The sequence below is a fragment of the Candidatus Poribacteria bacterium genome (assembly GCA_009839745.1).
Classification (GTDB): Bacteria; Poribacteria; WGA-4E; order WGA-4E; family WGA-3G; genus WGA-3G.
Map to the genome: position 1 here is coordinate 1 of VXPE01000036.1, position 57,671 is coordinate 57,671.

General features: G+C 48.7%; 51 protein-coding genes, 5 tRNA genes and 1 pseudogene. 28 read left to right on the top strand and 29 right to left on the bottom strand.

Translation table 11 applies throughout. The features are described from left to right. The 5 genes from F4X88_04915 to rpoZ all read right to left on the bottom strand — a co-directional run bounded on the left by F4X88_04915 (window position 1) and on the right by rpoZ (window position 787). A tRNA-Thr gene (locus F4X88_04915) sits at window positions 1-58 on the bottom strand. Between the two features lie 28 nt (window positions 59-86). Then, window positions 87-159 (bottom strand) — tRNA-Gly (locus tag F4X88_04920). A 19-nt stretch (window positions 160-178) separates the two neighbouring features. After that, window positions 179-260 (bottom strand) — tRNA-Tyr (locus tag F4X88_04925). 8 nt (window positions 261-268) lie between these two features. After that, window positions 269-340, bottom strand: a tRNA-Thr gene (locus F4X88_04930). 102 nt (window positions 341-442) lie between these two features. Continuing rightward, on the bottom strand, window positions 443-787 hold the full coding sequence (gene rpoZ, locus F4X88_04935) for a DNA-directed RNA polymerase subunit omega (protein ID MYA55619.1): 345 nt from the start codon (window positions 785-787) through the stop codon (window positions 443-445). A gap of 183 nt (window positions 788-970) precedes the next feature. Here rpoZ and mqnC point away from each other — a divergent pair, with 183 nt between their 5' ends. Then, window positions 971-2,038 (top strand): dehypoxanthine futalosine cyclase, encoded by a 1,068-nt coding sequence (gene mqnC, locus F4X88_04940; GenBank protein ID MYA55620.1) that lies wholly within the window; start codon window positions 971-973, stop codon window positions 2,036-2,038. Here the strand turns inward: mqnC and F4X88_04945 are convergent. Beyond that, on the bottom strand, window positions 2,035-3,993 hold the full coding sequence (locus F4X88_04945; GenBank protein ID MYA55621.1) for a hypothetical protein: 1,959 nt from the start codon (window positions 3,991-3,993) through the stop codon (window positions 2,035-2,037). The two genes, mqnC and F4X88_04945, sit on opposite strands and share 4 nt — an antisense overlap. A gap of 220 nt (window positions 3,994-4,213) precedes the next feature. Here F4X88_04945 and F4X88_04950 point away from each other — a divergent pair, with 220 nt between their 5' ends. The 3 genes from F4X88_04950 to F4X88_04960 are packed head-to-tail and all read left to right on the top strand — an operon-like array spanning window position 4,214 to window position 6,729. Beyond that, window positions 4,214-5,134 carry a hypothetical protein gene (locus F4X88_04950; protein ID MYA55622.1) on the top strand — a complete coding sequence of 307 codons (921 nt, stop codon included), beginning with the start codon at window positions 4,214-4,216 and terminating at the stop codon, window positions 5,132-5,134. 27 nt (window positions 5,135-5,161) lie between these two features. Beyond that, on the top strand, window positions 5,162-5,563 hold the full coding sequence (locus F4X88_04955; GenBank protein ID MYA55623.1) for a hypothetical protein: 402 nt from the start codon (window positions 5,162-5,164) through the stop codon (window positions 5,561-5,563). Window positions 5,564-5,577: 14 nt separating this feature from the next. Continuing rightward, window positions 5,578-6,729 carry a glycosyltransferase gene (locus F4X88_04960; protein MYA55624.1) on the top strand — a complete coding sequence of 384 codons (1,152 nt, stop codon included), beginning with the start codon at window positions 5,578-5,580 and terminating at the stop codon, window positions 6,727-6,729. A 29-nt stretch (window positions 6,730-6,758) separates the two neighbouring features. Here F4X88_04960 and F4X88_04965 read toward each other — a convergent pair. Beyond that, window positions 6,759-6,842: transfer RNA gene (locus F4X88_04965), tRNA-Leu, on the bottom strand. A gap of 117 nt (window positions 6,843-6,959) precedes the next feature. Here F4X88_04965 and F4X88_04970 point away from each other — a divergent pair. The 6 genes from F4X88_04970 (at window position 6,960) to F4X88_04995 (ending at window position 15,925) form a co-directional block, all read left to right on the top strand. Then, window positions 6,960-9,890, top strand: coding sequence for an FAD-binding protein (locus F4X88_04970; protein MYA55625.1), 2,931 nt, complete (start codon window positions 6,960-6,962; stop codon window positions 9,888-9,890). Between the two features lie 10 nt (window positions 9,891-9,900). After that, window positions 9,901-11,331: a hypothetical protein gene (locus tag F4X88_04975; GenBank protein ID MYA55626.1), complete on the top strand. Its 1,431-nt coding sequence runs from the start codon at window positions 9,901-9,903 to the stop codon at window positions 11,329-11,331. A gap of 1 nt (window position 11,332) precedes the next feature. Beyond that, on the top strand, window positions 11,333-12,154 hold the full coding sequence (locus tag F4X88_04980) for a phytanoyl-CoA dioxygenase family protein (GenBank protein MYA55627.1): 822 nt from the start codon (window positions 11,333-11,335) through the stop codon (window positions 12,152-12,154). A 53-nt stretch (window positions 12,155-12,207) separates the two neighbouring features. Further along, on the top strand, window positions 12,208-13,146 hold the full coding sequence (locus F4X88_04985) for a CBS domain-containing protein (GenBank protein ID MYA55628.1): 939 nt from the start codon (window positions 12,208-12,210) through the stop codon (window positions 13,144-13,146). Window positions 13,147-13,541: 395 nt separating this feature from the next. Beyond that, the gene (locus F4X88_04990) at window positions 13,542-14,516 is read left to right on the top strand and encodes a M23 family metallopeptidase (GenBank protein MYA55629.1); all 975 of its coding nucleotides are present in this window, start codon (window positions 13,542-13,544) and stop codon (window positions 14,514-14,516) included. A gap of 47 nt (window positions 14,517-14,563) precedes the next feature. Beyond that, window positions 14,564-15,925: an extracellular solute-binding protein gene (locus F4X88_04995; GenBank protein MYA55630.1), complete on the top strand. Its 1,362-nt coding sequence runs from the start codon at window positions 14,564-14,566 to the stop codon at window positions 15,923-15,925. A gap of 307 nt (window positions 15,926-16,232) precedes the next feature. On the opposite strand, the gene F4X88_05000 is transcribed toward F4X88_04995, so the two are convergent. From F4X88_05000 to F4X88_05030, 7 genes and pseudogenes are all read right to left on the bottom strand, one after another. Beyond that, window positions 16,233-17,348 (bottom strand): sugar ABC transporter permease, encoded by a 1,116-nt coding sequence (locus F4X88_05000; GenBank protein ID MYA55631.1) that lies wholly within the window; start codon window positions 17,346-17,348, stop codon window positions 16,233-16,235. Between the two features lie 10 nt (window positions 17,349-17,358). After that, a complete protein-coding gene (locus tag F4X88_05005) occupies window positions 17,359-18,171 on the bottom strand; it encodes a hypothetical protein (GenBank protein MYA55632.1) in 813 nt (270 codons plus the stop codon). Between the two features lie 21 nt (window positions 18,172-18,192). Further along, window positions 18,193-18,954 (bottom strand): TatD family deoxyribonuclease, encoded by a 762-nt coding sequence (locus tag F4X88_05010; protein MYA55633.1) that lies wholly within the window; start codon window positions 18,952-18,954, stop codon window positions 18,193-18,195. Window positions 18,955-19,174: 220 nt separating this feature from the next. After that, window positions 19,175-19,924, bottom strand: coding sequence for an SDR family oxidoreductase (locus F4X88_05015; protein ID MYA55634.1), 750 nt, complete (start codon window positions 19,922-19,924; stop codon window positions 19,175-19,177). Window positions 19,925-19,971: 47 nt separating this feature from the next. Further along, a pseudogene (locus F4X88_05020) lies at window positions 19,972-20,268 on the bottom strand (transposase). A gap of 128 nt (window positions 20,269-20,396) precedes the next feature. Beyond that, window positions 20,397-21,482: a mandelate racemase/muconate lactonizing enzyme family protein gene (locus F4X88_05025; protein ID MYA55635.1), complete on the bottom strand. Its 1,086-nt coding sequence runs from the start codon at window positions 21,480-21,482 to the stop codon at window positions 20,397-20,399. A gap of 182 nt (window positions 21,483-21,664) precedes the next feature. Then, entirely contained in the window at window positions 21,665-22,534 is an 870-nt protein-coding gene (locus tag F4X88_05030) for a sugar phosphate isomerase/epimerase (protein MYA55636.1), read from the bottom strand. Between the two features lie 225 nt (window positions 22,535-22,759). Between F4X88_05030 and F4X88_05035 the strand changes: the two genes are divergently transcribed. The 7 genes from F4X88_05035 (at window position 22,760) to F4X88_05065 (ending at window position 31,680) form a co-directional block, all read left to right on the top strand. Beyond that, complete coding sequence (locus tag F4X88_05035; GenBank protein MYA55637.1) at window positions 22,760-25,927, top strand: hypothetical protein; 3,168 nt, start codon at window positions 22,760-22,762, stop codon at window positions 25,925-25,927. A 125-nt stretch (window positions 25,928-26,052) separates the two neighbouring features. After that, entirely contained in the window at window positions 26,053-27,078 is a 1,026-nt protein-coding gene (locus F4X88_05040; protein ID MYA55638.1) for an alkaline phosphatase, read from the top strand. A gap of 71 nt (window positions 27,079-27,149) precedes the next feature. Next, entirely contained in the window at window positions 27,150-28,010 is an 861-nt protein-coding gene (locus F4X88_05045; protein MYA55639.1) for a hypothetical protein, read from the top strand. 127 nt (window positions 28,011-28,137) lie between these two features. Then, window positions 28,138-29,562: a Glu/Leu/Phe/Val dehydrogenase gene (locus tag F4X88_05050; protein ID MYA55640.1), complete on the top strand. Its 1,425-nt coding sequence runs from the start codon at window positions 28,138-28,140 to the stop codon at window positions 29,560-29,562. Window positions 29,563-29,582: 20 nt separating this feature from the next. Continuing rightward, window positions 29,583-30,335, top strand: coding sequence for a pyridoxine 5'-phosphate synthase (locus F4X88_05055; GenBank protein ID MYA55641.1), 753 nt, complete (start codon window positions 29,583-29,585; stop codon window positions 30,333-30,335). Then, window positions 30,332-30,973: an HAD-IB family hydrolase gene (locus F4X88_05060; protein ID MYA55642.1), complete on the top strand. Its 642-nt coding sequence runs from the start codon at window positions 30,332-30,334 to the stop codon at window positions 30,971-30,973. Before F4X88_05055 ends, F4X88_05060 begins: the two co-directional genes overlap by 4 nt. Continuing rightward, the gene (locus F4X88_05065; GenBank protein MYA55643.1) at window positions 30,970-31,680 is read left to right on the top strand and encodes an rRNA pseudouridine synthase; all 711 of its coding nucleotides are present in this window, start codon (window positions 30,970-30,972) and stop codon (window positions 31,678-31,680) included. The genes F4X88_05060 and F4X88_05065 overlap by 4 nt, the downstream gene beginning before the upstream one ends. Before the next feature lie 101 nt (window positions 31,681-31,781). Here the strand turns inward: F4X88_05065 and F4X88_05070 are convergent, their stop codons facing one another. The 7 genes from F4X88_05070 to F4X88_05100 form a co-directional block, all read right to left on the bottom strand. Continuing rightward, window positions 31,782-32,438: a hypothetical protein gene (locus F4X88_05070; protein MYA55644.1), complete on the bottom strand. Its 657-nt coding sequence runs from the start codon at window positions 32,436-32,438 to the stop codon at window positions 31,782-31,784. 466 nt (window positions 32,439-32,904) lie between these two features. After that, a complete protein-coding gene (gene mnmE / locus F4X88_05075; GenBank protein MYA55645.1) occupies window positions 32,905-34,293 on the bottom strand; it encodes a tRNA uridine-5-carboxymethylaminomethyl(34) synthesis GTPase MnmE in 1,389 nt (462 codons plus the stop codon). Between the two features lie 189 nt (window positions 34,294-34,482). Then, the gene (locus F4X88_05080; protein ID MYA55646.1) at window positions 34,483-35,106 is read right to left on the bottom strand and encodes a protein jag; all 624 of its coding nucleotides are present in this window, start codon (window positions 35,104-35,106) and stop codon (window positions 34,483-34,485) included. A gap of 1 nt (window position 35,107) precedes the next feature. Next, window positions 35,108-36,931 (bottom strand): membrane protein insertase YidC, encoded by a 1,824-nt coding sequence (gene yidC, locus F4X88_05085; protein MYA55647.1) that lies wholly within the window; start codon window positions 36,929-36,931, stop codon window positions 35,108-35,110. 91 nt (window positions 36,932-37,022) lie between these two features. After that, entirely contained in the window at window positions 37,023-37,328 is a 306-nt protein-coding gene (gene yidD, locus F4X88_05090) for a membrane protein insertion efficiency factor YidD (GenBank protein MYA55648.1), read from the bottom strand. After that, on the bottom strand, window positions 37,315-37,698 hold the full coding sequence (rnpA, locus tag F4X88_05095) for a ribonuclease P protein component (GenBank protein MYA55649.1): 384 nt from the start codon (window positions 37,696-37,698) through the stop codon (window positions 37,315-37,317). The genes yidD and rnpA overlap by 14 nt, the downstream gene beginning before the upstream one ends. A gap of 3 nt (window positions 37,699-37,701) precedes the next feature. Next, a complete protein-coding gene (locus tag F4X88_05100; protein ID MYA55650.1) occupies window positions 37,702-38,238 on the bottom strand; it encodes an HNH endonuclease in 537 nt (178 codons plus the stop codon). A 290-nt stretch (window positions 38,239-38,528) separates the two neighbouring features. Between F4X88_05100 and F4X88_05105 the strand changes: the two genes are divergently transcribed. The 3 genes from F4X88_05105 (at window position 38,529) to F4X88_05115 (ending at window position 41,539) form a co-directional block, all read left to right on the top strand. After that, window positions 38,529-40,136 carry a CRTAC1 family protein gene (locus F4X88_05105; GenBank protein ID MYA55651.1) on the top strand — a complete coding sequence of 536 codons (1,608 nt, stop codon included), beginning with the start codon at window positions 38,529-38,531 and terminating at the stop codon, window positions 40,134-40,136. 85 nt (window positions 40,137-40,221) lie between these two features. Next, window positions 40,222-40,869: a hypothetical protein gene (locus F4X88_05110; GenBank protein MYA55652.1), complete on the top strand. Its 648-nt coding sequence runs from the start codon at window positions 40,222-40,224 to the stop codon at window positions 40,867-40,869. Between the two features lie 22 nt (window positions 40,870-40,891). Next, entirely contained in the window at window positions 40,892-41,539 is a 648-nt protein-coding gene (locus F4X88_05115) for a hypothetical protein (GenBank protein ID MYA55653.1), read from the top strand. Between the two features lie 69 nt (window positions 41,540-41,608). Here F4X88_05115 and F4X88_05120 read toward each other — a convergent pair whose 3' ends face one another. After that, entirely contained in the window at window positions 41,609-42,388 is a 780-nt protein-coding gene (locus F4X88_05120; GenBank protein MYA55654.1) for an isochorismatase family protein, read from the bottom strand. Beyond that, the gene (gene rimI / locus F4X88_05125; GenBank protein MYA55655.1) at window positions 42,378-42,857 is read right to left on the bottom strand and encodes a ribosomal-protein-alanine N-acetyltransferase; all 480 of its coding nucleotides are present in this window, start codon (window positions 42,855-42,857) and stop codon (window positions 42,378-42,380) included. The genes F4X88_05120 and rimI overlap by 11 nt, the downstream gene beginning before the upstream one ends. Window positions 42,858-43,024: 167 nt before the next feature. Between rimI and F4X88_05130 the strand changes: the two genes are divergently transcribed. From F4X88_05130 to F4X88_05150, 5 genes are all read left to right on the top strand, one after another. Further along, on the top strand, window positions 43,025-44,200 hold the full coding sequence (locus F4X88_05130) for a PLP-dependent aminotransferase family protein (protein MYA55656.1): 1,176 nt from the start codon (window positions 43,025-43,027) through the stop codon (window positions 44,198-44,200). An 18-nt stretch (window positions 44,201-44,218) separates the two neighbouring features. Next, the gene (locus F4X88_05135; GenBank protein MYA55657.1) at window positions 44,219-45,586 is read left to right on the top strand and encodes a sulfatase-like hydrolase/transferase; all 1,368 of its coding nucleotides are present in this window, start codon (window positions 44,219-44,221) and stop codon (window positions 45,584-45,586) included. A gap of 11 nt (window positions 45,587-45,597) precedes the next feature. Next, on the top strand, window positions 45,598-46,644 hold the full coding sequence (locus tag F4X88_05140) for a hypothetical protein (GenBank protein MYA55658.1): 1,047 nt from the start codon (window positions 45,598-45,600) through the stop codon (window positions 46,642-46,644). Then, window positions 46,644-47,246 (top strand): hypothetical protein, encoded by a 603-nt coding sequence (locus F4X88_05145; GenBank protein ID MYA55659.1) that lies wholly within the window; start codon window positions 46,644-46,646, stop codon window positions 47,244-47,246. The genes F4X88_05140 and F4X88_05145 overlap by 1 nt, the downstream gene beginning before the upstream one ends. 61 nt (window positions 47,247-47,307) lie before the next feature. Next, complete coding sequence (locus F4X88_05150; protein ID MYA55660.1) at window positions 47,308-48,459, top strand: glycosyltransferase family 9 protein; 1,152 nt, start codon at window positions 47,308-47,310, stop codon at window positions 48,457-48,459. Between the two features lie 44 nt (window positions 48,460-48,503). Here F4X88_05150 and groL read toward each other — a convergent pair whose 3' ends face one another. The 4 genes from groL to F4X88_05170 all read right to left on the bottom strand — a co-directional run bounded on the left by groL (window position 48,504) and on the right by F4X88_05170 (window position 52,659). After that, window positions 48,504-50,132 (bottom strand): chaperonin GroEL, encoded by a 1,629-nt coding sequence (groL, locus tag F4X88_05155; GenBank protein ID MYA55661.1) that lies wholly within the window; start codon window positions 50,130-50,132, stop codon window positions 48,504-48,506. A gap of 17 nt (window positions 50,133-50,149) precedes the next feature. Continuing rightward, complete coding sequence (locus F4X88_05160; GenBank protein MYA55662.1) at window positions 50,150-50,440, bottom strand: co-chaperone GroES; 291 nt, start codon at window positions 50,438-50,440, stop codon at window positions 50,150-50,152. Window positions 50,441-50,709: 269 nt separating this feature from the next. Then, a complete protein-coding gene (locus F4X88_05165; protein ID MYA55663.1) occupies window positions 50,710-51,696 on the bottom strand; it encodes a Gfo/Idh/MocA family oxidoreductase in 987 nt (328 codons plus the stop codon). A gap of 207 nt (window positions 51,697-51,903) precedes the next feature. After that, window positions 51,904-52,659, bottom strand: a complete 756-nt coding sequence (locus tag F4X88_05170; GenBank protein MYA55664.1) for a sulfite exporter TauE/SafE family protein — start codon at window positions 52,657-52,659, stop codon at window positions 51,904-51,906. A 157-nt stretch (window positions 52,660-52,816) separates the two neighbouring features. Between F4X88_05170 and rpsU the strand changes: the two genes are divergently transcribed. Together rpsU and F4X88_05180 are read left to right on the top strand one after the other, a co-directional pair. Then, on the top strand, window positions 52,817-53,056 hold the full coding sequence (gene rpsU / locus F4X88_05175) for a 30S ribosomal protein S21 (GenBank protein MYA55665.1): 240 nt from the start codon (window positions 52,817-52,819) through the stop codon (window positions 53,054-53,056). Window positions 53,057-53,075: 19 nt separating this feature from the next. Further along, window positions 53,076-53,594 (top strand): hypothetical protein, encoded by a 519-nt coding sequence (locus F4X88_05180; GenBank protein ID MYA55666.1) that lies wholly within the window; start codon window positions 53,076-53,078, stop codon window positions 53,592-53,594. A gap of 136 nt (window positions 53,595-53,730) precedes the next feature. Here F4X88_05180 and F4X88_05185 read toward each other — a convergent pair whose 3' ends face one another. Then, window positions 53,731-54,465, bottom strand: coding sequence for a class I SAM-dependent methyltransferase (locus tag F4X88_05185; protein MYA55667.1), 735 nt, complete (start codon window positions 54,463-54,465; stop codon window positions 53,731-53,733). On the opposite strand from F4X88_05185, the gene F4X88_05190 reads away from it, so the two are divergent. After that, window positions 54,441-55,673, top strand: coding sequence for a YihY family inner membrane protein (locus tag F4X88_05190; protein MYA55668.1), 1,233 nt, complete (start codon window positions 54,441-54,443; stop codon window positions 55,671-55,673). The two genes, F4X88_05185 and F4X88_05190, sit on opposite strands and share 25 nt — an antisense overlap. On the opposite strand, the gene F4X88_05195 is transcribed toward F4X88_05190, so the two are convergent. Beyond that, window positions 55,651-57,501 carry a redoxin domain-containing protein gene (locus tag F4X88_05195; protein MYA55669.1) on the bottom strand — a complete coding sequence of 617 codons (1,851 nt, stop codon included), beginning with the start codon at window positions 57,499-57,501 and terminating at the stop codon, window positions 55,651-55,653. The genes F4X88_05190 and F4X88_05195 overlap by 23 nt on opposite strands. Window positions 57,502-57,671 lie beyond the last annotated feature (170 nt).

A 57,671-nucleotide genomic window follows, 5' to 3' on the forward strand; every position in this document is an offset into this window, starting at 1 on the left:
GACCGGGATTGAACCGGTGACCTCGTCCTTACCAAGGACGCGCTCTACCGACTGAGCTACATCGGCAAAGATAAAAAACACCAACAAGCGGGAGACGGGAATCGAACCCGCGACACATGGCTTGGAAGGCCAATGCTCTACCAGCTGAGCTACTCCCGCAGAAAAGAATAAAAACAGATGGGGGCAGATGGATTCGAACCACCGTAGGCATAGCCAACAGATTTACAGTCTGCCCTATTTGACCGCTCTAGCATACCCCCATTAAAAAAGCTGACGAGAGGAATCGAACCTCCAACCTAGTGATTACAAATCACTTGCTCTACCATTGAGCCACGTCAGCAGCACTTTTAATTATACCCGCTTTATTGGGAATTGTCAAGTGCCTTCATTTTTTTTGACGAGAGGTTGTTTGGGTAGGCACAATTTTCGGCATCGATGAGATTTAGAGACCTTCCTCACGTTCCTCTGGATCAGCATCGCCTTCGCGTGCGAGAAGTTCTTCATCAAATATATCACTACCGTCGTCTGAATCCTGCGAGTCGGTAAAAATTGAGGGTGTATTCTGAGCGGGTGCTTTGACCTCGCTTCTTTCAAAGTGAAGTTTCCCTTCAACTAACTCTTGTGTAGCAACGGCGACAGGTTTCTTCTTTTTATCTGCAGTGCTTGAAGGCGCAATAGGCAAACCATTTGCGTTTATATCTCTGGCACGTTTCGCGGCAACATTCACTGCGAGGTATTTATTTGATACGCGTTTCACCAAGTCCTCATTGTAAACGACTTCGCTCATTTTCGTCTCTCCTTGCTTAAATACAGAAATGCAGATTCAGAACAAACGTGTTACAATTATACCGAATTTTCTGTAAAAGTCAAATTAAAATGGCAGAAAAGTTGACAAACAGGTTATAAAGTGTTAGAATTGCAACATTAGATTTGGTATCAGTCTGTTTTATAGAATTAAGGAACCTCGTAAATGGATACAAACATCCAATCTATTCTTGAGAAATCGCTCGCGGGCGAACGGTTAGACTTTGATGACTGTCTGACGCTTTTCAAGAGCCACGATCTACTTGCGCTGGGGCACGCTGCGGATATTGTCCGACAACGCAAACATCCGGAAGGTTACGTCACGTATATTGTTGACCGAAATATCAACTATACCAATTGGTGTTATGTGGACTGCGATTTCTGTGCTTTTTACCGCCATCGTCAAGACCCTGACGCTTATGTTATGGAACGGGAAGAACTGGGGGAAAAGATACAGGAAACACTGGACCTTGGCGGTGAGTTGATTCTCATGCAAGGTGGATTGCATCCAAAACTTAAACTTGACTGGTACGAAGATCTCCTGCGTTGGATCAAAGCAAATTACCGCATCCATATCCACGGGTTTTCCCCACCAGAGTTGGACTGGTTTGCCAAGATAAACCGTATGTCGCTGCGAGAGATGCTTATCCGGTTGCGAGACGCTGGACTTGATTCGATCCCTGGAGGCGGTGCAGAGATTCTCACGGATCATGCCCGTAATGAGATTAGCCCTAAAAAATGCACGGCTGACGAATGGCTGGAGGTTATGCGTCAGGGACACTTGGTTGGTCTCCAGTCGAGCGCGACGATGATGTATGGGCATGTAGAGAGTTACGCCGAACGTGTTGAACACCTCGTCAGACTGCGTGATTTACAAGATGAGACGGGTGGATTCACAGCGTTTATTTGCTGGTCGTTTCAACCCACCAACACCGATATGGATCATATACCACCGGCAGGGAGTTTTGAATACCTCAAAACACTCGCTATTTCGCGATTGTTTCTGGATAACTTCGACAACTTTCAATCTTCATGGGTAACCCAAGGTCCGAAAATCGGACAATTATCGCTTAAATTCGGTGCGAATGATATGGGAGGCACAATGATAGAGGAGAACGTTGTCAGCAAAGCTGGAACGGTCTATTGCATGCCGATTGAAGAGATCGAACGCACGATAGCCGAGTTAGGTTATATCCCCAAACGCCGTAATTTTTTCTACGAACTCCTGAATTAACGATAATCCGGATGGATCCAGAGTTCACTCGCCTTTTTGCGTGCGGCGAACCAATTCAGATATGTTTCCCGTTTCTTTGCTTGAATGAGAGCCTGACGATGCCGTGCTTTCTCAGCCGGGTCCATTTGGAACGTTTCAATGTCAGGTGCTTCTCTCTCAATGAGTTGGACAATATAGACAGAATTGCTCCCTTTGAAGGGACCTCCAATCTCATCAACTTCCATCTGAAATGCGGCGAACATCGTTTCAGTCGAACTTCCCATACCGGCAATATAATCGCTATTTGGACTGAGCGCGAACAGGTTGCTTTCTTGGACAGAAAGTCGGTCTGTTGCTAAACTTTCAGGCGCGTCATACTTTTCCAGTAAGGCATCCAGTGATGTGGTGTCTGCCTGTTTATGAAACAGGTTTTGTGCATCCTCAAAGGCACGTTCCTTGGATTTTTCCGTTTTCAGATCGCTGAGGACCTGCGGTTTGATTTCTGAAAACGCTGGAATAGTTGCTGGTTTTTTTTCAAGAACGGTGGCAACAAAATAGGCTTCTATCTGTTCTCCATTAGATTTTTTCGCCTCAACAACCTTTATTACGTTCACTTCCATATCAAAGAGTTCTTCGATTAACCCTTGATACCCCCATCTTGCACCAATCTGCGGAATAGTTGTAACGTCGCGACTGAAGAACCCTGTTTCCAGTGCGATGAAGGAAAGTTCCTTGTATCTTTCAAGTGCAAGTGCCGCGTCATAGTCCTGAATTTCGATTTCATACAGAAGGTCGGACGCAACTTCTTTTGCCTCATCAACACCGCTGACTTGAACGAGTTTTTGCCGGATGTCGTATTGGACCTGGTCAAAAGGTTGAACCTCTGGTGCTCTCTTTTCCTCCAACTTGATGATGTGGAACCCAAATTGTGTTTCGACTAAACCGCTGACTTCTCCTGGTTCGAGGCTGTCAAAAGCTGTTTCCTCAAAGGGTTTGACCATGTCTCCACGTGCAAAGTAGTCTCCGGGTGGAAGTTTTGGGTTTCCACCCCTTAACGCGCCACCTTGAGCACCGGAAGGTCCCTCTGAATGGGTCCTTGCGAGTTCTGCGAAGTCCGCGCCCGCTGCAAGCTCTGCGTTGATAGTTTTGAGGAGTTCCTCTGCGGCAGTTTTGGTCTCCGCCTTTTGTTCGTCGGTTGCGTTATCAGGAAATTTTTTCAAGATATGGCGTGCTTTAACCACTTCGGGTGTTGTAAACTCCGCTTGGTTCTCCTCATAATGCGCAGCAATGTCTTCGTCTGAAACGAGATCGGCAGGATTTACCCTAATAAACTTTACATTCACCTGTTCTTCCGATTTATAGTTATCCCGATTTTTCTCAAAGTACGCCTCTGCTTCTGCTTCATCTACTTCAGTCGTTGCGGCATAATCACTATGCTTAAACTCAATAAATTTAACTTTTGCCTTGTCTGATTCAAGTCGATATGCTTGTTCTGCTTCAGTATCGGTTATCAACTCAAGTGATTGCACACTATCTCGGAGTGCAGCGGAACTGAGTTGTAAACGAATATTCTCCGTATAGAGGTCTGCTGCCCCGAACTGTTGGTAAAGATTGTACTGCTCGACTCGGGTGGTGTCGCTTCGGATATAGCGTTCTATTTCAGCAGGACCGATATCCACACTTCCAAGTATGGTTTGTTGTATCCATCGCTCAATGACTGACTTCTGCGTTTCCTCTCGGTCCAGTGCGCCGAATCTCTGGTTGCGTCTTTGAGTTTCCAAAGCATTAGCGACGGCACTCTCAAACTCTCCGCGCTTGACTTCTGAGTTATTAATTCTGAGAACGACTTCTCCTTCTGGATCTTCACCCCTGCCCTGCGTGTTGCTGTAGAGGAACACCGTCCCTGCAAGGAACACAATGGCGATTATCCACATAAAGAGTTGCGCAATAAATTTCTCGCGTAGAAAGATAATCATGTTTTACAAGGTTTCTCCTGTTTAGTTTCTATTATTTTCAGACCAAGGTGTTAATATTATACCCGTAACTCAACGAAATGTCAAATCAGGTCGCTGAAAATAGAGTGGATTTTGGGACTAAGAATAAAAATTTGCTAATTTTTGAAATTTACTATATACTAATTGGTAAATATCAAGGGTATTGCTTACAAGTGCTCACCAAAACTCAACAAAACACACGATGCAGATTCAGGATGCAACAGACTTTAGTTTGAAATATACCTTAGAATCCGGACAGTCGTTTCGATGGAATCGAATAGATGATGCCTATTACGGTGTCGTGGAGGGACGCATCCTCAAAATTTGGCAAGTAGGAACTACCTTACGTGTGGAGAGTTCTACCACCGAGGATAAGACTACCTTCGTCCCATTTCTCCGACACTATCTTGATCTTGATCGCGATGTTCCAAAGCTCCTCGCTGCAGTTGACAACGATGCGTATATGCATCGGGCGCTTGAGAAACTTTGGGGGATGCGCATTCTGAACCAAGAACTTTGGGAAACGGTGGCATCATTCATTTTATCTCAGAACAATAATATATCCCGGATTCGTGGGATTATCCGCAGGCTCTCCGAGCGTTTTGGTGAACAACTGACGTTTGGAGGTTACGTGGATTATAGTTTCCCAAGTCCAGAAGCACTCGGGGCTACAACAGAGGCAGAACTTCTCGCGTGTGGCACCGGCTACCGGGCGAGTTATCTTCGAGAAGCTGCGGCAGCAGTTGTGAGTGGTGAATTTGAACTCACGGCGGTGAAGGAGATGTCCTATCCTGAGGCGAAGCGCGAATTAATGCGCAGAAAAGGTATAGGTGAGAAAGTCGCCGATTGTGTCTGTCTATTTTCACTTGGGCATCTTGCAGCACTACCGATTGATGTTTGGATAAAACGAATCTTTGAGACACTTTATCTGCGCAGGCGTGCTACGTATCCTGAGATACGCGAGTTCGCGCATGGTTACTTCGGGGATAGCGTGGGGTACGCGCAACAGTACCTTTTTCACTACGTCCATGAATGTCAAGATTGGGCGGATGCTGAGCATCTATCACTGATTGAAACGAGTGTTACCGCTGCGGCGGAGAATCGCAAATCCGTCGCGAATTAATAAACATACCATTTTGGAGGAATTAATATGTCTGACGCATTAGAACAAAGTATTGTATCGCTGCTGGAGGAACGTGTTGAACTTGCGATTTCAACCGTTCAGGAATTAAGAGCAGACAAACTGGAACTGGAGGCTGAAATTGCCCGGCTCAACAGTGATTTACTGCAACGCGATGCACAGATTCAAGATCTTGAAGATCGTAATAGTAATCTTAGGGAGGAACTTGACTCAGAGCGTGCAACCGTTTCGGATGAACGATCAGAGATCCGCGAAAGACTTGAGGGTTTGATGGATGTTCTCGTTGCTTCAGATGAAAGTTCAGTAGATATAAACGATGAAATCACTTTTGAGGCAGCCCCTGATGAATCGGATGCGGATGTCTCTGAAGATGAGCCGTCAGTGAGCCCGAGAATCTTTGGGAGTGTTTAGGGACTTAATGACCCGTGCGTATCTTAGTCCTCTCTCATTCCTATATTATGAAGCCGTACCGACGAAAGTTCGCTCTCATCGCGGAACGTCCGGATGTCACATTACGGGTTGTCGTTCCTGCACGTTGGTATGAAAGTTTTCAAGATATTGTCTTTGAACCGGAGTTGGACACGCCGTGTGAAGAATTTCCATGTCCAATACGATTCTCGGGATACGGCAGTCGTTTTTACTACCGCCACGGTGTGAAGCCACACTTCCAAGATTTTCAACCGGATATTATCCACTTAGAAGAGGAGGCTTGGAGCCTTAATGCTCTACAGACAGTTCGGTTGAAACGCAAATATTGTCCAAACAGTCGTTTTATTTTTCGGACATCCCTGAGTATACCGACTAAACAGCGGTTTGGCTTTTTACCTGTGTGGATTGAACGCCGTGTTTTTCGAGAAACGGATAGAGCTTTCCCACTGAGTGTGAATGCTGGCAAGATCCTAACGCAACGCGGTTACACCGGACAGCAAACCCCGTTTCCGAACGGTGTTGATGTCCGGCATTTCTATAAAATGGATGTCAGCAAGTTGAAGACTTCATTGCAGCTCAGCGACTGTTTTGTCGTTGGTTACGTAGGTAGATTACTTCAGATGAAGGGAGTAGACACACTTCTTGAGGCTGTAGCGTCCCTTGTAAACCGAGATACGACGCGCACATATAAACTGCTAATCGTCGGACAAGGTGAGGATAAACCGCGTTTTCAAAAAACTGCTGAAACTCTTGGAATCTCTGGACATATTGTGTGGATAGACGCGGTGCCTCCTGAAGCGGTAGCCGCCTATATTAATTGTATGGATACACTGGTGCTGCCATCTCGAACAACACCCGGATGGGTAGAATTTTTCGGTAGGGTGCTTATCGAAGCAATGGCATGCGAAGTACCGGTCGTCGGTTCAAATTCCGGCGAAATTCCGCATGTGATTGATAACGCGGGACTTACCTTCCCTGAAGGCGATATGGAGACTTTGGCAGAACAGATACATCGCATCACACACGATGCGCGTCTTCGGAACGATTTAGTTGAAGGTGGGCTTAACCGCGTCAAGGACTTCACATGGGAAACGATTGCGGAACAGACTTATCAGGTATATCAGGAGTTGCTTGAAGGTGCTTCGTAAGTCGGCAACTGGAATCAAAGAAAGGGAGATGCCCCCGACTGGACTCGAACCAGTATGCCAATTAAGGCACAGGCCCTCAACCTGCTGTGTATACCAAATTCCACCACAGGGGCATTGTTATGATTAATTATACTTTACTCGGGTAGCGATGTCAAATTTTTTTGGGGAGGATAAAAAAGGAACGGTCGCGATTATCTCTCGCGATGTTTACAGTTTTTTGGACTACAAATATGGACCCTTCTACATTGGAAACCCTTGAACAACAATTATCCAATACGCTTGCAGGAGAGGTGCGCTTCGATTTGTATTCTAAGGCCCTCTATAGCACGGACGCGAGCCTCTACCAAATACAGCCGATAGGTGTTGTAATCCCGAAAGATAGCCAAGATGTTATTAAGACTGTGCAAATTGCGGCAGCACGCAATATTCCGATCCTCCCGCGCGGTGGCGGCACGAGTCTCGCTGGACAGAGTGTCGGTAAGGCAATCGTGTTGGACATGTCCAAATACATGAATCAACTCCTTGAGGTAAATGTCGCAGAGCGTTGGGCGCGCGTGCAACCCGGTATTGTCTTAGACGAACTGAACCATAAGTTAAAACCTCACGGTTTGATGTATGCCCCTGATGTCGCTACGAGCAGCCGAGCGAACGTCGGTGGCACCATTGGAAACAACTCCGCGGGTTCGCATTCCCTCATCTACGGTAAAACCATTGATCACGTCATGTCGCTTGATTTAGTGCTTTCCAACGCTGATGAAATCACAGCATCCCCCATTTCCATTGCAGAATTAGAGACTAAAAAACAGTGCAACACATTAGAGGCAAACATCTATCGTGAACTTTGCCGAGTGTGTGCGGACAACGAAGATGAGATCCGTAAACGCTATCCTCGTATCCTGCGTCGCGTTGCGGGTTACAATCTCGATGAGTTTATTCCAAATGCTGGTTCAAAAGAGGTTACACCTTATCGTCGTGATGGATGTGACGCAGACCATCCGTTTAGCTTGACGAAAATCCTCGTCGGCTCTGAAGGGACACTTGCAACGACGCTTGAGGCGACAATAAACCTCGTGCCGATTCCTAAATTGACCGCTTTGTGCGTTGTACACTTCGAGTCACTTGTCGGTTCCATGGAGGCGATGCAACCTATCTTGGAATGCAATCCGACTGCCGTAGAACTTATAGATAAGACTATCCTTGATATGGCGCGGGGTTCACTGGAATTTTCGCGGCTTACGACTTTTATACAAGGCGAACCTGCCGCACTGCTTGCTGTTGAATTTTACGGTGAAACTCAAGCGGAATTGGAGTCGCAGTTAGACAGGCTTGAAAAAACGCTGAAAAGTACTAGCTTCGGTTATGCATTCGTGCGCTGTTTTACCAGTGAGGAGAAGTCCCGCGTCTGGGAAACTCGGAAAGCAGGACTTGGCTTGTTAATGGGGATGAAGGGTGATGCGAAGCCGGTTGGTTTCGTCGAAGATGCCGCGGTGCCGATAGAGAACTTACCGGAATACGTCCGTAGATTTGATGAGATTGTTACATCACACGATACGACTGCTGCCTACTACGCGCACGCGAGCGTTGGATTATTACACAACCGTCCTATCGTCAATCTCAAATCTGAAACCGATATTCAGAAGATGCACGACATCGCCAGCGAGGTCCGAGACCTACTCATGGAATTAGACGGTGCGATGAGCGGTGAACATGGCGACGGTCTCGTCCGCAGTGAGTGGATAGAGAGCATGTTCGGTCCGCAGATATATCAAGCCCTCGCTGCAGTGAAAAAAGCGTTTGATCCGAACGGGATCATGAATCCGGGTAAAATCGTTGATGCACCCCTGATGACAGAAAATCTCCGCTTCGGGACAGACTATAACACCATTAAGGTTGATACTTACTTCGATTTTTCCAGTCAAGACGGATTTGGCGGAGCAATCGAAATGTGCAACGGTGTCGGTGCGTGTCGGAAAACACTGACAGGCACGATGTGCCCGTCTTTTATTGGGACACGCGAAGAGGAGCACTCGACACGTGGCCGTGCAAATGCGCTCCGATCCATTATTTCAGGTGCGTTGCCACATACGGAACTCACAAGTGAACGACTTCAAGAAGTATTAGACTTATGTCTGGGATGCAAAGCGTGTAAGGCGGAATGTCCATCAAATGTAGATATGGCGAAGATTAAGTATGAAGTCCTTGCACATTATCATAAAGCAAACGGTTTACCGTTGCACCGACGTTTGTTTGGTGAAATCGGTGCGCTCGCGCCTTTAGGCTCAATGTTCTCACCTTTCTCGAACTGGGCAGTCAATAACGGGTTTTCCAAATGGGTTGCCGAGAAACTCATCGGTGTTGATCGGCGGCGCGATATGCCGACTTTCGTGCGCCCTACCCATGAACAGTGGTTCCGAAAGCGGAAATCCCGACGAAGATCGGACAAAAAGGTGGTTCTTTTTTCGGATACCTTTATGAATTACAGCGAACCCTCTATCGGCAAAGCTGCGGTGGAATTGCTCGAAGCATGTGGCTTTGAAGTATTACTGCCGAAAAAAAAGTGTTGTGGACGCCCTCTTATCTCCGAGGGAATGCTTGACCGAGCCGTTGCGAATGCGAGTTACAATATTGACGCACTTCGCGGTTATGCTGACGCGGGAATTCCAATTGTCGGGTGTGAACCGAGTTGTACCTCTGCTATCACTGATGATTACGTCGAGTTAATCGGCACGCCTGCCGCGAAAGGTGTTGCTGAGGCGACTTGTTCGTTCGAGGAATTTCTTGTCCAACTTGCTGACAAGGGTGAATTGCCCTTGGAATTCTCGGTAGAACCGCGTGATGTATTGCTGCATGGACATTGTCATCAGCGAGCACTTGTCGGTACTCAGCCGACTGTGAAGATGTTAAGTTTGCCATCGGAACACAATGTCACTGTGATCGATTCGAGTTGTTGTGGCATGGCGGGTGCGTTCGGATACGAGAAGGCACACTATGACCTCTCTATGAAAATTGGCGAATTGAGACTTTTTGAGGCTGTTCGTGAGAAATCACCGGGTAGTTTTGCGTTGAGTGCTGCTGGCTTTTCTTGTAGACATCAACTGGAACATGGGACGGGTGTTCAACCGAAACACCCGATTGAAATCTTACATGAGGCGGCAAGGTAAAATCAAAAAAATGTCTAAGATTTATCAACCGCTTGACGATTTCAGGATCGTTGAATTACCAGAGAAACAGTTACCTTTTTGGAAAATTGCGGGTCCCGGTGCTATCTTGGTTGGTCTGTCTATTGGTGCGGGTGAGAGTGTGATTTGGCCTCTCATCGCTGCTGAATATGGCGGGAGCATGATCTGGGCGGCGGTACTCGGCGTATTCCTTCAACTCTGGATAAACTTTGAAGTCGGACGCTGGACGATCGCTACAGGCGAGACAGTGTATACGGGATACAACCGTATCTGGCGGGGCTTCGCCCCCTTGTTCATTCTCCTGACTGTGGTGGGTTGGATAGCACCCGGATGGGCACGGACATCGGGACTTGCGCTCAAAGCACTCATACTTGGACCCGGGGGTTGGGGTCCCGATACCTTTTGGACAATGGTAACATTTGCTGGGGTCGCGGTCATCCTTTTTGGACCCAAGATGATTTACCAATCCGTTGAACGGACGGTTGAGGTGCTCGTTGCCATTGTAACAATCGGGTTAATTCTGGTTGCCATCGCTGTCGGCTCAATGGAAACCTGGCAGAAACTCGGTTCTGGTTTGATAAATGTTGGATATATAGACCCAGGTATGTCGGTCAAAAAATTGTTCAGTGCGTTAGTTTTTGCAGGGGCAGGGGGAACAGCAAATCTCTTTTACACGTTCTATCTACGGGATAAAAACATCGGTATGGGTGCGCAGCTGCCAGGACTACAGAACCCGCTTCGAGGCAGGAGCGAAAAGGTGCCCGCGACAGGGTTTCTTTTTGAGGCGACGGCGGAAAACCGAAAACGCTTCACTGAATGGTGGCAATATGTGAAAAAAGATCAGATACTGTTCTTTTGGGCACTCAACACATTCACGATTCTGCTCTTTATTTTCGGTGCGCTCGCGGTTTTACATCCCCAAGGCATTGTCCCTGAACAAGGCAAACTTATCTACGACGAAGCACAGATATTAGGCGAAATCTGGGGCGTGGCGGGGCAGCGGATCTTCTTATTGGTTGGTGTTGCGACGCTTTTTGGCACGCAACTTGCCCTCGTTGATGGTGTGGCGCGTTCGGTTTCCGACATCATCTACACCAACTTCCGAGGGGCACAAAGACGAAACTTAAGCTGGTGGTATCTCCTGATTGCAGGCATCTGGATCGTCGGTGGGTGTGTCATCACTTTCGTTATGGAGCAGTTAAACGTCAGTGAATTAGGATTCCTCTTTAATGCAGCGTACATGGGCGGTTTCGCTATGGCGATTTATGTGCCGCTTACGCTTTACATGAACTACCGTTTTCTGCCTGATTTCGCAAAACCGAAACGGCTTTCTACCTTCATGATGGTTATCGCTTCATGTGTCTATATCGGGTTTGCGATTTCAAGTATTGTCTGGGAAGTTAAACAATTAATTGGAGGTTAGCATGGATTTGAAGGAGCGGAAAGCGTTTTTTGAAAAGGAAGGTTACCTCGTTTTTGAGAATCTGTTATCGGCAGCAGAAGTCGAAACCTGCCAAGCAGAGATCCACCGTTTGCATCAGTTTGCTGCAGGACAGGAGTCCGATCCTGAGAAGGAACGGGCAGCGGTCGCACGTCGGCACGTCCAGCAGGAACCGTTCGCCCAAGATGAAACACAAGGGAATAATTTACCTGTGCTGCGGAAGGCAGAAAATACGCGTCAGTACTCCGATGTATTTCGGGACCTCGCACAACATCCGAAACTCATTAGCGTTGTTCAAGAACTGATTGGAACAGAAGACTTATTGCTTTTTAGAAGCACACTGATGTTCAAACCGGCGTTTCATGGCTCTTCGCATGGATTGCACCAAGATTCGGCGTATTGGCCCATGGAACCCCCGAGCCTTGTTACCGTGAGTATTGCCCTCAATGACGCTACAGTCGAAAACGGTTGTTTCAAGGTAATTCCAAGAAGCCACCACTGGGGAATGCAGTCGTGGGGACATATCGCACGTCAGCAGGATGCAGCACTGACTGATCGGGAGGAAGTCTCGGAACAACAACTGGACGTTCCACTTTCTGCGGGAAGTGCTCTATTTTTCCACAGTTTAATGGTCCACGGTTCTGGACCAAACACCACGCCTCATCCTCGGAACACGGCGTTGTATGCTTACTTTTCGCCGCAGGTCCGGTATGTGCCGAAAGATGGCAAGCCGGGGAACAAAACATTTCCGGTGGTTGCGGGACTCAGTGGCAAAACAGAACTGACGCTTGTCGCCCAAACATAGGAAGTTTTCGAGTAGAAATTCCACATTTTACGGAGGGCTATACTGCTATCCCTATGGACGAAATTACCCAAGATGTTTCGGAAGAAAAAAATCGCCAGATGCCTGTTATCAGAAAACAGGACAGGGCGGAAGTCGTACCTGTGAAACCTAATGCCCTTGCTGTTTATGAGGAACAACAGGAATCTGATCGTGAAAAAAAAGGGTTCTTCGGGAAATCAGGTCGAAAGTCGGTATTGTCCGGCGAACAACTGACGCAGTTAATTCAAGAGAACATTCAGGCACTTCCTGAACACGAAGGACAATTCTTACGTGCGATCTTCGCCTTGAAAACATTGACGGTGCAGGAGGTGATGGTTCCGTTGTCAGAGATAGTTCCGTTAATAGTGGGATCGCCATGTTCTGAGATTCCAAAGTATTATCGCGCCTCGAGTTATCGTTACATCCCTGTTTATAACGAACGTGTTGATTGGTTGATTGGCATCGTTGATGCCATGGAAATCGCCACAACCGAACAACAGGACCAGGATTTAGCGATATTTGTAAAGGAGACGCGTTATGTTCCTGCACTGAAGTCCGCCTTAGATTTACTAAACGAGTTGAGGCACTCCGAGGTCCCTATAGCGATAGTGGTTAATGAACACGGAAGTTGCATAGGTATCGTAGAATTAATAGACATTTTGGAAAAGATTGTCGGAGACATAGCGACAAACCGGAAGCGGGAGACCCCTCGCGTGGAGCAACTCGAGCAGAACGAGTGGCGGATTGATGCGCGCGTGTTAATTCCTGAAGTGAATACGGCATTGGATACTGATATTCCAAGGGATCGGTGTGATACCATTGGTGGCTTTATCCTCATGTTGCTCGGTCGCCTACCAGAACCAGGCGAAACAATTGCATACGAAAACCTCGAATTCACTGTAGACGAAGTCTTCAAATATCGCATTTCTGCGATCCGTATCCTGAAAAAAACCGAGCAACACACTAATCAATGAGGTCAGGACGGACGCAATTTTGACGATAGGAGGCTCCATTATGCAACTGAAACGTTCTCGCCGCCACATTTTCAAAAGAACGCGTATCCGAGCATTAATTGTGTGGTATCTCATTCTACTCGGGACTATCATCATTCTTGTCTGGAAAATGCCAGCGATTGTTTCGCGTTTGTAATGGTAAAATTTTTTGACAAAAATACCACCTCATCGCATTCTAAACGTTTTTTACTTGATTTGGTTACGTTTGCGCGGTATTTTATTTATAAACCAAGTTGCTATTGACAAGATTTTCGAGAGATAGACATCTTTTGCGTTGGAATCAGTTCAAAAGCGGAGTGGATTTCGCAGCATCGGAGACAGTCCGAGAAGCGAAAGAACAAAGGAGGATTTATTGGATGTATACGCTTATCTTAATGTCAACTCGCAAGAATTCGGTGCGCCAGTACACCATTAACCGAGGACATATATTGCTTTTCGCTTGTGTTCTTGTCCTCCTATGTGTTGCGGGGATCGGAGGTGTAAACTACGGACTTTTTCAAAAGGATCAGAGAATTAGTGCTGAAGAGCAGTTACAAGCAAGCACAACCAAGAAAATTGAAGAAATCACACAGGCAAAACTCACGGTTGAATCGGAACTCGCTGCCCTTAATGAGGAGATGGCAGATATCCATGAGATGATAGAACACATTCGGCAAGCTTTAGGGATATTGGGTCAAGGTGGCGGGGAGAATAGTATTGCTGGGGACTTCAAAGGGGCTGAGGGCTTAAATGAGACTCAGCAGGAAAACGTATCAGGGATTGGTAACATCGCAGAGGATACACACGAACAACAGCAAGCCTTAACAGTGAGTCTCCTGAAGCAGAAAGTTCTGAGCCTCTATAACTATGTCAGCGAACATCAAAAACAGCTTGACGAATATCCTTCGATTCTACCCATCAAACTTCAACAAGAAAACGGAAAGATATACACTTATTGGTATTCTTCTGGTTTTGGATGGCGGATGCATCCGTTGACGAAGCAACGCGAATTTCACCAAGGTCTTGATATAAAAGCGCAAGAAGGGGTTCCTGTCATTGCTGCTGCTGCTGGTACAATTGTGGAAGTCAAACAGAAGGGGTATTTAGGAAAAACGATCGAGATCGAGCACCTGAGATCACAGATGAAAACGTTGTATGCCCATTTGCAAGATTACGCGGAGGATCTCAAAGTGGGAGAGCAAGTGACACGCGGTCAACTGATAGGCTACGTCGGGAACACCGGCCGTAGCACTGGCGCACACCTTCATTACGGCATTTATAGTGAGCAAAAAGAGCAGTGGGTAAACCCAATAAAATATATTTTAGATCAGCAACCAGTGATTTCACCGTAACCGCATGCCTTGCGTATGCCTCCGCGTGAAAAAGGAGCAGGAAATATATGTCTTATTTAGAACCCCTCGGACGTTGCAGCACACATCTCGTGACGTGGGGGATTGTATTATGTCTTTTGGCACTGCCAACGGTCCTATTCGCACAAGACGAACTTATCATTATCTCACCACACCCCGAGGGTATTGAGACAGAGTTTGGAAACAATTTCGAGAAGTGGTATGAGAAACAAACGGGTAGAACCGTCAAAACCGATTGGCGAGATGTGGGGGGAACCTCCTCCAACTATCGGTTCATCGAATCGGAGTTTAAGCGTGTGCCAGATGGTATCGGTATTGATATTTTCTTTGGCGGTGGGACTGACAATTATCTCCGTCTTTCAAACAACGGTTGGTTAAACACCTACAAACTCTCCGAGACACAACTTGCGCAGCTGACGCAATCGTTTCAAGGTATCCCGCTCTACGATGCCGAATATCAGTGGTACGGTGCAGCGTTATCGAGTTTCGGCATCATGCACAATGAGGAGCTGCGTGAAATGCTGAGTCTCCCGAAAGTCAAGACATGGCGGGATTTGGGGGATGTCGCATTGCTCGGTAAAATTGGTGCCGCCGACCCAAGAGAGAGTGGCTCAGCACACATGGTGTATGAGATTATCCTTCAAACGCTCGGATGGGAAGAAGGGTTCGCACTCCTGACGAAACTTGGGGGTAATGTTCGCGGTTTCTCCGCTGGTGCGAACGCTATTCCGACAGATGTCGTCGCCGGACAGGTCATTTATGGACTCGCAATTGACTTTTACGCGTACGGTCAAATCGCCGTTGTCGGGGCGGACAAAATCCAATATGTTGTTCCAGCGGATGGCGCAGTGGTCACTGCTGATCCTATTGCCATCCTCAAAGGTGCCCCGAATTTGTCTGTTGCTCAAAAGTTTCTTGAGTTTGTTTTATCGGAAGACGCACAGAAACTTTGGATGCTCCGCGACACCGACTCGGAGGGCCCCAAATGGAAGGGTGGTTTAAACCGCGCGAGTGTGCTACCAGCACTTTACGATAAATTAGGCGAACGCTGTATTGTCCCAAATCCATTTGCGATGGAAGGAACCCCCTTCCAATATAACTCAGATAAAGGGGGGACCCGATGGAATATCGTTAACGATCTCTTCGGTGTTTTAATTATTGATTCGCATAAGGATCTCGTTAACGCATGGAAGGCAATCCGGAAGTGTAAGGACCCGGCGAAACGTGACGCAGCGATTGCGGCTTTAACGAAGATGCCGATCACCGAAGAAGAAGCGATGAATCTGGCACGTAGCGACTGGAAGGATCCGACTGTCCGCAACGAAAAAATCAAGGACTGGGGACAATTCGCCAAAGAAAAGTTCAAAGAGGCACGAGATCTGGCAAAATAGTCTTATCGTCCTTTTCGTCTTTAGTGTAAGTCAAGACTGATTTGATGAATAAATTCGGACGTGACTGTAGATGAGACGCGAGTGTCGCCTCCAGGGGAGCGTTCACGCTGCTGGGTGGACGGTGTAACACTGGGTTCGCTTTATGGCTCAATCCCAGCGGCAAGGAGGGTAACATAGACCGTGCCTTCAGGTTCAGGATCATCGTCTCTGTAGGTCAGTCCAAAGATGAGGGAATTTTTGGGGAAAAGGTTTAAAAATATTGTCTGAATAGGGAATTCAGGAGATGACGCTTGTTGTAGCGAATCTTTCATCTCCGCCGTGATGCTATATCAAATCCTACGGCAGCGACAAGCACGATCCCTTTAATTATGTCTTGCCATGAGGCATCCATGTTCGCCATGCTCATCCCGTTGTTGAGGCTTTCCATAACGAACGCGCCTAAAATTGCCCCGAAGATGCTCCCGCGTCCCCCCATCAAACTGGCACCGCCAATCACACACGCAGCGATGGCATCCAATTCCAACAACCGTCCCGCTTCTGGACTGGCACTCCCGACCCGTGCTGTCATCACAACACCAGCGATCGCCATTAAAGCCCCCATGGTTCCAAACACCCGCAGCGTAATCCCGCGGACGTTGATCCCGGAGAGGTACGCCGCCTCCGAATTTCCACCGACCGCGTACACATAACGCCCAAAACGGGTGTGGTTGGCGATAAAATGGAATATGAACGCTAATCCAAATAGAATGCAGACTGGAAACGGAATCCCTTTGTGAGCATTCATCACGGAGATGAACGCTACAATGAGGGCAGATGTTCCGATTACTTTCAATAGGAAAGTTCGCAAGGATGTCTGCTCAGTCCCGTATTGCAGCTGGGCGGTTCGCTGTCGGTAAAAGCGATACCCGTTGATACCCAAGCCAAGGACCATGAGTCCCCATCCGAGTCCTGACGAAAGATAGGCGTTCCCAATTGCTTTGAGCCAATTGTCTGGAAGGAGGATGGTCTCACCTTTGGTGAAGGCTAACATCAAACCGCGATACGCCAAAAATCCGCCCAATGTGACGATAAACGCAGGGATTCGCTGATACGCCACGAGATACCCCTGCATCACCCCCATCAGAACCCCGATGCATAAGACAGCGATGAGTGTCACGAAGATCGATTGTCCCCACCACACATGGACAATCGCCGCAATGGCACCGAGCAATCCAGCACCGTAACCGACAGAGAGATCGATATTCGCAGAAACGATGACCAAGGTCATGCCGACGGCGAGGATGGCGGTGACTGCGGCTTGGCGGGAGAGATTGGATAGGTTCCGAGTGCTGAGGAAGGTGCCGCCAGTCAGGAGTGTGAAAATCACCCAAACACAGACGAGGGCAAACACCATCGCATACATGCGGAGATTTAGGTGTTTCATGTGTCAGGAATCACTCCTGCTTAGGTGAAAGCCGAATCCATGTTTCAAGGGCGGCAGTATCTTCAAAAAATGAACGGATGAGGGCAAATTCGTCGGGGGTTGAGATCGCACAGCGTAGAAGTCCTTCCCGGGAACCGTAAGTCTCCAGCTGCTCAAGCCAGATTTTACGAAATACCTCTGTATCCAGTGGAGCCATACCACTCGGGACCGCACCAATCTTCATGACTTTAATCGCATCGGAAGTGGACATTTTTGATGAATACGTATCCATTAACGGATCAATCAGGTGTATCTTCATGAATGCTTCCATCTCTTCGGAATCGGACGTGATGTCCGGTTCGTTCACGATCAGTTCTCGGAGTTCAAAATAAAAGTCCACACAGATTCGGATTTGCTCATCCGTTGCCTCTGGCGGAAGAATTTCTTTAAGCGCAAATAGGGTAGTCGATTTCTGTTCGGTAGTAGGGACCGCGGTAAGATAGGTTGGGTAATCTTTATGGGCTGTGCCGACCTGCCTTTCCAGATACGTCAAATACGGTTGACTCGACAAAACCACATCCAAACCCTCCTTTTCTTCAAGAAGTTGTGTTAAGAGCTTTTCTTGGCGTTCCGTTAAAGGCTCTTCCGCAGATTCTATCAAGAACGTTTCTCGTTCCTTAAGTTGTGCCACCATATCCTTCATGAATCCTGCCATTTCAAAGGTATGCTTTATCGCACAACTGGAAAACACAGCCAGCATCGGAAAGAGGAGAAAAAGATAGCGGAGAGAATTTTTCTTTAGGTTTCTGCACATTGTAGCGACTAATCGGTTGTTTGGTTCCATGGGAGCCCTTATGGATACGGGTTAAGGTGTAAAGAGTTTTTGGAAGTTTTTTGTCGTTGTTTCACCGATTGTTTCCATAGTGGTGTTGCGGAGTTCCGCAATCTTTTCTGCTACGGCGCGGACATAAGCAGGCTCATTCCGCTTTCCTCGTCGAAATTGCGGGGTCAGCCACGGACAATCGGTCTCTATCAGGAGTTTATCCGCTGGCACTTCTTGCGCGACTGCTTGGACATCTTTGGCATTCGGGTATGTTACAATCCCCCCGATACCGATATGAAAACCGATAGCGAGACTTCTGCGCATTAATTCAACATCCCCAGTAAAGCAGTGCAACACGCCTCGGATTTTCCCCTGCCGTGCTTCTAAAATGGGGAGGATGTCCATATAGGCATCGCGATTGTGGATGACAATGGGCAGCTGCAACTCTTCGGCGAGGTCCAACTGTTTTTCAAACGCCTCTTTTTGCACGGGACGCGGCGAGAGGTTGCGGTAATAGTCTAATCCCATTTCGCCGAGTGCAATCACTTTCGGATGTGCGGCAAGTTCACGAAAAGTCTTTAGTGTATCGTCGGTTAGATCCTTTGCATCGTGTGGATGCATGCCGACGGTGGCATAGATATGCGTATGCTGCTCCGCCAACTCGATAGCACCGAGGCTGGTCTCCATGTCAAACCCTATCGCAAGAATATGGGAGACTGAGACTTCGTGGGCGCGTTTTAGGACTGCGTCGCGATGACGGTTAAATTGGGAGAGTTGGATGTGTGCGTGAGAGTCGATAAACATTTTTTAATTATACCTTGCGGTTCGGTTAGGTCAATTGGGTGGATAACGCTGCTCTGCGTATATCCGCTCTCCACTTCGTTACGAGCTACAGGTTTGGGGCTAACGAACACCTCTTAATTAACTGACAACCGATAACTGACAACTAATTTCTTTCACCTTGCGGTGCGGTCAGTCGGGATTTCCGCATTGGAGACCTTGGATTCCTGGAGACACGTAACTCTCACATCAAGGGTGTTCGGATGACGGTCTCAAGCGTGTGTGCGCGGGGTGGCTGCGTCACCAGAAATAGGATTAGATCTGCGACATCTTCCGGAAGTGTGAGATGTTCAATCACATCGTCTGGATGGTTATCGCGGCGCATTTTGGTATCTACAGGACCGGGACAGACGACCGAGGCTTTTACACCGTGGGGTCTTCCTTCATTGTTCGTTGTCTCGGTGAAACCGATAACAGCGAATTTAGAGGCACAATACGCGCCACCGTTGACATGCCCAAATTTACCGGAGACCGAGGAGACATTGACAATGTGTCCATACTTCTGCTCACACATGTGGCTGAAGACGGCTTGTGTGCCGAGGAATACACCCTTGAGATTGACTGCCATTGTCAGGTCCCAATCTTCTTCTCGGATCTTCGGGATCGGGTTGTGGATTGCGATCCCGGCATTGTTGACAAGGATGTCCACCTTACCGAAAGTGTCAAGCGTTTGGGCGACCATAGCATCAACATCCGTTTTCAGTTGAATATCGGTTTTGATGGCGAGTGCGCGTCTACCGAGTTGCTTCACCTCTTCAGTGACAGTGGTTATCTCGGTGTCAGTCCGTGCGGCAAGCACGATGTCTGCTCCTTCTCTGGCAAACGCTAAGGCGGTCGAGCGACCGATGCCGCGTCCGCCGCCTGTGATAATTGCAATACGGTTTTCAAGTTTGACACTCCCACGTCTAAAGTCGTGGGATTCTTGCTTCGTCATTTGTAACCTCCCGCAAGTGGAGGAATTACACAAACTCCACAAGCGTTTTAACTCTCCGCGTGCCCCGCGGCGAGGGTTCTTAAGTTGATTGCTGCGTTGACATCTCTATCAAGAAACACACCACAGTCGCTACAGTGATACTGCCGATCCGACAGCGTTAAGTCGTCTTTCTTGTGTCCACACGCACTACACGTCTTAGAACTTGCGAAGAACCGATCTGCTTGCACAATCCGAATACCCAGTGCTTCTGCCTTCGTCTTGATCTTCTCAAGGAAACCGCCAAGTGCAGCGTCTGACAGTGCTTTGGCAAGTTTTCTATTTTTCAGCAAGTTCGTAAATTGTAACATACACGCTAATCAGTGCACCTCTCTCTTATGTGCCCGCAAAATGTAGCCCGTAAGCGTAGCGGAGGGCGGATATACGGAAAGACACGTCAATACCCAAACCCAACTGACCGAACCCCAAGGAAAGTTTAAAAAATTTGATAGGGGGCGAGTTTCTCTTTATTGAACAGAATGCCGTGTCCCGGACGTTCAGGCGGCGAAAAATGTCCGTCTTTAAGTGTCAAGGTATCGTCAAGGACCGGATCAAGCGAAGGGATGTATTCAACAAAAAGTGAATGTGGCACAGCCGCAGAGAGATGAACGTGCAAATCCATCAGGAAGTGTGGTGAAACGGAAAGCCCAAAGCATTCCGCCATGTGTGCCACCTTCATCCATTCGGAGATACCACCGACGCGGACCGCATCAGCTTGTAGGATATCCGCCGCGCCCTGCGCGATGTATTCCTTAAAGACGTATTTATTGTAGATGGTCTCGCCAATAGCAATCGGGATAGTGGTTTTCTCACGCAGGGTCACATGACCGGCAACATCGTCTGCCTCGATGGGTTCTTCAAACCAGAAGAGGTCTGCTTCTTCGACACGATAGGCGAGTTGAATGGCTTCGCGGGCGTTCCACTTCATATTGGCATCAATCATGAGATAGGGTTCCTGCCCGATCGCCTTTCTGACGGCGAAGATGCGTGTCACGTCTTCGTAGAGACTATCTCGTCCGACCTTAATCTTGATACCTTTGAAGCCTTGCTCCACAAATTCCACGGATTGCCTAACGAGTTCGTCTTCAGCGAGGTGTAGCCAGCCACCATCTGTATTGTAAACAGGGACAGCGGATCTTGCCCCACCGAGGAGTTGGTAGAGCGGCACCCCTGCGCGCTTTGCCATGAGATCCCAGAGGGCGATGTCGACTGCTGCCATACCTAAACCGACGATGCCCCCTCTCCCGACCCAGTGTGTCTCCATCCACATCCGATTCCAAATCCGGTCGATGTTGGCGGCATCCTCTTCGAGGAGGATCGGTGTGAGGTAGGCATCCATTGTCTGCTTAATCGCTTCCCCACCCTTACCGATCGTGTAAGAGAACCCTGTTCCTACAACACCATCTGCGTCTTCAATTTCAACGAAAGGAAACTCCATAGAGACGAAAGTTTGAATGGCATCGACGCGTTCCACTTCGGGTGGGATGTCGTAAAGGGATGTCCGAACTGCTTTAATTTTCATTGGAGTTTGGTTATTACCCGGTTACGGCACACGGCGTGTGCCTACTACAGCTCTGTCCATTTTCAAATGATGAGGGTCTGTTTTTGTTTGTAGTAGGGCAATTCATTGCCCGTTCTTGATATGGGAACGTGCGATAAATCGCACTACTACGAACGGACCTTCAAGTGCAGGCTGACAGAACACTATTTTAGGTTCTCAATCATCGCCAGTAAGTTTTCAATACAGATGCGTGAGGCTTCGTCACCAGCTTCAGAGAAGGCTTGCCCTGCTGGACGGTTGAGGATGGCTTCGTCAATTTTCAGTGAGGGTCGCCAATGCGTCTCAAGGCAGAGATGTCCTTCGTAGCCGTCGTCAATGAGGGCTTGCAGCTGCCCTTGCCAGTCAATGATGCCGTCGCCAACGGGAACGGATTCTATCTCGCCTGTATCGGGGTTCGGACCCGCGTCTTTGAGGTGCGCGTGGATCATTGTCGATTTCATGCGGTTGTAGGCATCGGGATACGGGGTCTCGCCCCCCTTCGCGTGTGCTTCATTGGCAGGATCCCAGATACCGCGGATATTCGGGGAATCAATCTGCTCAATAAATTCCGCTGTGAGTTTGGCAGTGCGGAGCGAGGTGGTAGATTCGTTTTCCATGCCGAGGACGATGCCTTCGCCGTCTATCATTCTGCGCGGTTCATCGTAGGAGGCGATAATTTCATCCCACCGCGCCTCGGTTTCACCAGTGTCCCAAAAGACGAAGGTTCGGATGAGATTGGTATCAAACGCCTTTGCCGTCCGGATGCACCCTTTGAGTATATCGAGATGTTCTTTCCGTTCCGCGGCGTTGTCTATATCGCATTTGAAGAACGGGGAGGCGATCCCAATAATCTCGATATCCGTGTCGTCGAGTAAGCGCTTCATCTCGTCGATGTCCGTGTCCGTGAGTTCGTGCGGGAGTTTGTCCCAGACGGAGCGGATTTCGATGGAGTGTAGATTGAATTCTTTTACAAAATTGACAACGGTAGCAAAGTCTTGTGAAACTTCGTCGTTGATAACGCCGAGTTTAAACATAGTTTCTTATCTCCTTTGAAACTTTCCCGATATATTAGCACAGTGTGGTGTTAATAGCAAGAGGATTTCAGTGGCAGCCAGCAAGCGACAATTAGTAGAGTCAGGTATGCGGAATCGGAGTTCCGTTCTACAGGAACTCATGATTAGAAAATTGGTTTGCAATGCAGCCAAAAACGTGATAAAATAGCATTAATCTTAGCGTTGCATAGAGAGAGGAGAAAGGAAATGATAGATTACACAGAATTGTCGCTCCCACAACGTCAGAGAGAAGAAATTCATCGGATTTTATCCAATACTGCCGATAGAGCTGGTCATGTAGACAGCGAATCTATATTGCGCAGCCTCCAAGAACTCACCACCAACAACACAGACATCCAGACCTGCTTTGCGGACTTCGCCATCCGCTTGTTGAAAGCCTCCATAGACGCACCAAACCCTGAAGCCGCCTTAAATCGTTTTTCACGTTTTGCAGAGGCATCCTTTAATCGCAGATCGCTCTATCATCTACTGCGAGATGCGCCGCATATCATACGTTCTGTCATCTTAACTTTCGGTGCATCTACCTATTTGTCTGAAATTTTAATTCGCACACCTGAATATTTCTATGACATCATCGATCCGAATGTAATAGAGACACAGAAAACTTCGAAGATGATGTATCAGGAGCTTAAGCAATCCATCTCAAGGTTCGCTTCGGTAGAGCAGAAACTCCGTATCTTGCGGCGATATAAACGGAGGGAAACGCTTCGTATCGGATTGCGCGATCTGCTTAAGGTGGCAAATGTTGAAACAACAACTTTAGAGTTGAGCAATTTGGCTGAAGCTGCACTACAACACTGTTACGAAATCGGGCGTGACCAAGTGATGAAACCGAAGTTCGGGACACCCCTCGATGAAGAAGGCACTGCACCTTGTCGTTTCGCTATCATCGGGATGGGAAAGTTAGGTGGCTATGAACTCAACTTCAGTTCTGACATTGATCTTATTTTCGTGTATTCGGATGATGCCCGGACGGATATGCGAACTGACAATAGCGAGTACTTCTCACGCCTTTGCGAATTTCTCATCAAGGCGATGAGTGAGATAACGCCAGAGGGCTACGTCTTTCGCGTTGACATCCGCTTGCGCCCGGAAAGTAGCGCAGGTGTTATCATTCGTTCGATGGAGAGTTACGAGAGTTACTATGAAGGATGGGGTGACTTGTGGGAACGTCAAGCTTTAATTAAAGCGCGCCCTGTCGCTGGGGATATGGCATTTGGCGATGAGTTCATTCGCATGATCCAGCCGTTTGTCTATCAGCGTTATTTAGATGGCGTGACACTCACCGAGATTAAGGCAGATATCCGACGCACTAAAGCACGAATAGAGGAAAGGCTCGTCAGTGAAGGTGCGACTCTCGAAAAACATGTAAAACTCGGTCCGGGGGGTATCCGTGACATTGAGTTCACGGTCCAGTGCCTTCAGATGATTCACGGTGCCAAGCGAAAGTCGCTGTGTTCACACAATACTTTGGAAGTGCTGGCGGCGTTAAAAGAAAACACACTCCTTAGTGTAGAGGATGCGGACGCGCTTATGGCTGCCTATAGGTTTCTACGCACGGTTGAAAACTGCATCCAACTCGAAGCGGATCAGCAGCGTTATCTAATCCCAGAGAAAGAAACGGAGGAACGGGAACTCGCCCGGCGCGTGGGGTACCCACATACCACAGAAACGGATGCGCTGGCGGCGTTTCGAGAAGATTATCGCGTTCATACTGAACAGGTGCGCGCCATTTTTGAAAAGATCACTACGACTTCAATTCAATCTGAAGATGGGCTTGACATCGCCGTTCTACTCTCCGAAGAGGATCCGCATCAATTAGAAAATTTCTTGAGCACGTTCCGCTTTGAAAACGTCCGAAACGCGCAGCGTCTTTTAAAACAACTTGCGAACGGGGGCGATGGTATTCAATTCTCACCGAGTGTGCGGCGGACTTTCTTTAAACTTGCGCCGACACTCCTAAATGTTTTGCGTGACTCCCCGAATCCGGACATGGCACTCCGTTACCTTTCGGCGTTTACAGATAAAGTGGGTGCGCGGAGCAGCTACTACACGATGTTCGCTGAGAAGCCCTCGACACTTGAAGTGCTGACGCGGGTCTGTGGCACGAGTTTATATCTGGCAGATATGCTCATCGCGAGTCCCGAACTTTTTGATTTGCTGACGGTCCCTACGTTGATAGAACGTTCCAAAACGCTCGCCGAGAAGCAAACGGGGGCGTTACAAGTGGTCGAGGAGGCACCGGAGGGCAGACTGCTGTCTATGTTGCGGCGCTATAAAAACGATGAGATCTGGCGTATCGCCTTGCGAAATATTCTTGGAAACGCGACATTACCCGATACGACGCAAGAACTCTCTGATTTAGCCGAAGCGACGTTGCAAGCCATTTACCCAGAAATTGAGGCGGAACTTCGTGAGGCACACGGCACGCCACTTGCGCCCGATGGAACACCCGTAACGTTCGCGATCATTGCAATGGGTAAGTTTGGTGGACGCGAATTGAATTTCAGTTCAGACTTAGACGTTATGTACGTCTATTCGGCAGATGGTGAGACGACAAAAGGTACGCCGAATGTGGAGTATTTTTCAGCTATCGGCTTAGAGTTAGTAAATCGACTTGCTGGCAGTGGCGTGAGTATCTATGAAGTTGATCTGCGGCTCCGTCCACACGGGACAGGGGGTGCGATTGCCCTGCCATTGGCAGGATATCAGAATTATTACGATAATACTGCAGAGGTTTGGGAACGTCAGGCGTTGACACGTGGGCGTGTTGTCGCGGGAGACATAGAAGACCTTGGCAACCAATTCTTGAAAATCGCCCACGCCTTCTGTTATGGGGATGCTTTAACGTCTGAGGAGATCGCCGAGATTGTGCATACACGCCAACGGAAAGAAGCACAAGCGACTCGAAAGACATCCACTCGGCGGAGACGCGGTGGCAAAGCACAGACATCCACAGTTAATGTTAAGTCAGGCTACGGCGGACTTGTGGATATAGAATTCGCCGTTCAAACCCTTCAATTGGTGCATGGCGGCGGGGAAACTGCTGTGCGTGTGCAAAACACACCCCTCGCGATTGAGAGATTGCACGAGATTGGAGTGCTGACAGAGGCACAGTGTGATGGATTCGCGGAGGCGTATCAATTTCTGAGACGCGTCGAGAATGCCCTCCGTATTGTTCACGATCGGGCGTTGGACGCGCTGCCGAAAAATCGCGCGGAACTCGGACAGCTGGCGCGCCGTCTCGGATATACAGGCAGTAACGATAGACCCGCTGCAGAAGCGTTTTTGCAGGACTACGGAAAATGGACCGAGATGACCCGTGCTCTTTTCAATGAGATTCTTGTCAAGTAAATGACATAGCGATACACACCTATGTATGGTAGACTTCAAAATTATAGTTTTTAACCCAGTAAGGTTTTAGTTTTGGGATTGTGAAACCGCATTGACATTAAGAATACAACTCCGAGGAGGCATTCATGGTATCCGAACTGCCATTTTTTGACTCTCGCTCTCCGAAGAATGTAATTTTTTGCATAGGAGACGGTATGGGCTTTGAAGCAGTCAAAGCCGCGGGATACTATGCCTATGGTGAAACAGGCACCCTGTCTTTTGAAGCGTTCCCACACCATGCAGAAATGGCGACTTATGCAGCAAACTCACCTATGACAGACTCTGCCGCCGCTGCAACCGCTATGGCAACGGGACACAAAGTCAACAACGGTGTCATCAGTATGGAATTCCCCGGTAGCGGTTCTCCATTGAAGACGCTCTTAGAAATTTTCAAGGCACAAGACAGATGGACTGGACTTGTGTCAACTACCTACATCACCCACGCGACCCCCGCAGCATTTGCTGCACACAACCCCGAACGCAACAACCTCACCGATATTGCCCACGATTACCTTCATCTTACTCGCCCAAACGTCCTTTTGGGCGGCGGTGGCAATGGACTCACTGAGAAAGATGCCGAAGTCGCAGGTTATACCGTTGTGAGCGAGCGAGAGGGATTGTTGAACCTCAATACCGACATTGAAAACTATGTTTCTGGGCAGTTCGGAGATACGAATATCCCATACATGTTCGATGGTCCCAACGATTTGCCCCATCTGTCAGAGATGGCGATAGTAGCATTGGACATCCTCTCTAATGCCCCAGAAGGGTTTTTCTTGCTTGTTGAGGGTGGACGTATTGATCATGCCGGACACTCTAATGACATTGAACGCAACATTTTGGAGACAATTGAGTTTTCCAAAACGGTCCAAATCATTGTTGACCGCGTTTCTGAACGAGACGATACCCTTATTCTTGTTACTGCCGACCACGAAACGGGAGGGCTGAAAGTTCATAAAAATAATGGGGAGGGACACGTTCCTGAAATTTCTTGGAGTACAGGTGGGCACACCGTCAGTAACGTGCCGCTTTACGGTTGGGGTAGAAACGCTGAACGGGTAGGAGGCATCATGAACAATACAGACCTTATTAAGATAGTAGGATGTCAGTAAATTTTCCTTGAGAAATCGCGATGAACTTGCTAAAATAGCTGCCAATTCATTTTGGAGTAGGGAGAAAATTTATGGTTTTTGGACAAGGCACACATCAATATACTGTGCAAGAAAATTGGTGGACCCTTCCAGAGGGTTGGGAATTTGGTTGGGTTCCCGCTGTTGCTGTCGATTCACAGGATCGCATTTATGTTTACAGTCGCAGCGAGCATCCCATGGTCGTCTTCGATCGGGACGGCAATTTTCTCAATTCTTGGGGAGATGATATTCTTAAGGACGCTCACGGGATTTTCATCGATGCCGACGATAATATCTATTGTACGGAACGGGACACACACGTTATGCGGAAGTTCACTACGGACGGTGAACTGTTGATGACGCTCGGCACACCAGACGTACCCGGTGCGGAAGGCGATCCTTTCAACAAGCCGACAGATTTGGCAGTCGGTCCTGATGGCGAACTGTATATCACCGACGGTTATGGCAACGCCCGCGTCCATAAATACTCACCTGATGGTGAGCTCATTAAATCGTGGGGACAACCCGGCACAGGTCCGAGTGAGTTTAACCTCCCGCATTGTGTGAGAGTTGATCCGCGCAATAGGCTCATGGTCGCCGATAGAGAAAACAATCGTATCCAATTCTTCACGCTCGATGGTGAGTACATTGAAGAATGGGGAGGTCTGGCACATCCAGACACGATCTACATCAGTGAAGATGAACTCGTCTATATCGCTGAACTGGATCAACGTATCACGATTATGACCTTGGATGGTGGGGTCGTTTCCCAATGGGGTAGCGAACGCGGCAGTAGCGTCCCCGGTGAATTTATGGCATGCCCACACGGTATCTGGTTGGATTCGCGCGGCGATATCTATGTCGGTGAAGTTCAAGCGGATGCCCGTCTTCAAAAGTTCATCCGACAACGTTAGTAAGCTAAACGGTTATCAGTCGTCGGTTCGGTTGTCAGACAAGAGGTTTTCGTTTAACAACGCCCTCTTGTAACTGATAACCGATAACTGACAACTGAAAACCATTCCTACATTCAGGTTGAGCATCATGGAAACCGAAAGTTTCTCGTTTTTCCAGAAAGTGAATAAGGATTTTGACAAGGCTGCCCGGTTCACTGACTATCCGCGTGGGCTTTTGGAGCAGATAAAGATATGTAATAACTCCTGCCACTTCACATTTCCAATAAAGCGGGACGACGACACTATTCAAACTATTCACGGATGGCGCGCGGAACATAGCCATCATATCCTTCCGACAAAAGGGGGCATTCGTTACAGCACCCTCGTCAACGAAGACGAGATAATGGCACTTGCGGCATTGATGACCTACAAGTGCGCGCTTGTAGATGTGCCGTTCGGTGGTGCTAAGGGTGGCATCCAATTGGATAGACGCGAGTATTCCGAAAGTGAATTGGAACGCATTACTCGTCGTTATACGTATGAGTTGATCCAGAAGAATTACATCGGACCCGGGGTAGATGTGCCAGCGCCTGATTTTGGGACCAGCGAAACCGAAATGACGTGGATTTTGGATACGTATATTACAATGGCACCTGACAAACTCAATGCTATTGCGTGCGTAACAGGTAAACCGATCGAACAAAACGGGATCCAGGGACGGAAAGGGGCTACCGGACGCGGGGTCGTCTTCGGTTTGGAAGAAGCATGCAGCTTCGCAGAGGATATGAAACCGCTTGGGCTCTCCGCCGGTCTACAGGGAAAAAGTGTCATTGTCCAAGGGTTTGGTAATGTCGGTTATCATACTGCGAAGTTTCTGATAGAGGCGGATGCTCACATCATTGGGATTATAGAGCGAAATGGTGGCATCTATGACCCACGAGGCTTTGATGTCGAAAAAGTTGCCGCACATCGTGCGGAAACCGGATCAATCCGCGGGTATCCGGGTGCTGAACGCATTGAGCATCCGAGCGATGGTCTGGAATTAGCCTGTGATATTCTCATTCCCGCTGCGCTCGAGAATCAGCTGACAGCAGAAAACGCGCCCCGAATCAAAGCCGCTATTATCGCTGAAGCTGCAAATGGACCCACAACACCTGCTGCTGATGAAATTTTCCAAAAACGGGGGATTATGATTATACCGGACACTTTCCTCAACGCAGGGGGTGTCACCGTTTCCTATTTCGAGTGGCTTCGGAATCTGTCGCATGTCCAATTTGGGAGGCTCGGCAAACGGTTTGAGGACCAAACGCAACACGTGATGCGTCGCGCTGTTGAGAAGGCGACTGGTTATACATTTTCAGACGAGGAACGTGAGTTCATACATGGTGCTGATGAGGAAGATTTGGTGAACTCTGGTCTTCAGGATACGATGATAAACGCCTATCAGGAGATACGTGAAATCTGCATGCAGCACAGAAACAAAAACGATGTCATAGATTATCGAACGGGGGCGTATATCAACGCCATCCACAAAATCGCGAAATCCTATATGCAGTTAGGTATTTTCCCATAAAAGGATCTGATGGAGAAAAAATGATAGCATTAAGTGTGAATGTCAATAAAATTGCAACATTACGAAACTCCCGAGGTGGTGATATTCCGGATGTTCTCACCGCTGTCAATACCTGTGTCGCCGCTGGTGCGCAAGGCATTACCGTGCACCCACGCGAGGATCAGCGTCATATCACCCCAGCAGATGTGCAGGACATCGCTGAACGGTTAATAGAAATCAATACCCAAGAATCCCTCAACATTGAATACAACATCGAAGGCGATCCGAGACCTGACCTCATTGATATGGTGCTACGTACAAAACCGACACAATGCACGCTTGTTCCAGTCGTGGTAGGTGAAATAACAAGTCACACCGTCTGGGACATACGCAAAGATGGGGATATGCTGAAACCGATCATCGAAACGTTGAAAAATGCTGATATCCGTGTGAGTCTATTTAGTGGAACAGACATGGAACAGATAGCGAGAACACGTGACATCGGCGCAGACAGAATTGAACTTTATACTGCACCTTACGCGATGGCACAGACACAGTCGGAAATTGAACATGAATTTGCATTATTGGAAAATACCTCGACAAAAGCGGTAGATTTAGGGCTGGGTGTCAATGCTGGACACGATCTGAATCTTGAAAACCTACCGTTGATGCAGAAATTACCGGGCCTTCTTGAAGTCTCCATCGGACACCATCTCATGGCGGATGCACTTTATATCGGGATGGAAGCCGCTGTTAAAGCCTATCGACGCGCATTAGGGCAACAGACGACATGACAGCATCTAAAACATGTGCCATTTTCGATTTAGATGGCACGATCATCCGTCTCTCCTCAGAACAGGTTTTTTTAACATATCTGTTGAACCACGGTGAGATCCCCATACCGAATCTGCTTGCGTGGACCTCCAATTTTCTGAGAGTTAAGTCCTTACCTGTGGCAAAATCCAACAAAATCTATCTCCGCGGTTTAGAACAGAATCACATCCATGAGATTGCACATCGCTGTTTTGTCGAGAGGTTGCGTGCGAGCATCGCGCCTCACATTCCCGATTTGATCCACGCCCACCGTGCCGAAGGACGCACGGTTATTCTCATGTCAGGTTCGTTGTCGTTCCTTGTTGAGCCGTTTCATGAGCATTTTCAAACCGATATGATGGTCGCGCACGAATTGGAAGTCGTTGATGGAAGATTTACAGGACAACGTATCGGATTGCACCCTTTTGCGGCAAACAAAGCGAGACTTGCCCACCAGCTCGCGACTGAACATGGATTTGACCTGAGTGCTTCCTACGCATACGGAAACCATCACACGGATGCCCATAAACTGGCGTTATTTGGACACCCAGTTGCCGTCAACCCCGACCGAAAATTGCGGCAAATTGCAACGGAAAAGGGTTGGGACATCGAAAAATGAGACTTGAAAAGTATATTGCTACCTCAGGAATCGCCTCGCGGCGGTCGGTAAAAAAGAGCATCCATGCCGGTTTAGTCACTGTCAACGGCGAACCTGTTTTGGTTCCGGGACACCCGATTGAAGTGGGAATCGATACTATTGAATTTGAGGGGAAACAGGTTGAACCGTTAGCAGAACACATCTATTTGATGCTGAATAAGCCCGCAGGCTGTTTAACGACGCGCCACGATGAACGCGGGAGACCTACCGTCATGGACCTCGTCTCGGACCTGTCCGACACCATCTATCCTGTCGGACGCTTAGATTTGGAGACCGAAGGACTCCTTCTCTTCACAAACGACGGAAACTTTGCATATCGGTTGCTACATCCGAGCCATGAAGTAGAGAAAACTTATCTCGTGTGGGTGAAAGGTGTGCCGCGCGACGAAGCGGTTCAGCGGTTGCGTGAAGGGATCACAATTCCGAGCGGCAGAACGGCACCGGCGAAGGTCAAGCGCTTAAGAGTCAGTAAAGATGGCGCGACAGCGAAATTTGAGGTCGTGATCCACGAGGGAAAGAAACGGCAGGTACGGTTAATGTTTAAAGCCGTTGGACACCCAGTCATCCGTTTGAAGCGGGTCCGAATCGGCAATTTGCGGTTAGGGAATCTTCCGTCTGGACAGTATCGACTTCTAACCGCAGATGAGATTGCTGCGTTGATGTTATAGGTACGGTTGGAATGCAGGTCGCATGAATCAACGGTATGAAGGTTCTCCGTGTGGCATTCACTGGGGCGAGTACGCCGCAAAACCGCACCTACCAGAAATTGTTAGTTCGAACTCGCCAAATCTTTGACCCGTTCCAGCATCGCCTCAGCATTTTGCCTTACGTTCTTATCCTTAGCATGGTGGGATAACTTCTCAAGCATGGCGATCGCATCTTCAAAATTCCCTTTGATGGCGTATGTTACGCCGAGATAGTATTGGGCGGGTTCATGTGCCTTGCTTTTCGGATACGTGTCTATGACGACTTTGAAGTGAGAGACAGCCTTTTGAAAGTGCATCTCCGCTTCTTCGGTGTTCTCAAGCATCGCCTTTTCAACCAGTCCGCCGTAAGCGAGTCCCAATCGGTTGTGTAGGTCGGGGAGGAGTTTCGTCCGGTTTCTCGGATCATGCTCAAACGCTTTCTCACTAAACGAGACTGCTTTTTCAAGCTGGTTCCGTTCAATATAGGTCAGCGCGACTTGAGCGTTGAGTTTGGCATCGTCTGGCTTCTTCTTGAGTTCGTCGAGTTTCTTTGAAAAGACTTCCTCTTTTGCCAAAGCATCTTGCATAATCGGTGAAAACTGTTCCGGTGTGAGAAATCCTGAAACCCTTTGGATGAGACCTCCATCTGGACTGACGAACAGAACTGCTGGGTAAGCAGTGACTCCGTACCGACTCCGCGTCTCTTCATTGAGCGGATAACTCTTATCTTCGGGATTCACTTTGACGGAAACAAACTTCTCAGAAAGCTCAATAATGCGTGCATCCGTGAACGTTTCGGCATCCAGCCGCTTACAAAACCCTCACCAATCGGTATAGAAGTCCATCATCATCGGTTTGCCGGTTTTTTCGGCTTTTGTCAGGCTGTCCTCAAGCGTTTTTTCCCATTTAATTTCGTCGCTCGCGATGAGTGCGGGGACAGTGCCTACCATCAGCAGCAGAACACCGAGTGATATGCGGCGAAAAACAGAATTGAACATCAATTTTCTCCTTTTTTGTTTAATAACGTCTTATTTTACTTACGATTTGATTTATTTCAACAGCATTATTGCACATTTGACAGCGAGGGCACCACTGTTGTTTTGCTCCCAACATGACTCACTCCTTTGTGATGTTGTGTCCAAAACGCTTCCCTCTGCTCGCCTACAGGAAATAGACACACCCAATCACGATAAAAGTTCTCATTTTTTACTTTCCGACGCAGAACTGAGAGAAGATTCTATCCAAAATATCTTCAGTTGTCGTCTTACCAACGATGTCTCCGAGACCATCCAAACTGATCTGCAGATCAACAGAAACGAGATCAGGAGGCATACCGTTTTCGAGGCTCTCTATCGCATAATTGAGTCCTTCGCTGGCGCGTCGGAGCGCTTCTTGGTGGCGAGCGTTTGTCACAATGGGGGATTCACCGACACTTAATTCGCCTCCCAGTAATTCTTCACAGATCGTAGACTTTAGGGTATCAAGTCCTTTGTCCTCAGGAATCGCTGTCTCAACAATCCGTTTCTTAGGACAGTGCACAAGCAATGCCGTTGACGGTGTCACAACTGGTAGATCCACCTTGTTGAGAATAAGAATTGCTTTGGCTGACTGCGCTATCTGTAAGAGTTCCAAATCTGCGTTATTTAGGGGTTGCGAAGCATCGAACATCAACAGTAACAGCTCTGCCCTGTCAATCACCGCTTTGCTCCGTTCAACGCCTTGTTGCTCTACAATGTCATCTGTCTGTCGAATTCCAGCGGTATCAATAAGTTTCAACGGAATGCCCTTGATATTAATCGTTTCTTCAATTGTATCGCGTGTTGTGCCGGGTATATCTGTAACGATTGCACGTGTCGCACCAACGAGTACATTGAGCAGGCTCGATTTTCCGACGTTGGGTTTTCCGAGTATAGCGACATTAACTCCTTCCGCGATAATTCTACCCTCATCGGCGGTGTCGAGGAGTGTGGTTAAGTCGTTCTGAACAGCACGCGCCGCTTCAAGTTGCATTTCTACCTTCATGAAATCCAGATCTTCCTCGGGGAAGTCGATGGAAGCTTCAATTTCTGCGAGCAAGTCAGCGAGTCGATCGCTGAGAGAATTGACAGTATCAGAGAGTTTTCCGGCGAGTGCGTCTATAGCGATCTTTCGGCTGAGATCTGTTTTCGAGGCGATGAGTTCGGCAACTGCTTCCGCTTGTGCTAAATCCAGTCTTCCGTTGAGAAAGGCACGTTTTGTAAATTCTCCGGGTTCGGCGACCCGTGCCCCACTCTTTACCACCAGGTCCAGCACTGTCGTGAGTGTCAGGATTCCGCCGTGGCAGTTAAATTCGACGATGTCTTCACCGGTATATGTGTTGGGTGCGTGCATGATACCGAGTAGCACTTCGTCAATGACTTCATCGGATGCGTTTGTATCTATGACGTGTCCATAAGTAAGTGTATGCGTTGATAGTTCTGTGGGAGACACACCGCGCGGTGATTGGAATAATTCAGCAGCAATCGGTCGGGCAAGGTCCCCACTCACTCGGACGATGCCGATGCCGGCTTCACCGCGTGCTGTTGCGATGGCTGCAATCGTATCGTGGAACTTCATAGAATAGTTATCGGTTTTCAGATAGATGGTTATCGGTGCGCATTGCTACGCAATGCTTTCGGTTATCGGTTACAAGAGGAGTTTGTTAAACGAAAGCCTCTTAACCGACAACTGAAGGATTTTCGGAGACGAGGAAGCCCATAAGAACTCCATACCGTTGATTCCCCGAACCGATAACTGACAATCCTTTTAAGGTTGTTGTGTTGTGACGACGACGCGTCGCATTTCACCCTCGCCTTGGCTGTAGGTAGACACAATCTCGTCTCCTTTCAAGGTAACATGAATGATACGGCGATCGCGTGCGGACATCGGTGCAAGGACGACTTCCCGATCCGTATACCTGACCTTTTCAGCGACTTGGTGTGCCATTTCGACGAGTCGTTCTTCCCGGCGTTCTCGATAGCCCTCCGTGTTGACAAAAACGCGTCTTTTTACAAGCGAGGCTTTGTTGACGATACAATTAAGCAAACGTTCGATTGCATCAAGGGTTTGCCCGTGTTTCCCGATGAGTAGGGCAGGACTGTCGGTGGCAATATTGAGGTGTATGCTTCCGTCAACAAAACTCGATTCAACCTCCGCGTCGATTCCCATCCGGTTGAGCATTTCCTTTAGAATCGTTTCCGGTGCGGAAGAGACATCTTGTTTGAGCGTTGCGCGGACCTTCGCGGGTTTAGCACCGAAGTTTAAAATCCCTTTCGTAGGTTCGCTGACGATGTCAATCGTGACTTGATCGCGAGTTGCTTCAAGTTCGGTGAGGGCGTGTTCAATTGCTTCTTCCACAGTATCGCCTTCGGTTTCGATGTAGTGCTGCATTTTAATTTTTCCTTCTTTTCGTGCCTGCTGGTGTGGATTGATCCTCGTCAGTCTCGGTTCGGTTTTGTAAGTATTGTTGTGCTATCGTGAAAACATTATTACACAACCAATACAACACAAACCCGGATGCCCAGTTATAAAAGATGAAGATAAAAATGAGAGGCATAAACTGCATTAATTTCGCTTGCATGTTGTCCGTTGTTGGTGCCATATTGCCGACGAATTTCTGTTGGAGCCAGGTTGTTAAGCCGTTTATTATAGGTAATAGGCGGACGGCATCTATTTGCGTGACAATCAATGGAATCGTGAAAGGCAGTTCGATTAAAGTGTCGGGAGCAGAAAGGTCATCAATCCATAAAAGGAAGGGTGCTCCACGGAGTTCCACTGCGCTTCCAAGCAGTGCGAAGAGTGCCCAAAAAATAGGAATTTGTGGGAGCCATGGTATACAGCCCCCTAACGGGTTGACGCCGTGCTCCTTGTAAAGTCGCATCGTGGCGCGATTGAGTTTCTGCGGGTCATCCCTGTATTTCTCCTTCAATTCCACTAACTGCGGTTGAAGTTTCTGCATCTCCTTCATAGATTTATGTGCTTTGCGTGTGAAGGGATAAGAGATGACCTTCACCAAAGCAGTCAGGAGGATAATCGCGACGCCGTAGTTTCCAACAACACTGTGAAACCCTTTAAATATCCAGAGCATTCCCCATGCGAGGGGCCAGAAGAATCCGAAATCAATGATTTTCGAGAGACGCACTGGGTTTTCAGGGGCATTCGGTGCTTCTATACCTTTTAGGATCGTATCGTCCTTGGGACCAACGTAGAGCCGAAAAACATGCGTTTTCTTTTCCTGTGGTGCGAGATAAAAACTCGGCAAGACGAGTGCGGCGGTCTCTGTTGGTGCGGTGACAGCAATATCGGTTGTAACATCTGCCTGTGGTGTTTCTATAAATTTATAGGTAGCGGCCAGCTGCTGATCTGGAATCATCAATGCGCTGAAGTACTGGCTGTCCATGCCAGCCCAGAGGACCGTGGCTAACGCCCGTTCAGATTTGAGTTCACGCCTCGGTTTGTCTTCACCGATATACGCTTTTGCGCCTTCACTGCCGCGTCGTCCACGTTTGCCGCTCTTTTTTTCATGTGGAAGCAGATCGGCATTAATACCGCGTCCCCACTGAAGTTGGTATCCATTTGCGGGTTCGGTTCCACCCATAAGCAGCGGTTCATCAGAGACGTTTTGGAAGGTTAGCACCATATCAACGAAGTAGTTGTCCGGATTGAAGGCGAACAGCTTTGCGACCTGTAATTTTTCTCCGATTTGTGTCCTGAAGACAAGTGTTTCAGCAGTTTGCCCATTTGTGATGTTAACTTCCGATTTGTCAGCCTTCCACCTGGCACGGAGTGAATCAAGTTGGAGCTGCGAATTACCGAACCGAAGTGCAAGGCAGTTAAGTGCGTTTTCAGGAATTAGGTTCAAAGGGGTTTTGTCTGCGTCCGTCCTGTCTGGAAAATGATTTAATTGCCACTGTTTAGGGATTGCGAGTTTTTCGTTAAAAACAACAGTGTAGTTATCGGTTTGGACGCTGACTTTTGCATCGTCTGGACTTTCCTCAACGGGTGTCCAGAGGTCAGCACTCACGGACGCATCAGTTCCATCGAGTGTTCCGTGTGTTGCAGTGCCCGATTGTGCCTCACTTGGACTGGGCGCTGCTGGTGTCTCGGTAGTTGCGGGGTCCTCGGGTTGCGGGGCAAAACGTTTGCCGAAAAATAGGCTCCATCCGATCATCACTGCAATCATTAGAACCAATGCAAGAATATAACGTACTCCCATCGAGATTAGACGCTCCTCACTTTTTGTGTTTTTTAATTTTACTTTGGGGCGGAAGGATATGCGTTTTGATGTTGACGTGCGTTCCTTCCTGCTATTTTAGAAGGTCAAAGCCTCCGGGATGGTAAGGGTGACATTTTGAAAGTCGTTTAATTGTTAACCAGCACCCTTTGAGGGCACCGTAGCGTTTTAACGCTTGGAGGGCATATTGCGAGCATGTCGGATAGAATCGGCAGGACGGTGGAAAGAACGGCGAAATAAAGCGTCGATAAAAGCGGATGAGTTGTAGAAGTATCACCGTCCCGTCCAATTTATTGCGTATCCGCCGGTTTCCATGTTGGTTGTTACCTTCTTCGCAGTGCTTACAATGTGGCACGCTTCTATCCTTACCGACTGCCATCGTTTCTACCTTGCCTTAGCGTGTCGCTGGGTGGATTGTTTAAAATAAATGCTTTCCGAAAGAGGTGAAACAATCCATCTTTTGCTTCTTGACACGTGAGTCGACGGGCTGGTGTTCTTCCGACGACTACGATGTCATATTCAGTTTTTATGCGTGGGCGTAACTGCCGAAACGATTCGCGAATGAGCCTTTTGACCCGATTTCGCTGAACGCTTTTTCCGACTTTTTTACTGACGGTTATTCCTAATCGGAGGTTATTGAAATGGTTGTGGAAGACGTATATCACAAAATAGCGATTCCAATACTTATTGCCCTTCTGATAGGCACGCTGGAATTCCCAACGTTTTTTTAGTTTTTTCGGATCGTGCATGATTTAGTTGATATACAGATATTTTCTCCACGATGGGTGGCACCCGCGAAAGTGACGATTGAGTTGCAAATAGGTCAAAATTGACGGTGTTTTCGGCTGACGTTGCAGTTTCCATCGCGTTTCATAGAGCATTTTACTGCCCTTTTTGTTATTACACTCTTTGCAGGCCGTCACAACGTTCTCCCATGTCGTTTCTCCGCCGCGAGAGATGGGTATCACATGGTCCATCGTGAGTTGCGCTGCTGGGAACTCGCAATGACAGTATTGACATGTATACTGGTCGCGGACGAGAACATTCCTCCGTGAAAATTTGACAACGCTGCGCGGGACGTGGACGTAGTTTACTAACCGAATTACATGTGGTACTTTCATCGCAGCACTGGGTGAATGAATCTCAATATCAGAGACTTCTTCAGTCTGTGCAGTGCCCTTAAAAACCATTTTCATAGCGCGCCTGAGGTTACAAACGTTGATTGCTTCGTAGCTGGCGTTAAGTACTAAAACAGATATTTCCACTTGCATGCCCTCTAACTTAGACAACTGGCTTTAACCACATTAACTCTTATGAATTTTAACACATTTTTCGTGTAATTGCAACTAAAATCGTAATAGTTATCGGTTATCAGTTGTCAGTTGTCAGGGATAAGGTAGGGATTAGTTGTCAGAGTGGCGGGGTTCGGAAACATCGCTAATGGGGGTAGGGAGAAAAAATAAAGATACACCTGACACACGGTTTTGTGTATAATGTTTATACAACACGAGTTAGGTAGACGAGGTTGAAAACCTCACCAGCGAAAGCGTGGAACAGTTCTTATCTGAGAGGAATTTGAATGCCCCATCGGTTGCGAGACGCTATTGCGGTCTTGAGTCTTACGTTTAGTTTGAGCAGTTACGCCTCTGATATTCGATTTGTGGATGTCACTGAACAAGCGGGCATCCATTTTGAGCACGCCGGTGGTATCGACTTGCGTGTGGTGCCTGCGCTCGTGGGTTCGGGAGCGGCGTGGTGCGACTACGACAACGATGGGAAGTTAGATCTTTATATAGCCAACAGTGCTTTGGTGCGCCCAACATCGGACGCGGTGTTACCGAAAAACGCGCTCTATCGGAATAACGGTAATGGCACTTTCAGCGATGTAACGGATACTGCTGGCGTCGGCGACACCGGTTGGGGGATGGGGTGTGCCTTTGCAGATTATGACAACGATGGTGATGCTGATCTCTATGTCACGAACTATAAGGCCAACCTGTTCTATCGGAACAACGGCGACGGGACTTTCAAACGCTTCTCGTCTGGTGCTGGCGGTATTGGTCATGATGGTTTTGGAGCAGGGATCGCTTGGGGTGATTACGATAGCGACGGTTACCTCGACCTTTATATCGGTAACTATATTGAATATACCAAAGTTCCACAAGGCGATGAAGTCTTTTTCCCGTATGATTTCTTCGGACAGGCGAACGTTCTTTATCTAAATAAAGGAGACGGCGGTTTCATAAACATTACGGATGCCGCCAAAGTGAATGGCGGATTTCACTTGACCCTTGGTGTTGCCGCGGCGGATTACGATGCCGATGGCGATCTGGATCTGTATCTCGCCAATGATACCGACCAGAATATCCTCTATCGCAACGATGGTGAGTTAACGTTCACGAACACGAATCGTCCAGATGCCAGGAGTCGCACCGGTGATATACGGAGTGGGATGGGCATCAGTTGGGGCGATTACGATGCCGATGGTGATTTGGATCTCTTTGTTACGAACTGGTTGGATGAAAACAATGTTCTCTATAAAAATAATGGTGACGGCACCTTTACCGATGTTTCGGCGAAGAGTGGTGTTTTTGAGTCGGGACTCGGTAAAACATGTTGGGGGACTGCCTTGTTCGACGCGGATAACGATGGGGATATGGATATCTTCTTCTCGGCGGGACACATCGATCCGGCTTCATGGGAGGCACACGGGCAAGCGGATGTTTTTCTCCAGAACAATGGTGACGGCACCTTCACTGACATTTCTGACGCTGCCGGACTTCGGGAATTCAACTCGGACGGGGTTGGTAGAGGGGTCGCCGTTGCGGATTACGATGCCGATGGCGATTTAGATCTATTTATCGTCAACAGTGGTGGGAAGCCGATGTTGCTTCGAAACGATGGGGGGAACCAACGGTCGTGGCTTCAGATTCGCACGGTCGGCACAGTAAGCAACCGGGATGGTGTTGGGGCACTTGTGAAGGTGAGTGCTGGCGATCTTCATCAGATTCAGCAGGTGACAGCGGGCGACAGTTACCTTTCTCAAAGCAGTATTGATGTCGAGTTTGGACTTGGGCATCACGAAACAGTGGATCGCATTGTTATTCAATGGCCGAGCGGCATTGTGCAAACGTTGACCGATGTGCAAGCGAACCAGCGAGTTGTTGTGATTGAGCGCGCGGAGTAATTGCGAAAATCTTGCAATTGCGACCCTGATGTGTTATTCTTAATTCAGTATCTTCATGTTTCTCAATTAAAATAAGGAGGAAAACATGCAACACAGTTTATTTTTTGTTGTTTTGATTGCCGCATACCTTGCGGTAACGATCGTCCACGATGCGGGTTCAGCCGAAGAGATTCGGGTATGGGGCGGCAAAATGGAGGATTTTAAAGATTCCGATGGTCGTATTTGGCACGGTGGACAGAACGAAAAGAAAGAATGGGGCGGTTGGGTTGAAAAATTGCCGCGCACAGCAGAGGTTGTACAACTCACGAAAGATGCCGAAAAACTGGCGAAGAAAGAGGGGTACGATAAGGAACTTTTCTATGCTGTGAGTTGGGCACAGTTTCCTGATGTCGTGAAGATGGACCTGAAGACTGGCAAAGGTATGTTCACTGTTACTTATCTCGTCGGCGAACACTGGTCTCCGAACAACCGCGGTTTCGATATTATCATTGAAGACGAGATTGTTGAAGAGGAATATGTGACGCCGGGTAATCACGAGATAGATATTATACGATACGAGGGCATTGAAGTTAAAGACAAGGTGATGAGTTTTGAATTCGCTGGCAATCCGAAGACCGGTGCTGGAGATCTCAATGCGATGTTTAGCGGGATAGAGGTAATCCCTGCATTAGCCGTTGACCCGAAGCAGAAGCTCACCACGACTTGGGGAACTTTGAAAGCGGAGCGGAATTAGCGAACAAATGGAGGTATTTTTGATGAGATTATTCAGTGTTTTGATGGTTGTCGCTTTTCTGGGGATTCTTGCAGTCCCTTCGTTGCTACCGGCTGAAGAATTTCGGGTGTGGGGTGGCAAGACAGATGACTTCACGGATTCCAAAGGGCGCGTCTGGCACGGTGCACAGCAGGAGGATCAGTCTTGGGGTGGATGGATTGAAAAACTTCCCCGCACGGCTGAAGTCCAAACCCTGACAGCGGATGCGCAAGCGCAGGCGGAAGCCGCTGGCTATGATGTGGAACTCTTCTACGCTGTGAGTTGGGCACAATTCCCTGACACTGTTAAGTATCAGTTTAAGACTGGCGATGGTGTTTTTGATGTTACCTATCTTGTGGGTGAGCACTGGTCACCGAACAACCGCGGTTTCGATATTTTTATTGAAGAGGACAACGTTGAGCCGCTTTACGTGACACCGGGCAAAGATGAGATTGATATTAAAACGTATTCGGGGATTGAAGTCAGTGACGGCACCCTGGATCTCCACTTTGCAGGAAACGCGGAGACGGGGGCGGGTGATCTGAACGCGATGTTCAGTGCTTTGGAGGTTGTGCCTGCCGCGAGCACTGCTGTAGATCCGAAGACGAAACTTACGACAACGTGGGGGGCGCTGAAAGACAACCGTCAGTAGGGAACATAGGAAAATTAAAATGCCCGCGGTATTCTTGTTACCGTGGGCATTTTTTGTGCGTAGGGTATATCAAACCTTAGGAGTCGTCAAATCACCGCTCAGGATTGTAGGACACCAGAATTTCTCAATATATTCAATAATGAGCTGCGTCCCTTCCTCATGGCTGACGTAAGGCGGCTTGAACGGGTTGTACATCGCATCGGTGAGGTCGCGTGCAAGAACGGCGTTGCACCCCCAACGGACCATCTGTTTAATAGCGAAGGAACGTCCGAGAACGCACATATTGGTGTGAACGCCCATGAAGATAATATTTTTAATACCTTTGTGATCCAGTAGGTTGTAGACCTCCTGCCCGTCGTCACTGATGGCATCTATATCAGAGATTTCAATGGCTGGATGCTGACGGTGCCACGCTTTGTAGCCATCAGTTTCGCCGGTATCTGAGCCGCCATCCGAGGCATCAACGGGTAAGGGTGGATCGGGGAGTTCACGTTCGGGAGGAGTATCAGCGTGCGGTAGCTCCAAAACGGCACGGCGCGCTGGATGCGCTTCGTAGAAGTCCATTGTGTCGGACGGCGCATGGATAATTTGTATGCCGCGTTCTCGCGCTCGATCCAGAACGATGTTCATCCGCGGTGCCATCACGTTCACCCGTTCTGTCGCGCCCCATGACCAGTGTTCGTTCCACATATCAACGACAACGATAGCGGTTTCAGCGGTATTCCAGTTAATCTCTTCTTCAATGACACGCCAACCGTTTCTGCCGACTGTCCGCGCTTCCTGTCGGCGGGTTGAGAGCGATAGGTTTGTCGTTGCTGAAAAGGTTTGGCTTAATACATTAAACAACATGAATTTCTACTCCTTTTCGGAAAACATAAGCGTCTTTATAGCGCCCGTAGTAGTTTTTTCGGATGCCACAGATGCGGAACCCGAACTGCCGGTAGAGATACTGAGCGGGTAGATTGCTAACAGCGACCTCCAGAAAGACCTCGTGCCCATCTTGTGCCTGTATCATTTTTAGGGCTGAAGTGAGCAAGTATTTGGCGATGCCCTGTCGCCGATAGACAACTGGTACTGCGAGGTTCAGGATATGCGCCTCTTCATGAAGGATACTGAACACAATGTAACCGACGATGGTGTTCTCGTGACGAGCCACATAAAAGTGTTCATACGACCGAGGTCGCTTCAGAGACAGCGTGTAGTAGGTTTCACTCCACGGATTCTCAAAGCACTCGTTTTCGATTTTCAGGACCTCCTGTAGATCACACGAGCGCATCGATTCAAAGGTGAGGTTTGGAAGCAGGTTTTGGGTTCTCATCTGTGCTAATGCGTGTAGGAAAACGGAAGATTATCATAGTTTGTGCCGCCCTCATCAAGATACCAAAGTATAGCACGAGGTGGAATGTGATGTCAATTGGGATGGTTACGCGTCCGTGCGTTTTTGGGTGTTGCCTTTTTTCACGGAGTCTGTTATAATTCATTTATATGGAATCTGCCAAGAACAAGGAGTATACTATGAAAGATTTTGGTTTTACAGGCGGGCGTCCGGATCCATATACATTCCCGACGGAAGGGTTAATTGCCGCGAGTGAAAAGGCTCTCCGTAAGCTGGGCGGTGATCTGGTTAACTATCCGGGCGAATCGGGCTATCAGGGATTACGAGAACTGGCATCAATGCGATTTGAGAGACGTGAAGGTATCCCACTGCCGATAGATAACATCTCAATTACCTCAGGCTCCATGCAGGCACTGGAATTGGTATTAGGGACGTTGATTAATCCTGGGGACACGGTATTAACAGAAGAATATACTTATAGTGGCACCTTAGGTATCATGCGGCACTTCAAGGCGAATATCGTCGGTGTGCCGATGGACTATACCGACGGCATGAATATGGATGCCCTGGAAGCGAAACTTGGGGAACTCAAACGCCAGAATATCCGTCCATCGTTCATCTATACGACATCGAACCATCAGAACCCGACAGGTGCGATTCTCTCACTTGAGCGTCGTCATCGGATGTTAGCCTTAGCGGAAGAATACGACACACTCATCGTCGAAGATGATTGCTACGGCGACATTGACTTTACATCGACACCGACACCAGCTTCGCTTTTTAAGTTAGATATCTCCAATCGGGTGATCTTTATTGCGACTTTCTCTAAGATTTTAGGGGCAGGTGTTCGTCAAGGGTATTTTGTTGCGAGAGAACCCTATTGGGGACAAATCCACCAGAACCGCTGGGACGGTGGGACGAGTGCATTGGCGAGTGCAATCGTTGCTGAATTTTTCATGGAGCACTTGGAAGCCCACCTCGTGAAAACGAATGCGGCGGTGGGAGCGAAATGTCGCGCAGTGGTGGAGACGCTTGAGAAGCACGTCAGCGACCTCTGTACATGGACACATCCCCGTGGTGGACTCTTCCTATGGATAGATCTACCGGAGACTACGGATCTCAACAAGTTACAGGAACTTGCCTCGGCAAAAGGGGTCGGATATAGTAATGGAAGTGCTTTCCATTACGCGAGCGATCCGGTGAAAGCGATCCGGTTGGCGTATGCTTACTGCCACGTGGATGATATTCCTGAAGGGATTACTTATCTGTGTGAGGCGATTCGTGAGGCACAGGTGACCTCAGCGGATGTTGCGGCAGGGGATTAGCGGAAAGGAGTCGAATTTTTGCGTAATATTATCCTTATCTCGTTAGATACGCTACGGGCATCGAGTATGAGTTGTTACGGACATCGTAACCTGACAACGCCGCACCTCGATGCACTCGCAGAGAAAGCGACGCTTTTTGAGAAGTGTATCAGCCCGCATATTCCGACACATCCTGCCCATACGACGATGTTTACGGGCAAGGATGTCTTATCCCACCAAATTATTACGCAGGGTGGGACGTTAAACTTAGCAACGGACATAAAGACGGCTCCGGAACTGTTGAGTGAGGCGGGCTACTTTACTGTTGCTGCGGACAATTTGGGACGCTGGTTTCAGCGTGGTTTCCCCGAAGCATACTATCGCGGCTACCAATGGGAAACAGGTTACCGCAAGGCTCGGAAGGCGGAGGCGGTTAACGAAACGGCGATTGAACTTTTGGACCTCGCGCAGGCGCAGGATAAACCTTGGTTCGCCTTTCTTCACTATTGGGATCCACATACCCCGTATCTTCCACCGTTGCCGTTTGAACGGATGTTTTATAGTGGGGATGAGTGTGATCCGAACAATCGAAGTATGGATGCTGTCTACGCATGCGAACCTTTTACGGACTATTTCCGGCAGTGGATGTGCACACCAGACCCATCGGATCCGGACAATATTACGAAGAAGCGGCTTTGGACGGATAGACAGTATGTGAACGCGCAATACGATGCCTCGATCGCTTACATGGATGTGTGCCTGGCGCAATTGTTCCGATATTTGAAAGATTGCGGGCAACTTGAGGAGACGCTCCTGATTATTACCGCCGATCACGGTGAAGAACTTGACGAACACGAACTCTGGTATGATCATCATGGCCTCTACGAAACTAATTGCCACGTGCCGTTAATCGTTCACTGTCCGGCACTTATTCCTGAAGGACAACGGCTTGATGGTCTTGTCCGTCTTACTGACATTGCCCCGACCCTCCTTGATTATGCGGGGTTGACGGCTGTGGCGACGCGCGAAAAGATGGAGGGGACAAGTCTACGAGCCTTGATGGAAAACAGCTCGCACGGCGGGACGACGGAAGCGGTCTATCTTACCGAATGCGGGTGGATGAAAAAGCGTGGGTGGCAAACTCGGAAGTGGAAATTAATTGTTGAAACCGGTGGCACGCCTGCCGTTTACAAGACACCGGATTTGGAACTCTACGATCTTGAAGAGGATCCCGACGAGGTTTATAATCTGGCTGAAGAGGCAGATGATGTCGTTGCGCGTCTGAAAGCAGATATGGAGGCTTTTCTGCAACGCCGACTCGCCGAAACAGGACTGCCCGATCCAACAGTCGAACAGGAGATTACCATGCGACGCATCGGTGATACGTCTAAGGCAGTGCCGCTTTGAAGAGGACTATCGTGAAATATAGACGTAGATTGTGCCCTATTGTTCCGATTTTCAATAGCGTGATGCGAATGCGAGTCGTGCTTGTGCCGCTTGCGTTGCTGTTCGTTTTTAACGGTTGTCGTGCCTTAACTGCGTTAGAGGAAGCGCAGCAACGGCGCGAGAAACGGATACTCGAAGAACGGGATGCCACTTCGCTCATGCTGAGACCCTCAAAGGCAACGATTAAGATTAGACCGGACGCCCTATTCGGGGAGAGTGATCACTATACCCTCAAATTTGCTGAGGATCTGCAAGTGCTCGAAGGGTTTGACGAAGTCGAGGAACGGGAGTTGTTCACACGAAGTGCACTCGGTTATATGGAAAGTCTTTACGAGGCGATGAATCGACTTTTCGGTTTCCAGCCGAAGCATAAGATTCATGTGACGTTGCATCACCTTTATAGGGGCAGTAACCTCTCGGCGGTTACACGCACTGATTACCGTTCCGGGATTCTGGACGGACGCTATGTGAAGTTTATTAACAGCATTCAGATGGATTTCCCAATACAGATGTATGAAAAACATGGCGTGCGCGTCCATGAACTGACCCATGCCTTTACGAATATCTATTTTTTACCGGTATGGTTCTCAGAAGGCATTGCTGTCCTGATTCAGACGGAATATGCGAAAGGTGGCACGCACCCTAAGTTTGACAGTCTTGAGGGAGATCTACGAGTCGACCTCGATGGCGTGAATCAATTGGAGAGTTGGGGGGGGCATACTGAAAATAATCCGCTGACGCATTGGCGCTATAGATATGCCTACACACTTGTTGCTGAGTTGTGGAAGCGATATGGCACAGATTTTTACATCCGGGTTTTTCGGTTGATGGAGCGAGACGGTCTACATCAAAAACTGGAGGGGACGATGAAGACCAGTTTTTTGGTGTATTACTTCAGCGAAGCGGCGGGTGAGGATTTGGTGCCGTTCTTTAGGAAATTGCATTTCAAGGTGCGTAAATTGACGAAAGAGGACATTCTCAATCAGATTGAGGCGAATCGTGTCCCTCGGAGGCAATAATGCGTGTTAAATTCAGATCATACAGCGGGCACGTAGCCGTGTTATTGGGGTTGATGTGTCTATACTACGGTTGTAATCTCGCTCAGCAGTGGAGTGAGAACTACGCCCTTTTACCGGGTGTCACCGCCAGTGACCCAGCAATCATTGATGGAAACACTGAGACTATCGGACAATCTCAACGTAAAAAGAGTTCGGGTAGTGTCGTAACCGATCTTGATATTCCATCGGAAGCGATCATTTATTTGCCGGAAAAGAGATCCGTCTATCGGATTGTGATTCACTCGACGAATTTGGAAGAGTTCGAGTTGATGGCGTATAACTCGCGCGGCGAGTGGGATAAAATTTATGACAAGCGGAGTAATAAGGAGTCGATCATTGATGTGCGTTTTAACAAAGTGATTATGACAACGGGCATCAAATTGGTCGTGCATCGGACGACGGAGGATGCCGCTCGAAGACGGGAGAACGTTCAGATACGACGCGAAAATGTGGAAATCAAAGAGGGACAAGTGCGGCGTGGACGTTTATTATACCGTATAACAGGACCGACAACGGCACTCGCGAAGATTGCGGAGATTGAGTTATACGGTTACGCGAATTAGTTGTCAGTAATTGTCTGAAGTAGGATTTACAGGATTAGCAACACTTCTTGATTTGAGATTCATGCAGTCGACTCAGCTTCAACAGCACTTAGACCGATACCTTGGTATTCCGCTTTGTGTGCTGCTGCGCCTATTTTCTAAGCAGGCATCGACAAAACCCATCCCAAAAAAGATTATCTTCATCCAACTCTCTGCTTTGGGTGACACAATTTTGGCGATCCCCACCATTCGTGCAATTCGATATGCCTTTCCAGATGCCGAAGTCTCAATGTTAGCGTCTCCAACAAACCTCAATTATTTAGCGGCGTGTCCTTATATTGACAGGCATATCCCCTTCCATAAACCAGGAGGTCGATTGATTTCGCTGCTGCGTCGCGAGAGATTTGATTGGGCAATCGACTTAGAGCATTGGCCCCGATTGAGCGCGCTGCTCGCTTACGCAACGGGTGCCCCGATGCGAGTCGGGTTTTCGACAAAAGGACAATATCGTCACTTCCTTTTCACGAAGACAGTGCCGCACGTTCAAGGACGGCATGAGGTCCGCAATTTTTTGAGCCTTGCGGCGCAACTGAACTGTTCAGTCCAAGAATTTGAACTTGAGGCTTGGTGGCGCGAAAAGGAACGCACGTGGGTGCGCGAAGTTTTGGCAGAAGAAAACATCTCGCTGGAGAAACCCCTTATTGTCCTACATCCAGAGGCGGGTAGACGCAGCGAGCCTCGCAGGCGGTGGCCACAGGGACGCTATGTAGCGCTGGCAAATGCTCTCACTGCAAAATATGGTGCACAGATACTTTTGACAGGAACTTCCGGTGAGGCGGCGGTCTCTAAAGAGATCGCAGATCGGACGAAACATCGAGCCGTCGTACTTGCAGGACGGACAGATGTCAACCAACTCGCCGCGCTTTTTGCGGATGCGACGTTAGTAGTGAGCGGTAACTGTGGTCCGATGCACCTCGCGGCGGCGACCGGAACGCCGGTTATAGGGTTGCATGGTCCTACAAATTTTGCGCAATGGGGTCCTTGGAATCGTAATTCGAGTATCGTGCGTGCGCGGATACCCTGTAGTCCATGTCTCAATTTGGGATTTGAATATGGGTGTCAAGCACTTGCCGATGGGACCTCGCCGTGCATGCACACGGTTTCGGTTGCGGCTGTGCTTCGGGAGTGTGAACGGTTGTTGTCAGCAGTCAGCGGTTCGGAAACAGAAGAATAGAAAAGGCGAGATTCGGAAACCTCGCCTTTTGTGGTACTAAGGGTTTAGTAATGCATATCGCCACCCGGGGGCATCGGCGGTGCAGGTGCTTCTGCCTCAGGTAGTTCTGCGATGAGCGTTTCGGTGGTGATCATCAACGCTGCGATACTGGCTGCGTTTTGCAACGCCACCCGCACGACCTTAGTCGGATCGGGAATACCAGCTTCAAACATGTCAATGAAGCGTTCTCGATGGGCATCGTAGCCAACGTTTCCGCCTTCGTCCTTGACTTTTGCGATGATGACGGAGTCTTCTTGTCCAGCGTTCTTCGCAATCTGACGCAGCGGATCTTCGAGTGCACGACGAACAATAGAGAGACCAACCTCTTCCGTCGGATCACTGAGTTCGAGTGAATCAAGAGCTTCTTGGGATCTCACAAGTGCGACCCCGCCACCGACAACAACACCTTCCTCAACGGCGGCGCGTGTGGCGTGCATAGCGTCTTCAACGCGTGCTTTCTTCTCTTTCATCTCAACTTCTGTAGCGGCCCCGACGTTAATGACGGCAACACCACCGGCGAGTTTTGCGAGGCGTTCCTGCAATTTTTCGCGGTCGTAGTCGGATGTTGTGTCTTCGATCTGTCTACGAATCTGGTCGATACGTCCTTGGATGGCTTCGGTTGTGCCTTCACCTTCAACGACGGTTGTGTTATCCTTGTCAATAACAATACGTTTGGCACTGCCGAGGTCATTCAATGTGATATTTTCGAGGTTAATTCCGAGATCTTCGGAGATGACGCGCCCGTTCGTCAAGACGGCAATGTCTTCGAGCATCGCTTTTCGACGGTCCCCGTAGCCGGGTGCCTTAACAGCGGCACAACGGAGTGTTCCACGAATTTTGTTGACGACAACGGTTGCGAGTGCTTCGCCTTCGACCTCTTCAGCGATGATCAACAGCGGTTTGCCCTGCTGTGCGGTCCGCTCTAAGACCGGAACGAGGTCTTTGAGGCTGCTGATTTTCTTTTCGTGGATGAGGATTGCGGCGTCTTCCAAAACGGCTTCCATCCGATCGGCATCGGTGACGAAATAGGGGGATAGATAACCGCGGTCAAACTGCATACCTTCTACGACATCGAGCGTCGTTTCGAGGCTTTTTGCTTCTTCGACGGTGATAACGCCATCTTTTCCGACTTTTTCCATAGCATCAGCGATGAGATCACCAATAGCGTTATCGTTGTTTGCGGAAATAGCGGCGACTTGTGCGATCTCGGTTTTTTCGGAAACCTCTTTGCTCAAGTCGTGAATTGCGTTGACGACTGCATCGACGGCTTTTTCAATGCCGCGTTTGAGTGCCATAGGGTTATGCCCTGCGGCGACGTTTTTCAAACCTTCGCGATAGATAGACTGTGCGAGGATGGTTGCGGTGGTGGTTCCGTCTCCAGCGACATCGCTGGTTTTAGATGCGACCTCTTTGACCATCTGTGCGCCCATATTTTCGTAGGCGTCTTCGAGTTCCACCTCTTTTGCGACGGTAACACCATCTTTGGTGATTGTCGGTGCGCCGAATTTCTTATCGAGCACGACGTTCCGTCCTTTGGGACCTAACGTGACTTTTACTGCGTCCGCGAGCTTGTCAACGCCTTGTTTAATGGCGCTCCGTGCTTCTTCATCAAACGCTAGTTGTTTTGCTGCCATGTGTTTAACTCCTTTTCTTAGTTAACCTTGGCTAAGATATCATCTTCGCGCAAGATGAGATATTCAGTGTTGTCATACGTAACTTCGGTGCCGCCGTATTTGGCAAATAGGACGAGGTCGCCTATTGCCACATCAACGGGCTGTCGGTCCCCACTATCAAGAAGTCTACCGTTTCCAACGGCAACAACTTCGCCTTCCTGCGGTTTCTCTTTGGCGGTGTCGGGGATGATAATTCCGCCGCTCGTTGTTTGTTCATCGTTATCTGAACGTTTGACGAGAATCCTATCGCCAAGGGGTACAAGTGCCATGTCGCTGAATTCCTCCTGAGTATGGCGTGAAAATTGTGAGGGAAGGGTTCTATGCCTTCACTCAGTGCCTCTATATCATCAGACGGCGTAGAAACGCCATCGTGTTTTCAGAATATGTTTAGCAATTTTCGTGCCAATCCCTAAAACTGCCATATTATCAGGGTTGGACGGAAGAACGTGACATTTTGACAGGCTTTTTGTCGTGACAATTTGTCGTATTCAAAAAAGACACGGGGAATACTGTGCCATTTTGGCACACATTAGCCATCCTATGTAGCGGGACACGGAATCAACTGCCCTGTTTTCCCTGCGCGATATGCGGCGGCAAGAATTTCGTTTGCTCTTAATCCATCATCTCCGGTTGTGATGGGTGTGACACCTTCGTGTACACATGCTGCGAAATGCTCAAATTGATATTGATACAGGTCCTCGTATTGTGAGGGGATCAATTGCTGTTCACCGTCAAAGTAGGTTTTGATTTTCCAACCCTCGTCGTTGTAGACCCAGGCTGTGCCCTCTGTGCCGTAGAGTTCCAAAACGATATCGCAGCTGGGTACTGAAAAACTGAGGTCAGTGAAAGCTTGCGCCCCGTTCTCAAAGCGCATGAGGATGCCCCCGGTTTCTTCAACAGTGGTGTCTTGGGGAGCGGTGTTGTAAAACGCGCTGACGGCATTCACCTCGCCGATGAGGTAGCGAAGTAGATCTACACTATGCGGACCGAGGTCCATGAAGCATCCGCCGCCACTCTTTTCGGGTTGGGCGCGCCATTCGTCTGGCGTGAGTTGATACTGTTTGAGAAATGGCATACGTCCATGGACGATGGTGCCGAAACGTCCTTCCTCTACCCACGTTCGGATCCGTTGGAAGCAGGAGTGAAATCGGAAGAGGAAACAGACTTGCAAATGGACTCCGTTTGTCTCACAGGCGGCGATCATTTCTGTACATTCTTGTGGTGTGAGCGCCATCGGTTTATCGCAAAGCACATGTAAGCCGCGTTCTGCGGCGGCGATTACCTGCCGACAGTGTAGGTGAACGGGCGTTGAGACGTAGATTGCGTTAAGTGTATCGTCCGCAAGCAGTGCTTCGACGGTAGTGTAGGCATGGGTTGCCCCGTATTCCCGCGCCAATTGTTCTGCTCGCGTAGCGTCGCGTGAGAGCAAAGCATGGAGTTCTGCACCTTCCGCTTTGTTAATAGCTGGCATTGCTCTGCGTTGTGCGACGCTGCCTGCGCCTAATACCCCCCATTTTAAACTCATTGTGTTAAGACCTCATCTGTTTTTTGTCGTTTAGAAGATAGACGAGATTACAAACCTCGTCAGCGGTGGGAAACTGGTCCCTTTGTTTTTAGACCTCGTTTGTTTTGTTGCACTGTATATTATAGGGGATATTTGGACATATTTCAAGTTGGCTTTCAACTTTAGCGTATCGCGAGCACAGCTCGTTCCTACAGAGGGAAAGATATGTCAACTGAACAAGAGATGCACACCGGTCGCGAATAGGAAGAAAAGGACGATCCTTGAAAAGAGGAGTTCCGGCACGCGATTGTTGAGCGAGATACCTATTAGCACACCTAATCCGATGAACGGAAGCAGCGCGAGGGCTTCAATCAGAATCTCAACAGAGAAAAGTTGCAACCGGAAATAGAACGGAATTTTGATGAAGTTGAGCAGGAAATAGGTGGCGGTTGTGGTTGCAACAAAGGCGTTGTTGCCCAAGCGTTGTGGGAGTAGGTACATGATGACAACGAGTCCGCCCATGTGTGCGAGGGTTGAGAATGCCCCGGCGAATATTCCGGCAAGTAGCCCATGCCACGTCTTGAATTGGAGTGCTGTTTGGACGGGTTGCCCGGAATTTCCGAGGAGTGGCTGCCAATACGGACGCAGAAATTCTAATATCGCAAATAGACAGGCGATACCACCGATGACCTTTTTTAGATGGACATCAGAGATGTCTTTCAAAATCAGGCTGGCGACGGTGATACCGAGTAGGGAGCCGAGGATCAGTCGTGTGACACTTTGGCGATGCCACTGCTTCCAATAGTGAAAAAGCGAGAAAATGTCTGTTGAAAACAGGAGTGGAAGCATCAATCCGATGACGTTTCGAGCGCTACGGAAATGCGTGAACATAGGGACGACGATCATCCCAATGCCGCCGCCGAAACCGGCTTTGCTGACCCCAGTGAGCCATGCCCCGAAGCAGAGGATGATGATTTCGTAGATAGTACTCCCTCCTTTTTAGTGAGATGAGTATAGCAGGCGGTTCGTAAATTGTCAAACGGTTATTGGAATTGGCAAGAAATACTTGACATCCAGTGCGAGATATGATATAATTTATGAAGTGTTTTTGTAACTTTAAATTCCAATGGAGGCTAAAAAAATGGTTCAAGTAGAAGTGAGTGTCGATTCAGGTGAGGCGTTTGACCGTGCCCTGGCACGTTTTAAGAAGATGTGTGGAAAAGCTGGTATCGTCACAGAAATAAAAAAACGGAGTTTCTACGAAAAGCCGAGCGAAAAACGTCGTAGAATTGAGATGAAGCGGCAGCGGAAGGTGAAACCTCGTAGAATGGGCGGCGAACGTCCATCGTTTTACAATAGTGGCGGTGGTAATACTCGGTAAATCGCTTGAGGAGGGATACATGACAGATTTGGCGACTGGCGAGGCTGTGGAAAATTATAAAGGGCTTTTGATTCAATATTGCCAGGAACGCGGGCTACGCCACCCGACTTACACTGAGACGCAGTGCGGACCTGCGGATTCTCCACAATGGCAGGTAACCGTGTCTTACGGAGATTGGGTCCATGAGACACCGGAGCCGATTCCTGGTTCAAAAAGATTTGCGCACCAAGTAGCCGCACAACAAGTGTTAGACGAAATTAATTCGCGGCGCGAAAGTTTTTTAGCAGGTGATACAGTAGATACACCCTCTGCGCCAATTTCGGAACCTGTTCCAGATACATCTATCCCTCTTGAAGTACCTATACCTCTCGTGTCAAGCGCACTGACGATCGCCAACGAACGGCTTACCGCATCGCAACCTTCACGGTACCGGACGCTTACAGATGCCGAATTTTCGCAAAAACTCTCCAAATTGACGTTAGAGATTGTTCGGGGTTTGTTTGAGAAAGCGAAAGCGGACAAGATTACGTTCCAATAGAGCAAGACTCGGATTGTACCTTTTTTGCTGGCGAGGTTTCTTAACCTCGCCTTTTTTTTGGTCAGTTGTCAAGGGTTAACCGTGTTTTTTTGACATTTTATAAGAAGATGCTATATAATACGAAAGACATATATGCTTACGGTTTCCTCCCGACGAAATAGACGGCTGATGCCAAAATGTGGGCATCTTTATGTAAGGAAAGTGGTATATCTAAGAGTAGGATTGGAAATGTCAGCCACCCGACAATAAGAGAGATTGTTTTCGCGAGGAGTAGACTGCCGAACGAACAGACCAGCCCGATATATTCTCGGAAGATCCAGTGCAAAGAGGTCGTTGGACCGGCACAGGGACCACTCTCAAGTTCGGAGAAGGCGGCACAAAGTTGAACAACGCCCGGCACTGTCCACCGTTGATAATCATGAGGAGAGGCGTGGTAGCCTTGTAGGAACGGGACAGCGAGGCAAATATAACCCCCGGGTTTCAGCACACGATAGATCTCCTCGACAACCAGATTCGGCGATTGGACGTGTTCAAGGACGGCTTCAGAGACCACGGCATCGAAGGTCCGGTCGCTGAACGGCAAAAAGTGCCCATCTGCGACAATATCGACTTCAGGCGTTACTTCGATTTCGAGATTGATGACGTTTGGGGCGCGGCGGCGGTTACCGGCACCGAGATCCAAGATTCTCGCGTCGGGACCGAGTCGTTGGAGTCGTTTTTTGACACATCGATTCCATCGTGGGGCGGGATACGGGCATCCGATGAGGTAAGATAAGAACGGATTTTGTCTAAGTTTGCGTTTTATGCGTGAAATCAAATCCGGTTTCGAGTCTGTCATAAGATACGATGATACATAACCTTTCTGAAACATACAAGGGATATTTCCGCGATGCTCGGGGGTCTGCTTTGCGTCTCGGCGTGAACGTCTGGCATCAATTCATGGGGCATAAATGTCTCCAGCAGGCATCGTCGTTGGCGTTTAATACGTTGTTATGTCTTGTGCCGTTGTCGGCAGTTGCGCTGTTTTTACTGAAAACATTTGGTGTTGTGGAAGATGGCAATTCGCCGTTAATTGCGGTGCTCCGTGATAACTTCCTGCCGCGCTATAGTGCTGAGGAAATTGTATCAGAACTTTCAGGATTTGCCAATAGAAATCTTGGTGGACTGAGTGTTGGCGGGTTTCTCCTGTTCCTGCTGGTCTCGACGATGCTATTCATGTCGGTGGAGCAGCATTTTAACGATATTTGGGGGGCACGGCGGCGGTTACCGGTGGTGCAAGCGTTCCAGAAATACGCTGTTTTCTATACACTGCTCTCCGTGGGACCGCTGTTGATTTGGCTCTTCTTTTCGACAGCTACCAACTGGGTGTTTGGTCATGTGTTCCCATGGGTGTTGGTCTACTGTCTGTTTTTCTTGATGTATATTGCCATGCCGAATACGTTTGTGAAGTGGAGTGCGGCACTGCTGGGTACACTTGTTGCTGGGACGCTTTTCCAGATCGCCAGGATCGCCTTTGGGCGTTATCTTGAGTTGCTGTGGCAGAACTATAGCGACATCTATGGTGCAATGGCGATGTTGATTACCTTTGCTATCTGGACATACGCGGCGTGGGTGGTGATTTTGCTTGGTGCGGAGGTCTCGAATTCTGTTCAGCATTTCCGTCAGCAGGATGCCGAGAGCGGTCAGTTTCACTATGCGGCCAACGGTTATTTGAACGCTCCGGGTGTTATTACGTTGTTTCTGATTGTAGCGGAGCGCTTTGCTAAAGGCGACGGAGCGTGTTTGGCAGAAGAGATTGTTGCACGTTCGGGTGTTTCGGAGGAGGTTGTGCACCAGAGTTTTGAACGGTTTAAGGCGGCGGGGTTAATCTATGAAGTTGAAGGGGACACGAACGGGTATCTCCCGGCGCGTGCGTTAGAGAAGATTACGGTGGCAACGCTTGTGGATGCGGTTGAGGGTGAGATGACAACGCATTTTGTGCGCGGAATATCGTCTGAGTCGGGTGCACGTGTGTTGGGGAGGCTTCAGGAGTCTCAGCGTGAGTGTTTGGATCAGGTTACGGTCGCGTCGTTGTTGTGAGATCCGGTGAAAATTCGCTGGCTTTGACGTAATATAGAAATCCGATACACATCTCGTCTGTCGTTTTTTCACCCCAACCAACAGGGATCGGTGGATCATGGGGGTTGGCTGGGTTTTCCGCGGAATTATCGAAATGCGCGACGAGATCGACACGGGTGCCAGCCGGAAAGAAAAGCGGCTCGCGATAGTGATAGACATCCTGCCAATTGAAATCCCAATCCTGGATCCAGATGAGGTCATGTTTATCCCCAGATGGCGTTATGGCAACAAGCCGCATGTCGCGCCCAAGGAGGTGCATGTGCGGCATCGTTGCTAAGAGGTAAACGTCTTTTTTAAACGTTTCCGATGCCAAAACCTCATACCAATCTTCACCGGCAGGGATAACGAAATCGCTGTTAATTGCGTCTCCGATACGCAATTTGGCGGTTTCTGCGGTTTTGGAGAAATATAACCCCAACCGCGAACGATCGCGTTCAAGATGTCCGGTGCGATAGTAATGCACTTGCATGACGATGTCGGCCCCTTTCGGTAGGAGATAACCGACACCCTCCGGTAGGACCAATGGTGTAACACCCGGCGCCCAACCACCAACTGTCCCTTCACTATCAAATCCAGGTCCTGTCCCCTCTGTAACATAGCCCGGTTTGGGGTCCTGCGCGTCGAGTTTACGCGCTTCGCCGTTTACGTCTAAGTAGGCGATGACGTGATGTACGGTTTTGCGGTTGCCGGGTTGGACATCAACGGCTTGGACGTACATGTCCGTCTCGAAGTTAGTGGGTATAATGAACTGCCGATATTCGTCTTCGCCTTCGGGTTCAATTTCATATTCGACTGGCATTTCAGCGATCCAATCGGGTTCACCGAGTGCCCAACTGTCAGGGAACTCTGGTGCCGGTGGGATGGAATCAAGATCGCCTGCAGGTGCCCCGGCTTCCACCCAGTGTGCGATCACCTGGATCTCGGTATTTGTGAGTTGCCGTCCGTTTTTGAAGTCCCCGTAGCCGGGTGCGGGTTTCCACGGTGGCATGAGACGTGCCTGTGTATATTCAGCGATTTCGGTTGCCCACGCCTTTGCGTCGCTGTAATCGGTGAGCGTGAAGGGGGCGACTTCGCCGTGTCGATGGCACGTCTGGCAATTCTTCTGGAGGATCGGTGCGATGTGCTGACTATAGGTAATCTCTGTGGGGAGATCGGTTTCGGGGAGATGGATCGTGCATCCGAACGCCGGTGTCTCCTGCACGGGGATAAAGGTATCGGTGTGTATCGCGAGAAGGGCATCTTGTAGGTAGTGGTGCTTGACGCGTGGCTCGTAGCGGTTATCATCAATGGCACCGCGGTAGGTGATCCGACGGGTTGTATCAACGATAACAGCCTGCGGTGTCATCGTTGCGCCGAGAGCACGTGCGATTTTGCCGGTTGTGTCCTTCACGACAGAGAAGGGATAATCTGCTTTGGTGATGTAGTTCTTTACGTCGTCTTCGGAATCGTTTTCATTGGCGTAGACTGCGATGAAAGTGGTATTTCGAGGTGCGAATTCAGCATGTAACCGTTTCAGGCGCATCGTATAGCGTTGTGCGACTGGGCATTCGGTTGCGAGGAACGCGAAGACAACGGGTCCCTGTGCGGTGAGGGTATCTAAATTATGTGTCTCGTTGTGGAGTGTCGTGAAGGTGAGACGCGAAATTTTTGTGCCGATGGGAACGTTGCTCGGTTGTAAGGATGCCTCTTGGATAACGCGATGTTTTTTTGTGATTTTGTATTCGGACGCGGTGTGTCCCGCGAAGGGGAGTACAAGGACCAGAAAAAGCGTTAGTAGATACGACTTCATACAGAACTCTTGCTATTTCAGGAGCGGTAGCATCAGCAGAAGCGGTAATTATAAGGGCAGCACAAGCAAGTGCCAAGATTACAATTAAACTTGTTCAGGAAAATGTCCACTTATTAGACAACATTACTAATTTTCCTCCATTTAAATCAAACTAAAAAACATTCGTACCA

Bases quoted from the DNA above. Each gene is read 5' to 3' on its own strand.
- rpoZ (MYA55619.1), bottom strand. From the start codon at position 787: ATGAGCGAAGTCGTTTACAATGAGGACTTGGTGAAACGCGTATCAAAT.
- mqnC (MYA55620.1), top strand. From the start codon at position 971: ATGGATACAAACATCCAATCTATTCTTGAGAAATCGCTCGCGGGCGAA.
- F4X88_04945 (MYA55621.1), bottom strand. From the start codon at position 3,993: ATGATTATCTTTCTACGCGAGAAATTTATTGCGCAACTCTTTATGTGG.
- F4X88_04950 (MYA55622.1), top strand. From the start codon at position 4,214: ATGCAGATTCAGGATGCAACAGACTTTAGTTTGAAATATACCTTAGAA.
- F4X88_04955 (MYA55623.1), top strand. From the start codon at position 5,162: ATGTCTGACGCATTAGAACAAAGTATTGTATCGCTGCTGGAGGAACGT.
- F4X88_04970 (MYA55625.1), top strand. From the start codon at position 6,960: ATGGACCCTTCTACATTGGAAACCCTTGAACAACAATTATCCAATACG.
- F4X88_04975 (MYA55626.1), top strand. From the start codon at position 9,901: ATGTCTAAGATTTATCAACCGCTTGACGATTTCAGGATCGTTGAATTA.
- F4X88_04980 (MYA55627.1), top strand. From the start codon at position 11,333: ATGGATTTGAAGGAGCGGAAAGCGTTTTTTGAAAAGGAAGGTTACCTC.
- F4X88_04985 (MYA55628.1), top strand. From the start codon at position 12,208: ATGGACGAAATTACCCAAGATGTTTCGGAAGAAAAAAATCGCCAGATG.
- F4X88_04990 (MYA55629.1), top strand. From the start codon at position 13,542: ATGTATACGCTTATCTTAATGTCAACTCGCAAGAATTCGGTGCGCCAG.
- F4X88_04995 (MYA55630.1), top strand. From the start codon at position 14,564: ATGTCTTATTTAGAACCCCTCGGACGTTGCAGCACACATCTCGTGACG.
- F4X88_05000 (MYA55631.1), bottom strand. From the start codon at position 17,348: ATGAAACACCTAAATCTCCGCATGTATGCGATGGTGTTTGCCCTCGTC.
- F4X88_05005 (MYA55632.1), bottom strand. From the start codon at position 18,171: ATGGAACCAAACAACCGATTAGTCGCTACAATGTGCAGAAACCTAAAG.
- F4X88_05010 (MYA55633.1), bottom strand. From the start codon at position 18,954: ATGTTTATCGACTCTCACGCACACATCCAACTCTCCCAATTTAACCGT.
- F4X88_05015 (MYA55634.1), bottom strand. From the start codon at position 19,924: ATGACGAAGCAAGAATCCCACGACTTTAGACGTGGGAGTGTCAAACTT.
- F4X88_05025 (MYA55635.1), bottom strand. From the start codon at position 21,482: ATGAAAATTAAAGCAGTTCGGACATCCCTTTACGACATCCCACCCGAA.
- F4X88_05030 (MYA55636.1), bottom strand. From the start codon at position 22,534: ATGTTTAAACTCGGCGTTATCAACGACGAAGTTTCACAAGACTTTGCT.
- F4X88_05035 (MYA55637.1), top strand. From the start codon at position 22,760: ATGATAGATTACACAGAATTGTCGCTCCCACAACGTCAGAGAGAAGAA.
- F4X88_05040 (MYA55638.1), top strand. From the start codon at position 26,053: ATGGTATCCGAACTGCCATTTTTTGACTCTCGCTCTCCGAAGAATGTA.
- F4X88_05045 (MYA55639.1), top strand. From the start codon at position 27,150: ATGGTTTTTGGACAAGGCACACATCAATATACTGTGCAAGAAAATTGG.
- F4X88_05050 (MYA55640.1), top strand. From the start codon at position 28,138: ATGGAAACCGAAAGTTTCTCGTTTTTCCAGAAAGTGAATAAGGATTTT.
- F4X88_05055 (MYA55641.1), top strand. From the start codon at position 29,583: ATGATAGCATTAAGTGTGAATGTCAATAAAATTGCAACATTACGAAAC.
- F4X88_05060 (MYA55642.1), top strand. From the start codon at position 30,332: ATGACAGCATCTAAAACATGTGCCATTTTCGATTTAGATGGCACGATC.
- F4X88_05065 (MYA55643.1), top strand. From the start codon at position 30,970: ATGAGACTTGAAAAGTATATTGCTACCTCAGGAATCGCCTCGCGGCGG.
- mnmE (MYA55645.1), bottom strand. From the start codon at position 34,293: ATGAAGTTCCACGATACGATTGCAGCCATCGCAACAGCACGCGGTGAA.
- F4X88_05080 (MYA55646.1), bottom strand. From the start codon at position 35,106: ATGCAGCACTACATCGAAACCGAAGGCGATACTGTGGAAGAAGCAATT.
- yidC (MYA55647.1), bottom strand. From the start codon at position 36,931: ATGGGAGTACGTTATATTCTTGCATTGGTTCTAATGATTGCAGTGATG.
- yidD (MYA55648.1), bottom strand. From the start codon at position 37,328: ATGGCAGTCGGTAAGGATAGAAGCGTGCCACATTGTAAGCACTGCGAA.
- rnpA (MYA55649.1), bottom strand. From the start codon at position 37,698: ATGCACGATCCGAAAAAACTAAAAAAACGTTGGGAATTCCAGCGTGCC.
- F4X88_05105 (MYA55651.1), top strand. From the start codon at position 38,529: ATGCCCCATCGGTTGCGAGACGCTATTGCGGTCTTGAGTCTTACGTTT.
- F4X88_05110 (MYA55652.1), top strand. From the start codon at position 40,222: ATGCAACACAGTTTATTTTTTGTTGTTTTGATTGCCGCATACCTTGCG.
- F4X88_05115 (MYA55653.1), top strand. From the start codon at position 40,892: ATGAGATTATTCAGTGTTTTGATGGTTGTCGCTTTTCTGGGGATTCTT.
- F4X88_05120 (MYA55654.1), bottom strand. From the start codon at position 42,388: ATGTTGTTTAATGTATTAAGCCAAACCTTTTCAGCAACGACAAACCTA.
- rimI (MYA55655.1), bottom strand. From the start codon at position 42,857: ATGAGAACCCAAAACCTGCTTCCAAACCTCACCTTTGAATCGATGCGC.
- F4X88_05130 (MYA55656.1), top strand. From the start codon at position 43,025: ATGGAATCTGCCAAGAACAAGGAGTATACTATGAAAGATTTTGGTTTT.
- F4X88_05145 (MYA55659.1), top strand. From the start codon at position 46,644: ATGCGTGTTAAATTCAGATCATACAGCGGGCACGTAGCCGTGTTATTG.
- F4X88_05150 (MYA55660.1), top strand. From the start codon at position 47,308: ATGCAGTCGACTCAGCTTCAACAGCACTTAGACCGATACCTTGGTATT.
- groL (MYA55661.1), bottom strand. From the start codon at position 50,132: ATGGCAGCAAAACAACTAGCGTTTGATGAAGAAGCACGGAGCGCCATT.
- F4X88_05160 (MYA55662.1), bottom strand. From the start codon at position 50,440: ATGGCACTTGTACCCCTTGGCGATAGGATTCTCGTCAAACGTTCAGAT.
- F4X88_05165 (MYA55663.1), bottom strand. From the start codon at position 51,696: ATGAGTTTAAAATGGGGGGTATTAGGCGCAGGCAGCGTCGCACAACGC.
- rpsU (MYA55665.1), top strand. From the start codon at position 52,817: ATGGTTCAAGTAGAAGTGAGTGTCGATTCAGGTGAGGCGTTTGACCGT.
- F4X88_05180 (MYA55666.1), top strand. From the start codon at position 53,076: ATGACAGATTTGGCGACTGGCGAGGCTGTGGAAAATTATAAAGGGCTT.
- F4X88_05190 (MYA55668.1), top strand. From the start codon at position 54,441: ATGATACATAACCTTTCTGAAACATACAAGGGATATTTCCGCGATGCT.
- F4X88_05185 (MYA55667.1), bottom strand. From the start codon at position 54,465: ATGTTTCAGAAAGGTTATGTATCATCGTATCTTATGACAGACTCGAAA.
- F4X88_05195 (MYA55669.1), bottom strand. From the start codon at position 57,501: ATGAAGTCGTATCTACTAACGCTTTTTCTGGTCCTTGTACTCCCCTTC.